This is a genomic window from Streptomyces sp. NPDC048441 (assembly GCF_043200235.1).
Classification (GTDB): Bacteria; Actinomycetota; Actinomycetes; order Streptomycetales; family Streptomycetaceae; genus Streptomyces.
Genome location: NZ_JBICXM010000007.1, coordinates 55,513 through 111,400, shown reverse-complemented (window position 1 = coordinate 111,400; position 55,888 = coordinate 55,513). Strand labels below are relative to the sequence as shown.

54 protein-coding genes (2 of these 54 running past the window's edge) are annotated in these 55,888 nt (G+C 69.0%); 25 read left to right on the top strand and 29 right to left on the bottom strand.

The features are described 5' to 3' along the window. Both ACGFSB_RS19270 and ACGFSB_RS19265 read right to left on the bottom strand, forming a co-directional pair. Positions 1–902, bottom strand: partial view of an alcohol dehydrogenase catalytic domain-containing protein gene (locus ACGFSB_RS19270; RefSeq protein ID WP_393400450.1) — the 5' portion only. Its footprint begins 121 nt before the window's first position; only the first 902 of its 1,023 coding nucleotides appear in the window; the start codon lies at positions 900–902; its stop codon lies off the left edge, out of view. A gap of 61 nt (positions 903–963) precedes the next feature. Then, the gene (locus tag ACGFSB_RS19265) at positions 964–2,400 is read right to left on the bottom strand and encodes a carboxylesterase family protein (protein ID WP_393400448.1); all 1,437 of its coding nucleotides are present in this window, start codon (positions 2,398–2,400) and stop codon (positions 964–966) included. A 610-nt stretch (positions 2,401–3,010) separates the two neighbouring features. Here ACGFSB_RS19265 and ACGFSB_RS19260 point away from each other — a divergent pair. Both ACGFSB_RS19260 and ACGFSB_RS19255 read left to right on the top strand, forming a co-directional pair. Beyond that, positions 3,011–4,081 (top strand): hypothetical protein, encoded by a 1,071-nt coding sequence (locus ACGFSB_RS19260; RefSeq protein ID WP_393400445.1) that lies wholly within the window; start codon positions 3,011–3,013, stop codon positions 4,079–4,081. A 10-nt stretch (positions 4,082–4,091) separates the two neighbouring features. After that, the gene (locus ACGFSB_RS19255; RefSeq protein WP_393400442.1) at positions 4,092–4,400 is read left to right on the top strand and encodes a hypothetical protein; all 309 of its coding nucleotides are present in this window, start codon (positions 4,092–4,094) and stop codon (positions 4,398–4,400) included. A 276-nt stretch (positions 4,401–4,676) separates the two neighbouring features. On the opposite strand, the gene ychF is transcribed toward ACGFSB_RS19255, so the two are convergent. Continuing rightward, positions 4,677–5,765 carry a redox-regulated ATPase YchF gene (gene ychF, locus ACGFSB_RS19250; protein WP_393400439.1) on the bottom strand — a complete coding sequence of 363 codons (1,089 nt, stop codon included), beginning with the start codon at positions 5,763–5,765 and terminating at the stop codon, positions 4,677–4,679. A gap of 211 nt (positions 5,766–5,976) precedes the next feature. On the opposite strand from ychF, the gene ACGFSB_RS19245 reads away from it, so the two are divergent. Then, complete coding sequence (locus tag ACGFSB_RS19245) at positions 5,977–6,663, top strand: DUF6542 domain-containing protein (RefSeq protein ID WP_393400436.1); 687 nt, start codon at positions 5,977–5,979, stop codon at positions 6,661–6,663. A 14-nt stretch (positions 6,664–6,677) separates the two neighbouring features. Here ACGFSB_RS19245 and ppgK read toward each other — a convergent pair whose 3' ends face one another. Together ppgK and ACGFSB_RS19235 are read right to left on the bottom strand one after the other, a co-directional pair. Beyond that, positions 6,678–7,424, bottom strand: coding sequence for a polyphosphate--glucose phosphotransferase (ppgK, locus tag ACGFSB_RS19240; protein WP_393400433.1), 747 nt, complete (start codon positions 7,422–7,424; stop codon positions 6,678–6,680). 35 nt (positions 7,425–7,459) lie between these two features. Continuing rightward, positions 7,460–8,452: a 4-hydroxy-3-methylbut-2-enyl diphosphate reductase gene (locus tag ACGFSB_RS19235; protein WP_393400430.1), complete on the bottom strand. Its 993-nt coding sequence runs from the start codon at positions 8,450–8,452 to the stop codon at positions 7,460–7,462. Between the two features lie 118 nt (positions 8,453–8,570). Here ACGFSB_RS19235 and ACGFSB_RS19230 point away from each other — a divergent pair, with 118 nt between their 5' ends. The 4 genes from ACGFSB_RS19230 (at position 8,571) to ACGFSB_RS19215 (ending at position 12,398) form a co-directional block, all read left to right on the top strand. Beyond that, complete coding sequence (locus tag ACGFSB_RS19230) at positions 8,571–9,968, top strand: APC family permease (RefSeq protein ID WP_393400427.1); 1,398 nt, start codon at positions 8,571–8,573, stop codon at positions 9,966–9,968. A gap of 133 nt (positions 9,969–10,101) precedes the next feature. Beyond that, positions 10,102–11,307: an exodeoxyribonuclease VII large subunit gene (gene xseA, locus ACGFSB_RS19225; RefSeq protein ID WP_393400424.1), complete on the top strand. Its 1,206-nt coding sequence runs from the start codon at positions 10,102–10,104 to the stop codon at positions 11,305–11,307. Between the two features lie 69 nt (positions 11,308–11,376). Beyond that, positions 11,377–11,637, top strand: a complete 261-nt coding sequence (locus ACGFSB_RS19220; protein ID WP_393400421.1) for an exodeoxyribonuclease VII small subunit — start codon at positions 11,377–11,379, stop codon at positions 11,635–11,637. 170 nt (positions 11,638–11,807) lie between these two features. Further along, the gene (locus tag ACGFSB_RS19215) at positions 11,808–12,398 is read left to right on the top strand and encodes a malonic semialdehyde reductase (protein ID WP_393400418.1); all 591 of its coding nucleotides are present in this window, start codon (positions 11,808–11,810) and stop codon (positions 12,396–12,398) included. 80 nt (positions 12,399–12,478) lie between these two features. Here ACGFSB_RS19215 and ACGFSB_RS19210 read toward each other — a convergent pair whose 3' ends face one another. Then, a complete protein-coding gene (locus tag ACGFSB_RS19210) occupies positions 12,479–12,997 on the bottom strand; it encodes a DUF4245 domain-containing protein (protein ID WP_393400415.1) in 519 nt (172 codons plus the stop codon). 227 nt (positions 12,998–13,224) lie between these two features. Between ACGFSB_RS19210 and glpX the strand changes: the two genes are divergently transcribed. After that, the gene (gene glpX / locus ACGFSB_RS19205) at positions 13,225–14,256 is read left to right on the top strand and encodes a class II fructose-bisphosphatase (RefSeq protein ID WP_393400412.1); all 1,032 of its coding nucleotides are present in this window, start codon (positions 13,225–13,227) and stop codon (positions 14,254–14,256) included. Positions 14,257–14,412: 156 nt separating this feature from the next. Here the strand turns inward: glpX and ACGFSB_RS19200 are convergent, their stop codons facing one another. Then, on the bottom strand, positions 14,413–14,793 hold the full coding sequence (locus ACGFSB_RS19200; protein ID WP_393400410.1) for a WhiB family transcriptional regulator: 381 nt from the start codon (positions 14,791–14,793) through the stop codon (positions 14,413–14,415). A gap of 156 nt (positions 14,794–14,949) precedes the next feature. After that, positions 14,950–15,636 carry a DUF1707 domain-containing protein gene (locus ACGFSB_RS19195; protein ID WP_393400408.1) on the bottom strand — a complete coding sequence of 229 codons (687 nt, stop codon included), beginning with the start codon at positions 15,634–15,636 and terminating at the stop codon, positions 14,950–14,952. Positions 15,637–15,815: 179 nt separating this feature from the next. Between ACGFSB_RS19195 and ACGFSB_RS19190 the strand changes: the two genes are divergently transcribed. Then, positions 15,816–17,492, top strand: coding sequence for a fumarate hydratase (locus ACGFSB_RS19190; protein ID WP_393400405.1), 1,677 nt, complete (start codon positions 15,816–15,818; stop codon positions 17,490–17,492). A 103-nt stretch (positions 17,493–17,595) separates the two neighbouring features. On the opposite strand, the gene ACGFSB_RS19185 is transcribed toward ACGFSB_RS19190, so the two are convergent. Next, positions 17,596–19,167 carry a ricin-type beta-trefoil lectin domain protein gene (locus ACGFSB_RS19185; RefSeq protein ID WP_393400402.1) on the bottom strand — a complete coding sequence of 524 codons (1,572 nt, stop codon included), beginning with the start codon at positions 19,165–19,167 and terminating at the stop codon, positions 17,596–17,598. 122 nt (positions 19,168–19,289) lie between these two features. Here ACGFSB_RS19185 and ACGFSB_RS19180 point away from each other — a divergent pair, with 122 nt between their 5' ends. The 4 genes from ACGFSB_RS19180 to ACGFSB_RS19165 all read left to right on the top strand — a co-directional run bounded on the left by ACGFSB_RS19180 (position 19,290) and on the right by ACGFSB_RS19165 (position 24,474). Beyond that, the gene (locus ACGFSB_RS19180; RefSeq protein WP_393400400.1) at positions 19,290–20,702 is read left to right on the top strand and encodes a class II fumarate hydratase; all 1,413 of its coding nucleotides are present in this window, start codon (positions 19,290–19,292) and stop codon (positions 20,700–20,702) included. Positions 20,703–20,756: 54 nt separating this feature from the next. Beyond that, entirely contained in the window at positions 20,757–21,452 is a 696-nt protein-coding gene (locus ACGFSB_RS19175; RefSeq protein WP_393400397.1) for a DUF402 domain-containing protein, read from the top strand. Positions 21,453–21,579: 127 nt separating this feature from the next. Next, complete coding sequence (locus ACGFSB_RS19170; protein ID WP_393400395.1) at positions 21,580–22,275, top strand: class I SAM-dependent DNA methyltransferase; 696 nt, start codon at positions 21,580–21,582, stop codon at positions 22,273–22,275. Between the two features lie 54 nt (positions 22,276–22,329). After that, positions 22,330–24,474, top strand: a complete 2,145-nt coding sequence (locus ACGFSB_RS19165; protein ID WP_393400392.1) for a SpoIIE family protein phosphatase — start codon at positions 22,330–22,332, stop codon at positions 24,472–24,474. A gap of 255 nt (positions 24,475–24,729) precedes the next feature. Here ACGFSB_RS19165 and ACGFSB_RS19160 read toward each other — a convergent pair whose 3' ends face one another. Next, positions 24,730–27,063, bottom strand: a complete 2,334-nt coding sequence (locus ACGFSB_RS19160; RefSeq protein ID WP_393400389.1) for a transglycosylase domain-containing protein — start codon at positions 27,061–27,063, stop codon at positions 24,730–24,732. A 347-nt stretch (positions 27,064–27,410) separates the two neighbouring features. On the opposite strand from ACGFSB_RS19160, the gene ACGFSB_RS19155 reads away from it, so the two are divergent. The 3 genes from ACGFSB_RS19155 (at position 27,411) to ACGFSB_RS19145 (ending at position 31,119) form a co-directional block, all read left to right on the top strand. Continuing rightward, on the top strand, positions 27,411–27,938 hold the full coding sequence (locus tag ACGFSB_RS19155) for a PadR family transcriptional regulator (protein WP_393400386.1): 528 nt from the start codon (positions 27,411–27,413) through the stop codon (positions 27,936–27,938). Then, positions 27,935–28,621, top strand: coding sequence for an ABC transporter ATP-binding protein (locus ACGFSB_RS19150; RefSeq protein WP_393400384.1), 687 nt, complete (start codon positions 27,935–27,937; stop codon positions 28,619–28,621). The genes ACGFSB_RS19155 and ACGFSB_RS19150 overlap by 4 nt, the downstream gene beginning before the upstream one ends. A 152-nt stretch (positions 28,622–28,773) precedes the next feature. Then, on the top strand, positions 28,774–31,119 hold the full coding sequence (locus tag ACGFSB_RS19145) for an FtsX-like permease family protein (RefSeq protein WP_393401158.1): 2,346 nt from the start codon (positions 28,774–28,776) through the stop codon (positions 31,117–31,119). 36 nt (positions 31,120–31,155) lie between these two features. Here ACGFSB_RS19145 and ACGFSB_RS19140 read toward each other — a convergent pair whose 3' ends face one another. Further along, entirely contained in the window at positions 31,156–32,094 is a 939-nt protein-coding gene (locus ACGFSB_RS19140) for a LysR substrate-binding domain-containing protein (protein WP_393400380.1), read from the bottom strand. Between the two features lie 130 nt (positions 32,095–32,224). On the opposite strand from ACGFSB_RS19140, the gene ACGFSB_RS19135 reads away from it, so the two are divergent. Further along, entirely contained in the window at positions 32,225–32,779 is a 555-nt protein-coding gene (locus tag ACGFSB_RS19135) for a peroxiredoxin (protein ID WP_393400377.1), read from the top strand. A 15-nt stretch (positions 32,780–32,794) separates the two neighbouring features. Beyond that, the gene (locus ACGFSB_RS19130; RefSeq protein ID WP_344523339.1) at positions 32,795–33,325 is read left to right on the top strand and encodes an alkyl hydroperoxide reductase; all 531 of its coding nucleotides are present in this window, start codon (positions 32,795–32,797) and stop codon (positions 33,323–33,325) included. Positions 33,326–33,425: 100 nt separating this feature from the next. On the opposite strand, the gene ACGFSB_RS19125 is transcribed toward ACGFSB_RS19130, so the two are convergent. The 4 genes from ACGFSB_RS19125 to ACGFSB_RS19110 form a co-directional block, all read right to left on the bottom strand. After that, positions 33,426–34,874: an AI-2E family transporter gene (locus ACGFSB_RS19125; RefSeq protein WP_393400375.1), complete on the bottom strand. Its 1,449-nt coding sequence runs from the start codon at positions 34,872–34,874 to the stop codon at positions 33,426–33,428. 125 nt (positions 34,875–34,999) lie between these two features. Beyond that, positions 35,000–35,740, bottom strand: coding sequence for a lytic transglycosylase domain-containing protein (locus tag ACGFSB_RS19120; RefSeq protein ID WP_393400373.1), 741 nt, complete (start codon positions 35,738–35,740; stop codon positions 35,000–35,002). Between the two features lie 393 nt (positions 35,741–36,133). Next, complete coding sequence (locus ACGFSB_RS19115) at positions 36,134–37,456, bottom strand: PhoH family protein (protein WP_393400371.1); 1,323 nt, start codon at positions 37,454–37,456, stop codon at positions 36,134–36,136. Between the two features lie 330 nt (positions 37,457–37,786). Continuing rightward, complete coding sequence (locus ACGFSB_RS19110) at positions 37,787–38,548, bottom strand: isoprenyl transferase (protein ID WP_393401156.1); 762 nt, start codon at positions 38,546–38,548, stop codon at positions 37,787–37,789. A 139-nt stretch (positions 38,549–38,687) separates the two neighbouring features. Here ACGFSB_RS19110 and mgrA point away from each other — a divergent pair, with 139 nt between their 5' ends. Beyond that, positions 38,688–39,725: an L-glyceraldehyde 3-phosphate reductase gene (gene mgrA, locus ACGFSB_RS19105; protein WP_393400369.1), complete on the top strand. Its 1,038-nt coding sequence runs from the start codon at positions 38,688–38,690 to the stop codon at positions 39,723–39,725. Positions 39,726–39,740: 15 nt separating this feature from the next. On the opposite strand, the gene ACGFSB_RS19100 is transcribed toward mgrA, so the two are convergent. Next, the gene (locus ACGFSB_RS19100) at positions 39,741–40,241 is read right to left on the bottom strand and encodes a hypothetical protein (RefSeq protein WP_393400367.1); all 501 of its coding nucleotides are present in this window, start codon (positions 40,239–40,241) and stop codon (positions 39,741–39,743) included. A gap of 345 nt (positions 40,242–40,586) precedes the next feature. Between ACGFSB_RS19100 and ACGFSB_RS19095 the strand changes: the two genes are divergently transcribed. Beyond that, positions 40,587–40,982 (top strand): DUF192 domain-containing protein, encoded by a 396-nt coding sequence (locus ACGFSB_RS19095; protein ID WP_393400364.1) that lies wholly within the window; start codon positions 40,587–40,589, stop codon positions 40,980–40,982. A gap of 263 nt (positions 40,983–41,245) precedes the next feature. Then, complete coding sequence (locus ACGFSB_RS19090) at positions 41,246–42,421, top strand: winged helix DNA-binding domain-containing protein (protein ID WP_393400361.1); 1,176 nt, start codon at positions 41,246–41,248, stop codon at positions 42,419–42,421. Positions 42,422–42,424: 3 nt separating this feature from the next. Here ACGFSB_RS19090 and ACGFSB_RS19085 read toward each other — a convergent pair whose 3' ends face one another. Next, positions 42,425–43,198 (bottom strand): class I SAM-dependent methyltransferase, encoded by a 774-nt coding sequence (locus tag ACGFSB_RS19085; protein ID WP_393400359.1) that lies wholly within the window; start codon positions 43,196–43,198, stop codon positions 42,425–42,427. A gap of 59 nt (positions 43,199–43,257) precedes the next feature. On the opposite strand from ACGFSB_RS19085, the gene ACGFSB_RS19080 reads away from it, so the two are divergent. The 3 genes from ACGFSB_RS19080 (at position 43,258) to ACGFSB_RS19070 (ending at position 45,038) form a co-directional block, all read left to right on the top strand. Further along, positions 43,258–43,827, top strand: coding sequence for a GNAT family N-acetyltransferase (locus ACGFSB_RS19080; RefSeq protein ID WP_393400356.1), 570 nt, complete (start codon positions 43,258–43,260; stop codon positions 43,825–43,827). 159 nt (positions 43,828–43,986) lie between these two features. Continuing rightward, complete coding sequence (locus ACGFSB_RS19075) at positions 43,987–44,553, top strand: hypothetical protein (protein WP_393400354.1); 567 nt, start codon at positions 43,987–43,989, stop codon at positions 44,551–44,553. Further along, entirely contained in the window at positions 44,550–45,038 is a 489-nt protein-coding gene (locus ACGFSB_RS19070; protein ID WP_393400352.1) for a hypothetical protein, read from the top strand. The genes ACGFSB_RS19075 and ACGFSB_RS19070 overlap by 4 nt, the downstream gene beginning before the upstream one ends. Before the next feature lie 47 nt (positions 45,039–45,085). Here ACGFSB_RS19070 and ACGFSB_RS19065 read toward each other — a convergent pair whose 3' ends face one another. The 3 genes from ACGFSB_RS19065 to ACGFSB_RS19055 are packed head-to-tail and all read right to left on the bottom strand — an operon-like array spanning position 45,086 to position 46,379. Then, complete coding sequence (locus tag ACGFSB_RS19065) at positions 45,086–45,280, bottom strand: hypothetical protein (protein ID WP_393400350.1); 195 nt, start codon at positions 45,278–45,280, stop codon at positions 45,086–45,088. Positions 45,281–45,321: 41 nt separating this feature from the next. Next, positions 45,322–45,516, bottom strand: coding sequence for a hypothetical protein (locus ACGFSB_RS19060; protein WP_393400348.1), 195 nt, complete (start codon positions 45,514–45,516; stop codon positions 45,322–45,324). Positions 45,517–45,527: 11 nt separating this feature from the next. After that, positions 45,528–46,379, bottom strand: coding sequence for a helix-turn-helix domain-containing protein (locus ACGFSB_RS19055; RefSeq protein WP_393400346.1), 852 nt, complete (start codon positions 46,377–46,379; stop codon positions 45,528–45,530). Between the two features lie 266 nt (positions 46,380–46,645). Between ACGFSB_RS19055 and ACGFSB_RS19050 the strand changes: the two genes are divergently transcribed. Further along, the gene (locus ACGFSB_RS19050; RefSeq protein WP_393400344.1) at positions 46,646–47,146 is read left to right on the top strand and encodes an ATP-binding protein; all 501 of its coding nucleotides are present in this window, start codon (positions 46,646–46,648) and stop codon (positions 47,144–47,146) included. Positions 47,147–48,323: 1,177 nt separating this feature from the next. On the opposite strand, the gene ACGFSB_RS19045 is transcribed toward ACGFSB_RS19050, so the two are convergent. The 9 genes from ACGFSB_RS19045 to ACGFSB_RS19005 form a co-directional block, all read right to left on the bottom strand. Further along, on the bottom strand, positions 48,324–48,959 hold the full coding sequence (locus ACGFSB_RS19045) for an OmpA family protein (protein ID WP_393400342.1): 636 nt from the start codon (positions 48,957–48,959) through the stop codon (positions 48,324–48,326). A 3-nt stretch (positions 48,960–48,962) separates the two neighbouring features. Then, entirely contained in the window at positions 48,963–49,565 is a 603-nt protein-coding gene (locus ACGFSB_RS19040) for a hypothetical protein (RefSeq protein ID WP_393400340.1), read from the bottom strand. Positions 49,566–49,597: 32 nt separating this feature from the next. Beyond that, positions 49,598–50,191 (bottom strand): pilus assembly protein TadG-related protein, encoded by a 594-nt coding sequence (locus tag ACGFSB_RS19035; protein WP_393401154.1) that lies wholly within the window; start codon positions 50,189–50,191, stop codon positions 49,598–49,600. Positions 50,192–50,202: 11 nt separating this feature from the next. Continuing rightward, on the bottom strand, positions 50,203–50,391 hold the full coding sequence (locus tag ACGFSB_RS19030; protein WP_393401151.1) for a hypothetical protein: 189 nt from the start codon (positions 50,389–50,391) through the stop codon (positions 50,203–50,205). Positions 50,392–50,918: 527 nt separating this feature from the next. Next, the gene (locus ACGFSB_RS19025; protein ID WP_393400337.1) at positions 50,919–51,809 is read right to left on the bottom strand and encodes a DUF5936 domain-containing protein; all 891 of its coding nucleotides are present in this window, start codon (positions 51,807–51,809) and stop codon (positions 50,919–50,921) included. A gap of 13 nt (positions 51,810–51,822) precedes the next feature. Continuing rightward, positions 51,823–52,782 carry a type II secretion system F family protein gene (locus ACGFSB_RS19020; protein ID WP_393400335.1) on the bottom strand — a complete coding sequence of 320 codons (960 nt, stop codon included), beginning with the start codon at positions 52,780–52,782 and terminating at the stop codon, positions 51,823–51,825. Further along, complete coding sequence (locus ACGFSB_RS19015; protein ID WP_393400333.1) at positions 52,782–54,143, bottom strand: CpaF family protein; 1,362 nt, start codon at positions 54,141–54,143, stop codon at positions 52,782–52,784. Before ACGFSB_RS19015 ends, ACGFSB_RS19020 begins: the two co-directional genes overlap by 1 nt. Before the next feature lie 10 nt (positions 54,144–54,153). Further along, complete coding sequence (locus ACGFSB_RS19010) at positions 54,154–54,516, bottom strand: TadE/TadG family type IV pilus assembly protein (RefSeq protein ID WP_393400331.1); 363 nt, start codon at positions 54,514–54,516, stop codon at positions 54,154–54,156. A gap of 62 nt (positions 54,517–54,578) precedes the next feature. After that, positions 54,579–55,888, bottom strand: the 3' portion of a protein-coding gene (locus tag ACGFSB_RS19005; RefSeq protein ID WP_393400329.1) for a CpaE family protein. 307 nt of this gene lie beyond the right edge of the window; 1,310 of the gene's 1,617 nt are visible here — the last part of the coding sequence; its start codon lies beyond the right edge, outside the window — the gene reads right to left on this strand; its stop codon occupies positions 54,579–54,581.

Sequence of the window (55,888 nt, the reverse complement as noted above, 5' to 3'; positions counted from 1 at the left end):
GCGGCGATGGCCTGGAGCTGGTGGGCGAAGGCGTCGGCCGGGAGGTCGGCGGCTTGACCGCCGTAGGAGGTCAGCCGCACCCCGTTGGGGATCATGAACGGCGTGAAGTCGGGGATCGTCCACTGGCCCGCCAGGGCTCCGGTGAAGCAGACCGTGCCGTGCCGGCGGACGGTGCGGAGGGTGTCGGCGAGGACCGAGCAGCCCACCAGTTCCAGTGCGGCATCGACGCCGTCCGGCATCAGCTCGCTCACCTGGTCGGCGATCGTGCCGCTGTCGACGAGGGGATGGTCGACGCCCGCGGCCCGCAGTTCCCCGGCCCTCTCCGGGCTGCGGGTGGTGGACAGCACGGTGGCTCCGAGGTCCTTCGCGAGCGTGGCCGCGCTCAGCCCGACCGTGGATGTGCCGCCGCGGATCAGCAGCGTCTGCCCCGCCTGCAGACCGAGGCCGACGGAGAGGGAGCCGTACGCGGTCTGGAACATCTCCGGCAGGCCGCCGACAACACCCCACGGCAGGCCGGAGGTAAAAGGGATCACCTGGCAGGCCGGGACGGTGACGTATTCGGCGTACGCCCCGTCGAAGGTGCGACCCATCCCGCCCATCATGGTCGCCACCTGCTGCCCCGGCCGCAGCCCGCTGTCCTCGTCGGACTGGTCGACCACGCCGACGCCCTCGATACCGGGGATACGCGGGTAGGTGACCTCCGGGTCCGACTCGCCCTTGCGGGTGCTGACTTCGGACTCGTTGACGCCGAACGCCTTCACCTTGATCCGCACCCAGCCGGGCTTGCGGACGGGCACCGGCACATCCTTGATCTCCAGTGCGTCGAGGCCGCCGGACCGGGTAACGACGACGGCCCGCATGATCGCCGGTGCGGCGTCGGCGGCTGCTGTCCGTTGACTCATATCGAGTTTCCTTACTCTGTTTTGCCCCCTTGGCGCGCAGTTCCGCATCGCCCGCCGACCGTCAGGGGCGGTCGATGCTCTCCCACAGGTCGAGTGCCTGCTGGTAGTGGGCGCCGGCCTCGAAGGGAGGGTTGCCGACGCTTTCCGAGGTGGGCCGATCTGTGACGGCGGGCCACAGACGGGACTGCTCGCCGGTGGCGAAGTCGAGCACGATGTCGCGGATACGCGTGTCACGCTCGGCCTGTTCTGCGCTGCGGCCCGGCTGTTCCTGGCCGACCAGGGCGTACATCTCGGTGCCGTGCACGGCGGGCGCGCCCTCGGCGGGCCCGACCAGAAGGAGATGGGCGTTGCCGCCGCCGGCGGCGTGGGCGAGAGCACCGCGGGCTGCGGGGAGCCCGAAGATGTAGTCCGTCAGGAGCGCGGCGCGCACCTCGGCCGGGGTGCGGCCGCCCTGGTCGTAGGCATCGACGACCTTCTGGGCGTGCGAGCGGGGAATCCGCCACCCCGCGACCTCGTCGACGATGCGGTCGACGGTGTGCGGGTCGAACCGGTCGAGGTCGTTCGCCACCCACCAGCCCATGTCGTCACTGGCCATGCTCAGCAGCACGTCGACATCGCGCTGCGCGCCCGAGGCGAGGACGTCCATGGGGTGGGCGTGCAGCACTGCGCCCGGCTGCCCGGTATCCAGAACGACGCCGAGGCTTGTGCTGTCCATCCCGCCGCGGGCTCCGAGGTCCGTCGGGGTGACCTTGCGCAGGGCGTCCACCAGGGAGGCCGTGTCGAGATCGATCAGCTTCTCAGGGTTGTCCGCGACGCCGAGTTCGCTGACGAACCGGTGCGCGAGCTCCTCGGCCCACCAGGCCGGCTGGAGACGCGAGGGCCCGGCGGAGAACCCGGCCAGTCGCCGGTACAGGCCGTTGGCGGAGGCGGCGCCGAGCAGCCCGAAGGTGGAGTAAGCGCCGCCGCTGTGGCCATAGACGGTGACATTGTCGGGGTCGCCGCCGAAGTGGGCGATGTTCCGCTTGATCCAGGTGAGCGCGGCGATGACGTCCTGCAGGCAGAGGTTGCTGGCCTCGGCGAGCCGGCCGCCGTACTGCGAGAGCGAGAGCGCACCCAGCGCGCCGAGCCGGTAGTTGACCGACACGCCCACCACGCGCCCCGACGCGGCGAGCCCGGCGGCGTTCGAGGTGATCTGCGTGTTCGCGCCGAACTCGAATCCGCCGCCATGGATGTACACGGTCACCGGCAGCACCTTCGCGGCCGGCTGCTCGGGAGCCCACACGTTCAGGTTCAGGCAGTCCTCGCCCGTCCCGCTGTCCGCTTCGAGCCAGTCGCCGGTGTCGGGCTGGACGGAGGCGACGCCCTTGCGGTCGTAGGGGAGGTCCGGATCGAAGTCCGCGACTACGGGGCGGCGGTACCGCTCGGCGGTGGCGTACGGAATTCCCCACCAGGACCGCACCCCTGGTGCGGTCGGGGCCTTGGGCGCGGTGGCGGTCATAACAGTCCTTCCGGCGCGGTCCGGGTGTTCGCGCGATGTATCGGCGGCTGGTCGCTCATGGTGACGCTCTCCCATCGTTCCCTGGGATTCGACACATCGCCCGTCGGCCAGCGGTCACCTGATGGTCACCAGGTGACAGTCAGCCGCTCCTCTTCCTCATCGTCCGCGGACCCCCTGCGGCCCCACGCCCCGGAGGCACTCCGCTGCCCCCTCCGCCGATGCGGCCCTTCCGAGTAGCCGGACCACGCCTGCGCGCCTGCCTCGCCGGACCGTCGAGTCGCCGTCCCGTGCGGGGCGCAACATAGCGGCGGATCACCGGTTACCGAAACCGGGAATCCGCCGAATACTTGTAGATCCACCGCCACCCCCTGACCACCCACCGGAAGGCAGCACGCGACGATCTACAAACTCATCTGTGAAATTCGCTGACGCTCACGCTACGGAGCCCCGCCCTGCCATGCCGCGCAATAGCTAGCTCCGGGCTCGCTCAAGGGAAAGGGAGAAGCCGTAACCCGGAGAACACGCTTGCCCCGCCACACCCCGGCTTGGCCCAACTGCGACAGGGCATCTACTCCACAGCAGCAATGACTGCGCCTTGGGGAAGGGCAACGTGCAGCGAGATCTCAATGAACGCCAGCAAGCCGTGCTCAACTGGATCAGCAACGGATGCCCCGACGGAATCTGGAACGACACGACCTACAAAGTCGGCGCGCAAGCCCTGCAAAACCGCGGGCTCGTCAAGGTCACCAAACGCCGGGGATACTGGACCGCCGAGCTGACCGACAAGGGGCGGCATCATTTCGCCGGCGAGAGCAGCGCCCCCGCAAGTACCAGCAGTCGCACACCCGAAGACCCCCGCGCGGGCGTAAGAATGCCACGGCCGAGAACCACGCCGAAGGCCCATGCGATCTACGCCGACCAGCTCCTCGAAGAACTGGCCGCCAACAACGGCTGCCTCATAAAGCACATCGACCCCGGCCCTCACGCAGTGAGTTGGGCGCACCGCGTCAGCATCACCCGCAAGTCCGGCAAGATCCCCGCCACTCAGGAGCTCCACGGAAACCGCACTCACCGGGGCTACGAAATCAAGCTCGTCGACATCCCCGCTTGGCGCCTCGCTGAACTCGCTTCACTGCCCGTGCCCGCCCGGCTCACCCGCCCCCACGCCACGGTGGCCGCACTCCAAAAGCAGCCCCAGCCCATGGGGTTAACCGACGCCGTTCAAGGGCGAGCCCTGCGCATCATCCAGGCCCTCATCACCGCCGCCCGACAACAGGGCCACGTCGTGGCGCTCGGCCCCACCCGAGGCGCCGTGCCGCCCCAGCGGCGCCGCAAAGCCGAGCCGCACTTCACCATCACCGCCCAAGGCGAAAAGGTCGGTTTCCTCGTCCTCCAAGAACAGGACCGCAGCGAACACATCCCCACCGACAAAGAGCGCGCCGACGCAAAAGAGCACTCCTGGATGCGCATCCCGCGCTTCGACTACACCCCCTCCGAGCGCCTGCGCTTCACCCTCCGCGGCGGCAGCCCACACCGCGCCACGGAGTGGGCAGACACCACCGGCCGACCCCTCGAAGACCAACTCGCCGAGATCGCACAGGAGATCACGCTCCGCGGAGAAGCCGCCGAACGCCGACGCCGCGCAGACCAGCTCGCCGCCGAAGAACGACGGCGCCGCTAAGGAAACCGCCATGCAAGAAGCCCGCACCGCCTACGCGCACGCCCACCACGTCAAGCACCTCGAAGAGCAGGCCGAAGCCTGGCACCGAGCCACACGCCTCGCCGACTATTTGGCCGCCGTACGCACTCACGCCGCAGCGCTCCCGCCCGGCGAGGAGAGGGCCGAGATCGAGGAATGGCTCGCGTTCGCAGCCACGCACCTCCAACGCCTCACCGAGACCGCCTCGGCGCCCAAGCTCCCCACCCCGTCGAAGCCCGGCGCCGCCGACCTCGCGCCCTTCCTCCGCAGCTGGAGTCCGTACGGGCCTCGCTCGTACTGAGCCCCGCTGCCGACCGATCCACGCACTCCGGCCGAGGCAGGGCAAAGCAGGACCTTCCACCTGCCCGCTCACCCAGAACCAGTCCGCAACCCAGCACGGGCGTTCTCATCCCATCCCAGCACCATCCCAGCACGGTAGGGATGATCAGAGGTGATGACAGGTGACGAGGGGTCAGCTATCCCAGCACGGGAAAACGCAAAGGGCCCGACCCCGAAGAGCCGGACCCTCCCTGACCTGCATGTTTGCCAGATCAGTGACGTGGCGATATGTCACCCGCTACACATTGAACCGGAACTCCACCACATCCCCATCCTGCATCACATACTCCTTGCCCTCCATGCGCGCCTTGCCCGCCGCGCGGGCGTCGGCGACCGAGCCCGTGTCGACCAGGTCCGCGAAGGAGATGACCTCGGCCTTGATGAAGCCCTTCTGGAAGTCGGTGTGGATCACGCCGGCCGCCTCGGGGGCCGTGGCGCCCTGGGAGATCGTCCAGGCGCGGGACTCCTTGGGGCCTGCCGTGAGGTAGGTCTGGAGGCCGAGGGTGCGGAAGCCGACGTGGGCGAGGGTGGCCAGGCCCGGCTCTTCCTGGCCGACGGACTGGAGGAGCTCGAGGGCTTCCTCGTCGTCCAGCTCGGCGAGGTCCTGCTCCAGCTTGGCGTTGAGGAAGATGGCCTCGGCGGGGGCGACCAGGGCGCTCTGCGCGGCCTTGAAGTCGTCGTCCGTCAGTTCGTCCTCGTCCACGTTGAAGACGTAGAGGAAGGGCTTGGTCGTGAGGAGGTGGAGGTCGTGGAGCAGTTCCTCGTTGCCGGAGCCCTGGACGATGCCCGCCGAGAAGAGCGTGTCGCCCTTTTCGAGGATCGCCTGGGCCTCCTCGACCGCCTTCACCTTCGGGCCGATGTCCTTCTTGATCCGCGACTCCTTCTGGAGGCGGGGCAGGACCTTCTCGATGGTCTGGAGGTCGGCGAGGATCAGCTCGGTGTTGATCGTCTCGATGTCGTCCTTGGGCGAGACCTTGCCGTCCACGTGCACGACGTTCTCGTCCTTGAAGGCACGGATGACCTGGCAGATCGCGTCCGACTCGCGGATGTTCGCGAGGAACTTGTTGCCCAGGCCCTCGCCTTCGCTCGCGCCGCGCACGATGCCCGCGATGTCGACGAAGTCGACCGTCGCCGGGAGGATCTTCTGGGAGGAGAAGATCTCGGCCAGTTTCGTCAGGCGGGGGTCAGGGACGCCTACCACGCCGACGTTCGGCTCGATCGTGGCGAACGGGTAGTTGGCCGCAAGGACGTCGTTCTTGGTCAGGGCGTTGAACAGGGTCGACTTGCCGACATTGGGCAGACCGACGATTCCGATCGTGAGCGACACGTTGCGACTTCCCGTACGTGAGTCTGTGAGTGGACGGCCCGGAGGCCGGAGGACCGTAGGGCCGGAGCGACCTCAGGGCGATCCCCCAGTCTACGGCGTGCTTGCCTCGCCCTCGTCGGCGTATCGCGCGAGTATCGAACGCTTGGCCAAGGTCGGCCAAAGCGCGTGTCCCAGGCAGGATTATCGGTATGGCTCGACCTAGGTTGGTCCGGTGGAGCAACACAGGACGCGTCCCCCTCAGCCTCCGGCCCGGCCACGACGCACCGCGCCCCTGCCCCCGCAGGGCAGCAGGTCCGCCGAATCGGCGGTGGTCTACCGCGCCGCGTCCCGGCCCAGCCGCCCCGTCCCCCCCTTCGTACGCAAACTGCGCGCGTTGCCGCTCTACCGCACGCTGCGCGGTATGCCGAACCCGCGTCTCACGGGGCTCGGCAGCGGGCTCTTCTGTGCCGCGGCGATGTTCCTGCTCGGCTGCCTGTTGTGGCTGCTCTTCGGCAGTTCGGTCGTCGCCTACGGCGTGCTCTTCGTGCCGGTGAGCGTGCTGACCGCCCTGTGGGTGCGGCCCGCGGACCTGGTGACGGCGCCGATCGCCGTGCCGATCGCCTTCGCTGTCGGCCTCATCCCGGTCTCGGGGGGCAATGGGGGATTCGGCGGGCACTTCATGAGCCTGATCACGTCCCTCGCGCTGGAAGCGGGCTGGCTGTACGCCGGGACGCTGGCCGCCGGTCTTGTCGTGGCCGTCCGCAGGATCAAGCTCATGGGGCAGCGGCGGCGGGCGAGGGCGGCCGGTGCGGTTGCCTCCAGGCCGCCGCGAGGGCCGAAGGGGGCGGCCAAGGGGACAGGGAAAGGGACGGGGAAAGGGACGGGGAAGGGCGCCAAGCGGCGTATGCCCACCGCTTGAAGCCCCAGGGAGGGCTACGCCTCGCCCGCCGCCGCCATCGCCGCGCCCACGATGCCCGCGTTGTTCTGCAACTCCGCCGGGACGAGCTCGGCCTTGATGCCCTTGATCAGCGGCAGGAACTTCTGAGCCTTTCGGCTCACGCCGCCGCCGATGATGAAGAGCTCGGGCGAGAACAGCATCTCTACGTGCGCCAGATACTTCTGGACGCGGTGCGCCCAGTGCTCCCAGGTCAGCTCCCCGTCCTCCTTGGCCTTGGACGAGGCGCGCTTCTCGGCGTCGTGGCCGTGGAGTTCGAGGTGGCCGAGCTCTGTGTTCGGGACCAGGCGGCCGCCGGTGAACAAGGCGCTGCCGATACCCGTGCCGAAGGTGAGCAGGATGACCGTGCCCTTGCGGTCGCGGCCCGCGCCGAAGTGCATCTCGGCCACGCCCGCCGCGTCCGCGTCGTTCAGGACGGTGACGGGGGCGCCGCCGCCGAGCCGGTCCGTGACCAGTTTCTGGATGTCCGTGCCGATCCAGCTCTTGTCCACGTTGGCCGCCGTGCGCGCCGTGCCGCCCGCGATCACGCCGGGGAACGTGGCGCCGACGGGGCCCTTCCAACCGAAGTGCTCGACGACCTCGCGCACCTTGTCGACCACGCCGTCGGGCGTGGCCGGATGCGGGGTCAGGACCTTGTGCCGCTCTTGTGCCAGGTCTCCGCGGTCCAGGTCAACGGGCGCGCCCTTGATCCCTGATCCGCCGATGTCCACACCGAAGATCTGCATGTGACCCACGTTACGGGCAGTGCCTGACCCTCGCGTTACTTCTGTGAGAGCTCCGCGGCCTCTGCGCGCAGGTCGCGGCGGAGCTCCTTGGGCAGCGAGAAGGTGATCGACTCGTCGGCCGTCTTCACCGTCTCCACGTCTCCGTAGCCCCGCTCGGCCAGCCACTCGATGACGCCGTCCACCAGGACGTCGGGGACGGATGCGCCCGAGGTGAGGCCCACCGTGGTCACGCCTTCCAGCCACGCCTCGTCGATCTCGTCGGCGCCGTCCACCAGGTGTGAGGCGGGGGCGCCGGCGTCGAGGGCGACCTCGACCATCCGGATCGAGTTCGATGAGTTCTTGGAGCCGACGACGATGACGAGCTCGGCGTCCTCCGCCAGCTTCTTCACCGCGATCTGGCGGTTCTGCGTCGCGTAGCAGATGTCGTCGCTCGGAGGGGAGATCAGGCCGGGGAACTTGGTCTTGAGCGCGTCGACCGTCTCCATGGTCTCGTCGACCGAGAGCGTGGTCTGGGAGAGCCAGACGACCCTGTCCGGGTCCCTGACCTCGACGTTCGCGACGTCCTCCGGGCCGTCGACGAGCGTGATGTGGTCGGGCGCCTCACCGGACGTACCGATGACTTCCTCGTGGCCCTCGTGGCCGATCAGGAGGATGTCGAAGTCGTCATTGGCGAACCGGACGGCTTCCTTGTGGACCTTCGTGACCAGGGGGCACGTCGCGTCGATCGTCGCGAGCTTCCGCTCGGCGGCCTCCGCGTGGACCGTCGGTGCGACTCCGTGCGCGGAGAACATGACGATGGAGCCCTCGGGGACCTCATCCGTCTGGTCGACGAAGATCGCACCCTTCTTCTCCAGGGTCTGCACGACGTACTTGTTGTGAACGATCTCGTGGCGGACATAGATCGGGGACCCGTACTGCTCAAGGGCCTTCTCGACGGCGATCACGGCACGGTCCACACCCGCGCAGTAGCCGCGGGGGGCGGCGAGCAGGACTCGGCGGGCAGGAGTCGAAGCAGTCATACGCACCATCGTAAGGCCGAGCCCAGTGCGCGTACGGCCGAGCCCAGCGCGCGGAAGGCCGAGCCCAGCGCGTCAAAGATCGGCTTCTTGGGGAGACTGGTGGCCTGCGTTCACTTACGGAGGCACGATGTCCGCTCACTCCGGTAACTCAGACCCGACGGCCGGCGCCCATGCCCATCCCGGTACCGCTGCTGAAGGGGACGGCCTTCGGCGCAGTCTCGGCTTCCGTGATCTTGTCGTCTACGGGTTGCTGTTCATCGCCCCGATGGCACCGGTGGGTGTCTTCGGGACGCTCGATGCCAAGTCGCACGGGGCCGTGGCGCTCGTCTACATCATCGCCACGATCGCGATGGCGTTCACCGCGTTCAGCTATGCCCAGATGGTGAGGGTGGTCCCCAAGGCGGGGTCGGTCTTCGCCTACGCGCGCGTGGGGCTCGGTAACGGCCCCGGTTTCATCGCCGGGTGGATGGCGATGCTCGACTATCTCCTCATCCCGGCCGTCGCCTATCTCTTCTCCGGGATCGCCATGGAGGCGCTCGTGCCCTCCGTGTCCCGGTGGGTGTGGACGGCGATCGCGGTCCTGGTGACGACCGCGCTGAACCTGTGGGGGGTACGGGCCGCCGCACGGGTCGGGTTCCTGGTGCTGGCGATGGAGATCGTGGTTCTGCTGGTCTTCATGGTGTCGGCGATCGTCGTCCTCGCGCGGGACGGGGCACAGCGGGGCTGGCTCTCACCGCTGAGCGGGGACGGCTCGCAGGGCGCGTTCGCGCTGGGCGCGGTGGTGGGGGCGGTGTCGGTGGCGGTGCTCTCGTATTTGGGCTTCGACGCGATCGCCTCGTTCGCGGAGGAGGTTACGGGGGGCTCGGCGAAGGTGGCGCGGGCCGTGCTGTTCTGTCTGGCGCTCGCGGGTGTGCTGTTCATCGCCCAGACCTATCTCGTCGCTCTCCTTGAACCGGTGTCGTCCGCCGAGCTCGCGGCGAAGCCCGCCGCGCAGGGGTCCGCTTTCTACGATGCGGTCGACGCGGGAGTCGGGGACTGGCTCCATGACCTGGTGGCCGTCAGCAAGGCGATCGGCGCGGCGTTCGCCGCGCTGGCCGGGCAGGCGGCCGCTGGGCGGCTTCTCTTCGCCATGGCTCGTGACCGGCGGCTGCCGGGGGCGCTGTCGAAGACCGACTCCGGGACGCCTCGGCTCGCGTTGCTGTGCGCGGCCGTGGTGACGCTGGTGGCGGCGGTGTGGGCGGCGCGGCGGGACGACGGGATGGATCACCTGGTGTCGGTGGTCAATGTCGGGGCGTTGACGGCGTTCGTGCTGTTGCACGCGAGCGTGGTGGGGTGGTTCGCCGTACGACGGCAAGGGGGTTCCTTCAGCTGGTGGCGGCACGTCCTGGTTCCGGTGCTCGGGGCCGCGATCACCATCGCGGTGATTGTCGAAGCTGCGGGGTCCGCGCAGGTGGTGGGTGCTATCTGGTTCGCCGTGGGGCTTGTTGTGCTCTTTGCCCAGCGGGCTCGTCGTGGGGAGTCCTAGCCCGCCGCGTCGCGGCGGATGTTTCCCGCCCGCCCATCCGATTGCCCGCCCATCCGATTGCCCGGCGTCCGATCCTCAGCGCAGGACGAAACGGGAACCCCGTCGTGTCAGACCCTGCCGATACGCTCGGCTCATGGCTTTGAACACGTCAGCTGATGCCCCGCTGCCCGTCGGCGAGGTGTCGCGGCTCATCGGTGGGTGGATCGATCGGCTCGGTGCCGTGTGGGTCGAGGGGCAGATCACCCAGCTGTCCCGCAGGCCCGGCGCGGGTGTCGTATTCATGACGCTGCGCGATCCCTCGCACGACATCTCCGTCAGCGTCACCTGTTACCGCCAGGTGTTCGACGCCGTCGCGGACGTCGTCTCCGAGGGCGCCCGAGTCGTCGTCCACGCCAAGCCCGAGTGGTACGCACCGCGGGGGCAGCTGTCCCTGCGGGCCGTCGAGATAAAGCCCGTCGGAGTGGGCGAACTGCTCGCGCGGATCGAGCAGTTGAAGAAGAACCTCGCCGGGGAGGGGCTTTTCGCGGCCGACCGGAAGAAGGCACTGCCCTTCCTTCCCCAGCTCATCGGGCTCGTCACCGGCCGCGCGTCCGCCGCCGAGCGGGACATCCTGGAGAACGCGAGGCACCGCTGGCCCGCCGTCCGCTTCGAGGTGCGCAACGTCCCCGTCCAGGGCGTGCACGCCGTGCCGCAGGTCGTGCAGGCCGTGAAGGATCTTGACGCTCTCGACGCCGTGGACGTGATCATCGTGGCACGGGGCGGCGGCAGTGTGGAGGATCTTCTGCCGTTCTCGGACGAGCAGCTGGTGCGAGCCGTCGCCTCCTGTCGTACGCCCGTCGTCTCCGCGATCGGGCACGAGCCGGACAACCCCCTGCTCGATTACGTGGCCGACCTGCGCGCCTCCACTCCGACCGACGCCGCCAAGAAGGTCGTGCCGGACGTCGGCGAGGAGTACGAGCGCGTGCGCTGGCTGCGGGACCGGGCCCGGCGCTGCGTGGACGCCTTCCTCGACCGCGAGGACCGCGGGCTCGCCCACGCCCTCGCCCGTCCCTCCATGGAGAATCCGCACCGCATGATCGAAGAGCGCGAGGAGCAGGTCTCGGCGCTCGTCGACCGCAGCCGCCGCACGCTCGGGCATCTGCTCGACCGCGCCGAGTCGGAGCTGACGCACACCCACGCGCGCGTGGTGGGCCTCTCCCCCGCCGCGACGCTCCAGCGGGGGTACGCGGTGCTTCAGAAGGCGGACGGTGCGGTGGTGCGGGATGCGGGCGAGGTGGCTGCCGACGAGGAGTTGAGGGCGCGGGTCGCCGAGGGCGAGTTCACCGTGCGAGCGGTATGAGAAGTAGCAGTAGCCAGGTAGCAGTGCGTGCCGCAGAAGCCGTACGAAACGACATTTAGGGTGGGGCACATGACCAGCAAGACTGACGAGGCCACGGGCCCCGCCGACGCACTCGGCTACGAGCAGGCGCGGGACGAGCTCATCGAGGTCGTACGCCGCCTGGAGACGGGCGGCACAACATTGGAGGAGTCACTCGCCCTCTGGGAGCGCGGCGAGGAGCTGGCCAAGGTGTGCCGCCGCTGGCTCGACGGCGCCCGCGCCCGCCTCGACGCGGCCCTGGCGGGGCCGGACGGGGACGGCGATGAGGATGGCGACGGGGACGGGGAGTAGGCGCACCCGCCCGCACCCCGCCCAGGCGCTCACCAGCCTCCCCCCTCTCAGCCACCTACCGGCAGCTGTGAAGCGGATCACCATGCTCCAGATTTTGTTGAAACTTAAACCGCAACGCCGTACCGTCGGTGACGCAAGCTGATCCGCGTACGCACCGAGAAGGTTGATCCATGTCTCTCGTCCTTGACCCCGCCGCCCAGGACCTGCTCTTCCGCGAGGCCCGCACCGCGAACACCTTCACCGATGAGCCGGTCACCGACGAGCAGGTACAGGCGATCTACGACCTGATCAAGTTCGGTCCGACCGCCTTCAACCAGTCGCCGCTGCGCATCACGCTGGTCCGCTCCCCCGAGGCCCGTGAGCGCCTGGTCAAGCACATGGCCGAGGGCAACCAGCCGAAGACCGCGTCCGCCCCGCTCGTCGCGATCCTCTCCGCCGACAACGAGTTCCACCACGAGCTCCCGGCGCTGCTCCCGCACTTCCCGCAGGCCAAGGACTTGTTCTTCTCGGAGCGCCCGGCCCGCGAAGGTGCCGCGCACCTCAACGCCACGATGCAGGCCGCGTACTTCATCATCGGCGTGCGTGCCGCAGGCCTGGCCGCGGGCCCGATGACCGGCTTCGACGGCGCCGGCCTCCAGAAGGAGTTCCTGGACGGCGACCACTCCCCGCTGATGGTCATCAACATCGGCAAGCCCGGCGAGGACGCCTGGTTCCCGCGCTCCCCGCGCCTCGAGCTCGACCAGGTCATCGAGACCGTCTGAGACTGAGAAACCACCCGCAAGAGCCATGAGAGAGGGCCCCCGGCGCTAACCGCCGGGGGCCCTCTCTCGAGCTCGAGCGCTCAAGAAGTCTTCAGGGCCTTCACCATCTCGCCCAGCTCCCCGAACGACGCCGTGCCCGCGACCACCGTCGTGGCCCCCTTGTCCTGGAGCACGAGGGCGTCGTACGTCCGCCCCTTGTACCGCTGCCACGTCTTGCCGCCGATCTCCTCGGTGGCCTTCGTCTTCGACGCCTGCTGCGTCGCCTCTTCGATGAACTCGGAGGGCTTCGCCGTGGACTGCTTGATCTGGACGTACTCCCCGGACGGGTCGAGGAAGCCCAGGTGCCAGCTGTCGTTCTCCGCGCCGTTGAACCGCACCGACGTCGGCTTCCAGGTCTTGGCCAGACCCTCGGGAGCCGCCACCGGATACGCGGCGGCCCGGCGCGCGCTCAGCAGCTCCACCCGGTAGTCGACACGCTTGGTGGGGCTCTTGGACTCGTCATGCGGGATGAAGATGTATATCGCGCCGGTGGCGACGCCGATCACCGCCATCGACCACACCATGTTCTTCACGGTCTGCTTGCCTTGTCTGCCTGCCACGCCCCCATGGTCTCAGGCGCCGAACACACCTCTTCCCCCGGTGCTCCCCAAACGACCGACAAGCGCCCGATCCGCTCATGCGTGGGGCCCTCTGCTCATTTTGTCGGCCTACGGATAGAGTCAAGGACACACCCTCATCCGGCCGCCCTCCCGTCTCCCACCACCGCCCTTCCAAGGACGCCCTGCGGGCGCGCCACTTTTTTGTATCAGCAGAAAGGTGCTCTCCGATGACCGAGCATCATCTCCCTTCCGAGCTCGAAGTCTCGCCCGAGGCTCCCGACCGCAACCTCGCCCTGGAGCTCGTCCGGGTCACCGAGGCCGCCGCCATGGCAGCGGGCCGCTGGGTCGGCCGCGGCGACAAGATCGGTGCCGACGGCGCTGCCGTCAGGGCCATGCGGACCCTCGTCTCCACCGTCTCGATGAACGGCATCGTCGTCATCGGTGAGGGCGAGAAGGACGAGGCCCCGATGCTCTTCAACGGGGAGCACATCGGTGACGGCACCGGCGCCGAGGTCGACATCGCCGTCGACCCGATCGACGGTACGACCCTGTGCGCGAAGGGAATGCCGAACGCGATCGCCGTGCTCGCCGCCGCCGACCGCGGCACCATGTTCGACCCGTCGGCCGTGTTCTACATGGACAAGCTGGTCACGGGCCCCGAGGCCGCCGACTACGTGGACATCAACGCCCCGGCCTCCGTCAACATCCGCCGCGTCGCCAAGGCCAAGGGCCGCGCGCCCGAGGACGTCACGGTCATGATCCTGGACCGCCCCCGCCACGAGGGCATCGTCAAGGAGATCCGCGAGACCGGCGCGCGCATCAAGTTCATCTCGGACGGCGATGTGGCCGGTTCGGTCATGGCCGTGCGCGAAGGCACCGGAGTCGACATGCTCATGGGCATCGGCGGCACCCCCGAAGGCATCATCTCGGCCTGCGCGATCAAGTGCCTTGGCGGCGTGATCCAGGGCAAGCTGTGGCCGAAGGACGACGCCGAGCGGCAGCGCGCGATCGACGCGGGCCACGACCTGGACCGTACGCTCTCGACGACCGACCTGGTCAGCGGGGACAACGTCTTCTTCGTCGCGACCGGCATCACCGACGGCGAACTGCTCCAGGGCGTGCGCTACGCCGCGGAGACGGCCTCGACGTCGTCGCTCGTCATGCGCTCCAAGTCGGGCACGATCCGCAAGATCGACTCCGATCACCGGCTCGCGAAGCTGCGCGCCTACAGCGCCGTCGACTTCGACCGCGCCAAGTAGGGCCGGGGCGACAAGCCGGGCAACAAGCAAGTCGGAGTACGTCGGAGGGGGCGCCCCGTGCGGGGGACGCCCCCTCCGTCGTACGGACGGCGTACGAACAACGTACGGACGGCGTACGGAAAAGCTGTCCGCCTATCCGGCTGTCCGGCTAGCCAGCTATCCGGCGGCTGCGATCGGGCCCGCGGTCGTGTGAACCGCCTTCTGGAGCTCCACCTCACGCCGGCGCCGCCGGGCGAGCACCACGCGGCGCTCCGCGGCCGTGAGGCCGCCCCAGACGCCGTACGGCTCCGGTTGGAGCAGGGCGTGCTCCCGGCATTCCACCATCACGGGACAGCCGCCGCAGACGCGCTTCGCGGCTTCCTCGCGGGACAGGCGGGAGGCGGTCGGCTCCTTGGACGGGGCGAAGAACAGCCCGGCCTCGTCCCGCCGGCACACTGCCTCCGTGTGCCATGGGGAATCCTGATTCCGATCGCGCACTGGTTCCCGCTGGGCCGGAACGGCGGCGACCTGCAGGGACTGATGCGACGGCTGCGGCACGGGTCTACTCCTGACGACGGCTTCGCGAGCGAGAGACGATGCAGCAAGCTCTACCCGCTGTGTACGCGCCTATGCACTGAGTTCCGATGTACGGAAGCCCACGCCGCCAGTGCGTGACCGGATGCGCCCCTTTCAGTGGCCGGTTCAGTCGCCGATTCAGTGGCCGAGGTGCTTGCGCAGCTGCTTGTGGAGGTCCCGCACGAGCTTGCCCCGCTTGGGCTTCGCCTCGATGTTGCCGAGGACCGCGAAGCCGTCGACGAAGACGACCGGGGCGTCCTGCTCGGCCGAGTCGAGCGTCTCCACCTCGAAGTTGCCGAGCACACCGGTGCCGTTGCCCCGCAGCGAGATGTTCTCCGGGACGGAGATCTCCACGTTGCCGAAGACGGAGACCGCCTTGATGACGACCTGCCGCTGCTCGAAGATCGCCTCGCTCAGGTCGATCTCGACATTGCCGAAGATCGCGTACACATGCGTGCGGCGGGCCACACGCCAGCGGCCCTTGCGGACGGAGCTGCTGAAGACCGCGACCAGGTTCTCGTCGGCGACCGGGGGCACCACGCCGTCCGACGGGCGGGAGGGGGCGGGTTCGTGCGCCGCCGACACCCCGGAGGACGCGCCGCGCGCCGCGGGCAAGTCGCTGACCAGCGGCTCCAGTTCACCCATGGTCTTGGCGCGATAGACCCCGTCGATCCGCTCGCCGTGCTCCTCGGCGGTCAGCCTGCCCTCCGCGAGCGCCTCGCGGAGGATGTCCGCCGTGCGGTCCCGGTCGGCGTCCGACGCGCGCAGGCCCGCGGGCGGCTGCGGTTCCGGGTGGGTCTGCTGGGGGCGCTTCTCTAGGTCCACACCACTCAGCGTACCCAGACGCGATAGATCGCGACTACCCCCCGGAGCCTCCTGGACCGCTCTGGAGCCCCGTACTGAGCCTTACCTCACAGGCTCGGCCCGCTTCGGGCGTTCTACGCTGGTTGGCGCGTCGCCAATGGAGGCCGCGCTGCTGTCTGCCGAGTGAGGAATGGCCGTAAATGCCAGAGTTTGAGTACGCCGATCTGCTCCCGCTGGGAGAGGACACCACCCCGTACCGGCTGGTGACCTCCGAGGGTGTCGCCACCTTCGAGGCCGACGGGCGGACGTTCCTCAAGGTCGATCCGGAAGCGCTGCGCACGCTCGCCGCCGAGGCGATCCACGACATCCAGCACTATCTGCGACCCGCGCACCTGGCCCAGCTGCGGCGCATCGTGGACGACCCAGAGGCCTCGGGCAACGACAAGTTCGTGGCCCTCGACCTCCTGAAGAACGCGAACATCGCCGCCGCGGGCGTCCTGCCGATGTGCCAGGACACCGGCACGGCGATCGTCATGGGCAAGCGCGGACAGAACGTCCTCACCGAAGGTGAGGACGAGAAGGCGCTCTCGCACGGCATCTACGACGCGTACACGAAGCTCAATCTGCGCTACTCCCAGATGGCCCCCCTGAACATGTGGGAGGAGAAGAACACCGGTTCCAATCTCCCGGCCCAGATCGAGCTGTACGCGACCGACGGCGGCGCCTACAAGTTCCTCTTCATGGCCAAGGGCGGCGGCTCGGCCAACAAGTCGTTCCTCTACCAGGAGACGAAGGCCGTCCTGAACGAGGCCTCCATGATGAAGTTCCTGGAGGAGAAGATCCGCTCCCTGGGTACGGCCGCCTGCCCGCCGTACCACCTGGCCATCGTCGTCGGCGGCACCAGCGCCGAGTTCGCCCTGAAGACCGCGAAGTACGCCTCCGCGCACTACCTGGACGAGCTGCCCGCCGAAGGCGCCCCGACCGGACACGGCTTCCGCGACAAGGAGCTCGAGGAGAAGGTCTTCGAGCTGACACAGAAGATCGGCATCGGCGCGCAGTTCGGCGGCAAGTACTTCTGCCACGACGTCCGCGTGGTGCGCCTGCCCCGCCACGGCGCCTCGCTGCCCGTGGCGATCGCCGTCTCCTGCTCGGCCGACCGCCAGGCCACGGCGAAGATCACCGCCGAGGGCGTCTTCCTGGAGCAGCTGGAGACGGACCCGGCGCGGTTCCTGCCGGAGACCACGGACGAGACCCTCGACAAGGGCGACGAGGCCGCTGACGTCGTCAAGATCGACCTGAACCAGCCCATGGACGCCATCCTCGCCGAGCTCACCAAGCACCCGGTGAAGACCCGCCTCTCCCTCAACGGCCCGCTCGTCGTGGCCCGCGACATCGCGCACGCCAAGATCAAGGAGCGGCTCGACGCGGGCGAGGAGATGCCGCAGTACCTGAAGGACCACCCCGTCTACTACGCGGGCCCCGCCAAGACCCCCGAGGGTTACGCGTCAGGCTCCTTCGGCCCGACCACCGCGGGCCGGATGGACTCCTACGTAGAGCAGTTCCAGGCGGCGGGCGGCTCCAAGGTCATGCTCGCCAAGGGCAACCGCTCCAAGCAGGTCACCGACGCCTGTGACGCGCACGGCGGCTTCTACCTGGGCTCGATCGGCGGCCCCGCGGCGCGGCTCGCGCAGGACTGCATCAAGAAGGTCGAGGTCGTCGAGTACGAGGAGCTCGGCATGGAAGCCGTATGGAAGATCGAGGTCGAGGACTTCCCGGCCTTCATCGTGGTCGACGACAAGGGCAACGACTTCTTCCAGAACCCGGCCCCGGAGCCGACGTTCACGACCATCCCGGTGCGGGGTCCCGGACTGGCGTAGTACGCACGGTGCGGGTGCGCCCCGTCAGGGGCGCGGGGAACTGCGCGACCAGCCACGAGGCACCCGCGGCGAAAGGACGCGCAGTTCCCGCTGAGGAAGGCTGTCAGGCGAACCGCTGGTTCGCCTGACCCGCGCACTTCTGGAGCCGCACCGGCTCCTTGCCCCCCGCCAGGGTCAGGCAGAGCCCGTTCGCGGCGGCGGGACGCAGCGTCCCCGCCTCGCGGACGAACTTCTGGTTGGCGCCGCCGTGGCAGTTCCACAGCGTGACGGCGGTGCCTTCCTTGGCGGTGCCGGGGACGTCCAGGCAGCGGTCCTGGGTCAGGCCGGTGTGCAGAGACCCGAGCCCGCTGTCGTACCACCACGTCTGGTTACGGTTTCCGGTGCAGTCCCAGCCCTGCACCTTGGTGCCGTTGCGACTGCTCGACGCGTCGACGTCGACGCACGTCCCCGTGCCCTCGTTCTTGAGCGGCTTGTACGCGTCGTCCCAGCCGCCCTGGTAGAGCTTCGGGCTGCCCGTGCTCGCCGGGTCCGCGCAACCGCCCTCGCCCCAGCCGGAGTTGTAGAGCTGGGTCAGGCAGGACGCGAACGCGGCGTGGCCGCGGGCGTTGGGGTGGAAGGACTGGCGTACGGAGTTGGAGTCCGGCGGGAACGGGTTGGAGAGGTCCACGTAGAGACCGCGCGCCCAGGTGTCCTCCATGCAGACCTCATGGCCGTGGAAGAGACGGGAGTTGTCGAGGTAGGTCGCGCCCGCGTTCTTCGCGGCCTTGCGCATACCGGTCTCGAACGTCGGAACAGCATAGTTGCGGCCCCACTCCGTGTCGGAGTCGTAGCCGAGACCGCCGCAGGCCAGCTTGCCCGGGAACTTGGGGTTGTCCCTGAAGTCCGGTCCTATCGGGCTCGGGTAGCCCATGGCGACGAGCTTGTAGTCGCCCTCCTGATAGCCCGCGTCCTTCATGACGGTCTTCAGGTCGCGGAGTGACTGCTCGACCTTGGGCACCAGGCCGTCGACCCGCGCCTGCCAGCCTCCGTTGTACTTGCCCGCGCAGGCGCCCTGGCTGAGCAGGAAGCGCGTCACGCAGTCGGTCATGACGGACGAGAACTCGAGGTCGTCGTTGGCGCCGATGACGAGCAGGATCGTCTTGATCTTGGTGTTGCGCGCCTTGATGGCGAGGTTGTCGCTCTGCACCAGTTCGTCGGCGTACTGCTTCTGGCCGCCGATCTTGATGTTGGCGGTCTGCGCTCCCGAGCAGGCGACGTTGTACGTCACGTCGGCGGGGATGCCGGTGTGGTGGATCGCGGCGTCAGGGGAGCGGTGGCACCAGTTGACGGGGCCGTCGGTGCCGGGTTCGTACGTTCCGACGCCCTCCCCCGAGATCTCGCTGTCGCCGAGTGAGATCAGGCCGGTCTTGCGGTCGGCGAGCGGGCGCTCGGCCGGGTCGCCGTAGAGCTTGGTGGCCTCGTCCGCCCGGATCTTCTCCAGTTCGGGCGTCAGGGGCGTCGACGCGGGTGCGGCGCTCCCCCGGTCCTTGCCGTCCGCCGCCTGGGCGTCGGCCGCCTTGCCGTCCGCCGCCTGAGCGGGCGTGCCCGCGGCCGTGCCGAGCATCGCCGCCATCGCGACGGCCGCGGCGAACGTACATCGCAGCCTGGCCTGGCGGCTGCGTCTGATGCGTTTCATTGCGCCTCCCCGGTTTGGTGTTACCCACGGTTTTTACTGGTCAGTAGGAGCATTGGGAATACCCAGAACAAGACAAGTGCTCAACTTTTCAGCGAGGTTTGACGGAGAGGTAGGTTCGAGGCATGACCAGCGACGTGAGCCCGGACGCCGGCGGCGCGTACCGGATCGAGCACGACTCCATGGGCGAGGTGCGGGTTCCCGCGCACGCCAAGTGGCGGGCCCAGACGCAGCGGGCGGTGGAGAACTTCCCCGTATCGGGGCAGCGCCTGGAACGCGCGCACATCGCGGCGCTCGCGCAGGTCAAGGCCGCGGCGGCGAAGGTCAACGCCGAGCTCGGAGTGCTCGACAAGGACATCGCGGGCGCGATCGCGGACGCGGCGGGCGAGGTGGCCGAAGGGCGCTGGGACGAGCAGTTCCCCGTGGACGTCTTCCAGACGGGGTCCGGCACGTCGTCCAACATGAACACGAACGAGGTGCTCGCGACGCTGGCGTCGGAGCGGCTCGGGCGTGACGTCCACCCCAACGACCATGTGAACGCGTCCCAGTCGTCGAACGACGTCTTCCCGTCCTCGATCCACATCGCGGCCACGGGGGCCGTGACGGGGGACCTGATCCCGGCGCTCGAGCACCTGGCGGCCTCGCTCGAACGGAAGGCCGAGGAGTTCGCCGACGTGGTGAAGTCCGGGCGTACGCACCTCATGGACGCGACGCCGGTGACCCTGGGCCAGGAGTTCGGGGGGTACGCGGCGCAGATCCGCTACGGCGTCGAGCGGCTCAGGTCGTCGCTGCCGCGCCTCGCCGAACTGCCCCTGGGCGGTACGGCGGTGGGCACCGGGATCAACACCCCGGCCGGTTTCTCGGCGGCCGTGATCGGCGAGGTGGCCCGTGCCACCGGGCTTCCGCTGACCGAGGCGCGCGACCACTTCGAGGCGCAGGGCGCGCGGGACGGGATCGTCGAGACGAGCGGGCAGCTGCGGACGATCGGCGTCGGCCTGACGAAGATCGCCAACGATCTTCGGTGGATGGCTTCAGGGCCCCGGACGGGACTCGGCGAGATCAACCTGCCCGACTTGCAGCCCGGTTCGTCCATCATGCCGGGGAAGGTGAATCCGGTGATTCCGGAGGCGGTCCTGATGGTCGCCGCGCAGGTCACCGGCAATGACGCGACGGTCGCCGCCGCCGGAGCCGCGGGCAACTTCGAGTTGAACGTGATGCTTCCGGTGATCGCGAAGAACGTCCTGGAGTCCGTGCGCCTCCTGTCGAACGTGTCGCGGCTGCTCGCCGACCGGACCGTCGACGGGATCACCGCCAACCGTGAGCGGGCCCGGGAGTTCGCCGAGTCCTCCCCGTCGGTGGTCACGCCGTTGAACAAGTACATCGGGTACGAGGAGGCGGCGAAGGTCGCCAAGAAGTCCCTCGCCGAGCGCAGGACCATCCGGGAAGTGGTGCTCGACGGCGGATACGTCGACCGGGGCGACCTCACGCTCGCGCAGCTCGACGAGGCGCTTGACGTACTGCGGATGACCCGGCCGTAGGCCGTCGCACCCCTCGGCCCCGCCCGCGGGGTCGAGGGCTACTAATATCTGTGCATGACAGAGCATGACGCGCCGCCTACGACGAGCAGCGAACCGCGTGACGAACCGCGCTGGGCACCCGGCTCCCACGTGCTGTGGCGGTACAAGGAGAACGCCGGGGCAGGATTCCACATCTGTCGGCCCGTCACCGTCGTGCAGGACACTCAAGAGCTGCTCGCCGTGTGGATGGCGCCGGGGACCGAGTGCGTGAAGCCCGTGATCGCCGACGGGACGCCCGTCCACCGCGAGCCCCTCGCCACCCGGTACACCAAACCCCGCGCCCTGAGCAGGGACCGCTGGTTCGGCACGGGCGTGCTGAAACTGGCGAGACCCGCCGAGCCCTGGTCCGTGTGGCTGTTCTGGGAGCCGGGCTGGCAGTTCAAGAACTGGTACGTGAACCTCGAGGAGCCACGCGTCCGTTGGACCGGAGGCATCGATTCCGAGGATCACTTTCTGGACATCTCTGTGCGGCCCGACGGCACCTGGCAGTGGCATGACGAGGACGAGTTCGCACAGGCCCAGCGCGCCGGCCTGATGGGAGAAGGAAAAGCGCGGGACGTGCGGGCGGCCGGGCAGGCGGCCATCGATGTGATCCGCTCCTGGGGACCGCCCTTTTCGGACAACTGGCAGCACTGGCGCCCCGATCCGGACTGGGCAATTCCACCCCTTCCGGATGACTGGGACCGCACTCCCGCGCATGTGACGTCATGAGACCCTTGATGCGCCCCCATGGTTCAAACGTAGGATCGTCCTCCGCAAGGGCGCACAGCAGCAACTCAGCAGCAACTGCCTGAGCTTGCGCGTTGCCTGACAGGGTGTCATCGAAGGGCGGCAGAACGTGAGCGAGGCGAGCGAGTCGAGCGAGGTCGGCAGGTACGGCGGTCCATCCGGCGTGCTGCCCGACCGTACGGGGCAGGCCGAGGCCTTCGATGCCATCGGCCGGCATTACGACGACGCCTTCCCGCACAAGGACGGCCAGCTGGCGGCGGGGCGCAGGCTCGCCGACGCGCTGCCGCCCGGGGCGAGAATCCTCGACGTGGGATGCGGGACCGGGCTCCCGACCGCCCGTCAGCTCACGGACGCGGGGCACTCCGTCCTCGGCGTCGACCTGTCGTCGGGGATGCTCGACCTCGCCGCGAAGAACGCGCCGGAGGCCGAGTTCCGGCAGCTCGACCTGGCGGCGCTGCGGGCCGAAGGCCCTGACGGTGTCGGCCTGTTCGACGGGATCACGGCTTTCTTCGCACTCCTGATGCTGCCGCGCGATGAGATCCCGTACGCTCTGCGACTGCTGCACGGGCTGCTGCGGCCGGATGGCTTGCTCGCGCTCTCCATGGTCGAGGCCGACCTGGACGACGCGGCAATTCCGTTCCTGGGACACACAATCCGGGTATCCGGTTACCTGCGGGACGAACTGCGGCAGGCCGTGCGTGACGCGGGCTTCGACATCCTCGACGAGGACACGTACTCCTACGCCCCAGCGAGTACCGATGTACCACCCGAGCACCAGCTCTTCCTGCACTGCCGACGCGGCTGACCAAAGTAGCCACCGGATACCAAGGCGCAGCCCCGGACGGACGGATCGAGACGCGTGACGGAGCACCCCATCCCCGACGAGGGCCGACAGCCCCGAGCTGCCCGGCCCACCGCCCCCGCGGACCCGCGCGGGGCGCTGGTGCGCGACCAGAAGGCGCGGGACACCCCGGGCACGCCCGCTTTACCCGCACAGACGACACAGGCTGCACAGGCAGCACACGCGGCACAGGCAGCACACTCGGCACAGGCTGCACACGCGGCACAGGCCGAGCAGGCAGCACACGCACGGAAGGGCGACCCGACCGCGAGCCACAGCGACGAGCACACACAGCCGACGGGGCCCCAGGGCCAGCAGCCCGACCCGCACCGCCCCCGTCCCGCCCCCGAGGGCGTCCCGGAGCAGCCGGGCCCCGAGCCGGGCACCCCGGGCGCTCCGGACGGCGAGGAGCGGCGCACGGGGCAGCCCAGGCCGCCGGGATCAGGGCCCATCGCGATGCGCCGCGACGGCGACCGGCTGCGCTTCGTGGGCGCCGCCACCCGGCGCATCGCCCGCGGCATCGACCTGGACGAGATCGTGATGGGCCTGTGCCGGGCCACGGTGCCGACGTTCGCCGACGCGATACTGGTCTATCTGCGCGACCCGCTGCCGGTCGGCGAGGAACGGCCGAGCGGTGCGCTGGTCCTGCGCCTCCGCCGCACCGACCGCATCCCGGAAGAACCCGACACCGACGGCGGCACCATGCCCGCCCTCCAGGTACAGCCCGACCTCGTGACGACCACCGAGCTGTGTGAGGTGCGCCCCGGCGGCGCCCTCGCCGAGGTCCTGCGCGGCGTCCGCCCGGTCTTCGCCGACAACCCCGCGGCCCGCGCCGCGCTGCCCGAACTGCTCGGCACCGACCGCACCGTGCCGTCGGGACAGCGGACGATCCTCGCGCCGCTGCGGGGCAGGCGCCGAGTGATCGGCGCCGCGGTGTTCCTGCGCCGCCCCGACCGGCCCGCGTTCGAGAGCGACGACCTCCTCGTCGCGGCCCAACTGGCGACGCACAGCGCGCTCGGCATCGACAAAGCCGTCCTCTACGGCCGCGAGGCGTACATCGCCGACGAGTTGCAGCGCACCATGCTGCCGGAGACCCTGCCGCGCCCGACCGGCGTCCGGCTTGCGTCCCGCTATCTCCCGGCCGCCGAGACGGCCCGCGTCGGCGGCGACTGGTACGACGCGATCCCGCTGCCCGGCAGCCGGGTCGCGCTCGTCGTGGGCGACGTCATGGGGCACTCCATGACTTCGGCCGCGATCATGGGCCAGCTGCGGACGACCGCCCAGACCCTCGCCGGGCTCGACCTGCCGCCCCAGGAGGTCCTGCACCACCTGGACGAGCAGGCCCAGCGGCTCGGTTCGGACCGCATGGCCACCTGCCTGTACGCGGTCTACGACCCGGTCGCGCACCGCATCACCATCGCCAACGCGGGGCACCCGCCACCCGTCCTGCTGCACCTGGGCGGCAGGGCCGAGGTCCTACGGGTCCCGCCGGGCGCACCCATCGGCGTGGGCGGCGTGGACTTCGAGGCCGTGGAGCTGGACGCGCCCGCGGGCGCCACCCTGCTGCTCTACACGGACGGCCTTGTCGAGTCCCGCCTTCGTGACGTGTGGACGGGCATAGAGCAACTGCGCGAACGGCTCGCCGCCACCGCCCAGTTGACGGGTCCTGACCATCCGCCGCCCCTTGAGGCCCTCTGCGACGACGTGCTCGACATGCTCGGCCCCGGCGACCGGGACGACGACATCGCGCTGCTCGCCGCCCGCTTCGACGGGATCGCGCCGAGCGACGTCGCGTACTGGTATCTGGAGCCGGAGGACGCGACGCCGTCCCGCGCCCGCCGCCTGGCCCGCAGCGCCCTGGAGCGCTGGGGCCTGGAGGAGCTGAACGACTCGCTCGAGCTCCTGGTCAGCGAGGTCGTGACGAACGCGGTGCGGTACGCGTCACGGCCGGTGACCCTGCGGCTCCTGCGCACGGACGTACTGCGCTGCGAGGTCGGCGACGACGTGCCGCAGTTGCCACGCCTGCGCCAGGCACGGGCCACGGACGAGGGCGGACGAGGCCTCTACCTGGTCAACAAGCTGGCGCGGCGGTGGGGCGCGACGCGCCTGAGCGCCGGAAAGGTGGTGTGGTTCGAGCTGAACCACAGCGCGAACCAGGGCTGAACGACGGCTGGCCGCCGACGAGTTCATGACGAGGGGCGGCCCGGGCCCGTTGGGTACCGGGGCCCCCCCGGCGTTCAAGACGCCCGCCCGCGCCGGGTGCGCGGGCCCGGCCCCCGGGAGGGGTGTGGGGGCGGACGTGCGTGCTCAACCCCCGCGCCACCCTGGGGTGACCGCGGGCGGGCCCCCGCCGTGTTCAGGCCGGGGGGCCCCCGCACGCTGTGGCGCCGGGCCGCCCCTCGTCATGACATGCGGCCCTCAGTCCCGGTTGACCCGGTCCTTCCGCCCGTTCGGGTTCTCCGGGATCTCGATGGTGGTCGACGGGTCCGGCTCCTCCGGATCGTCCGTCGGCGGCGCCGTCGTCGGATCGTCCGTCGGCGGCGCCGTCGTCGGATCGTCCGTCGGCGGCTCGGTCGACGGGTCGTCCGTCGGCGGCTTCGTCGTCGGGTCCTTGGTCTCCGACGGCTCGTCCGTCGGCTCCTTCGGGGCCTGCGTCGTCGGGTCCGGGGGCGGTGCGATGGCCGCGCCCATGGACGTGTCCAGGTCGAACTTGCTGGGCGACCCCATCGCCTTGAAGGTGTACGCCGCCCAGATCTGCGCCGGGAAGCTGCCGCCGTCGACGCGAGGGAGGCCGCCCGCGCCCTTCATGGAGACCTGCTTGCTCTCCTCCGCCGTGCCCGGAGCGCCCTCGCCGAACAGGCCGACGGAGGTGACCAGCTTCGGCGTATAACCGGTGAACCAGGCCGACTTGTTGTCGTCGGACGTACCGGTCTTGCCCGCCACGTCCTGCACGGGGCTGCGCACCGCGCTGCCCGTACCGTCGTCGACCACGCCGGTCAGGACCGAGGTGAGCGAGTCCGCGGTGCCGGGCTCGACGACCTGCTCGCCGATCGGGTCCGGCAGGTCGATCGTGCGGTCCTTGTGCTCGACGGAGTTCACGAGCGCCGGGGTGACCTTCTTGCCGTGGTTGTCGAGCGTCGCGTACACACCCGCCATCTCCAGCGGACTCGCGCCCATGGTGCCCAGGGTCTGGGCGGGCACGGCGGGCAGGTTCTCGACGTTCATGCCGAGCTTCCCCGCCGTCTCCAGTACGTCGTCCATGCCCACGTCCACGCCCATCTGCGCGAAGACGGCGTTGATGGACTTGTTCATCGCCTTCTGGACCGTGACGGGGCCGTAGCTCTTGTCGTCCTCGTTCGGCGGCGCGAAGGCGACGTCGCTGCCCTTGACCGGGCGCTCGCTGGTGCCGTCGTAGATCGTGTTCGCCGTGATCGGCTGGCCGGACTGCGTCTTGGCGCCGTTCTCCAGGGCGGCGGCGAGGATCAGCGGCTTGAAGGTGGACGCGGGCTGGTAGTCGCGCCGGGTCGCGTTGTTCGTGTAGTGCTTCACATAGTCCTTGCCGCCGTACATCGCGAGGACCTTGCCGGTCTTGGGGTCGACGGACGCGGCGCCCGCCTGCACCCGCGCGTCGGCCTTGCGCTTGTCGGGGTCGAGCTTGTCGTTCAGCGTCTTGTCGACGGCCTTCTCGAGCTGGGCCTGCTTCTTCTTGTCGACGTTGAGCGTGATCGTGTAGCCACCCGCGTCGAACTGTTCCTCGCTGAGGTGGCCGGCCCTCATGACCTCGGCCTTGGCCTCCTTCACCAGGTAGCCGGTCTGGCCTTCGAGGCCGGGCGCGGCCTTGGGGGCCTTCGGCTTGTCGAACTTCAGGCCCTCGCGCTCGCTCGCGGGCAGCCAGTTCTTCTCGACCATGTTGTCGAGTACGTAGTTCCAGCGCGCCTCGACCAGCTTCTTGCTGGCGTCCGTGGCGGAGGTCCAGTCGTACTGGCTCGGGGCCTGGAGGAGGGCGGCGAGATAGGCGCCCTGCGAGACGTCCAGGTCCTTGGCGTCGACGTTGTAGTAGGCCTGGGCAGCGGCCTGAATGCCATAGGCGCCGCGGCCGTAGTAGCTGGTGTTGATGTACCCGGCGAGGATGTCGTCCTTGCTCTTGTTCTGGTCCACCTTCAGCGAGATGACCAGTTCCTTGAGCTTGCGGGTCACCGTCTGGTCCGCCGTCAAGTAGTAGTTCTTGACGTACTGCTGGGTGATCGTCGAGCCGCCCTGCTTGCCCTTGCCCGCCACCGTGTTGATCAGACCGCGGGCTGTGCCCTTGAAGTCGACGCCCTTGTCGTTGTAGAAGGACTTGTTCTCGGCGGCCACGAAGGTCTTCTGTACCTTCTTGGGCACCTTGTCCAGGTCGACGACCTCGCGGTTCAGCTCGCCGGTCCTGGCGATGACGTCGCCGTTCTTGTACTTGTAGACGTTGCTCTGCAACTTGGCCGCAGCGTTGCCCTCGGGCACGTCGACCACCATGTAGAGGACGATGAAGCTGAGCATCCCGAGCAGGATGAGCCCGAAGAACGTGCCCAGGATCTTCTTCAGCGTGAAGAAGCGGCGTATGCCCGTGCGCTTGGCCTTGCCGCCACCGGACTTCCTGCCGCCGGACTTCCCACTGCCGGGCTTCCCGCTGCCGGATGTGTCGCCGCCGGCGGGGCGCCCACGCGCTGCCCGGCGCGCGCCGCGCTGACGCGCTTGTCGCTCTTCCGCTCGGCCCATGGCTGAGAGTGCTCCGCTCCGTCTCGTACTTCTACTCGTACTTCTTACTGGCAAGTCAATAGTCGTAAAGTCAGCTCAGAAAGCTAACACCGCACCTAGGGACAAACGGTTGCCGATCCGGCCTTTTCCGGACGTGACAATCAGCACCTGTCCCACCGGAACCGGTGATAGTCCCTATACACCGACGGTTCTGGACGTCAGAAGGTTGCCCGGCTTTCGAAGCTCTGAGCTCCCCTTGAGCTCGTCACGAGCCCCCGTGAGCTCCGCATGGGCTCCTCGTGAGCTCGGCATGGACTCCTCGTGAAGCGTATACACAGCACGTATACACGCCGTGTAGAGTTCTCCCCATGTCCATCGGTCACACTCTCCTCGGCCTGCTCGAGTCGGGCCCGCGCCACGGTTACGACCTCAAGCGCACCTTCGACGAGAAGTTCGGTCACGACAAGCCGCTGCACTACGGGCAGGTCTACTCGACCATGTCCCGCCTGCTGAAGAACGGCCTCGTCGAGGTCGACGGCATAGAGGCAGGCGGCGGCCCCGAGCGCAAGCGGTACGCGATCACGGAAGCCGGCATCACCGATGTCGAGCGCTGGCTCGCGACACCCGAGAAGCCCGAGCCGTATCTCCAGTCGACCCTCTACACGAAGGTCGTCCTCGCGCTCCTCACCGAGCGCGACGCCTCGGAGATGCTCGACGCCCAGCGTGCCGAGCACCTGCGTCTGATGCGCATACTGACCGACCGCAAGCGGAAGGGAGACCTCGCCGACCAGCTGATCTGCGACCACGCGCTCTTCCATCTCGAAGCCGATCTGCGCTGGCTCGAACTGGCCGCCGCACGTCTCGGCAAGCTCGCCCTGGAGGTTCGCTCCGCATGACCCCCGCTGGTTCCCTTCTCACAGCCGCCGGCCTCCGCAAGGCGTACGGCCCGACGACCGCGCTCGACGGCGCCGACTTCTCCATCCACCCCGGCGAGGTCGTCGCCGTGATGGGCCCGTCCGGCTCCGGCAAGTCCACGCTCCTGCACTGCCTCGCGGGGATCGTCAAGCCCGACTCGGGCTCCATCACGTACAACGGCCGCGAGCTCACGGGTCTGCCGGACGCCGCGCTGAGCGCCCTGCGCCGCAGCGAGTTCGGGTTCGTCTTCCAGTTCGGGCAGCTGGTCCCCGAGCTGACCTGCGTGGAGAACGTGGCGCTTCCGCTGCGGCTGAACGGCGCCAAGCGCAAGGAAGCCGAGCGCACCGCCCGTACGTGGATGGAGCGCCTGGAGGTCGAGGACGTCGTCGCCAAGCGGCCCGGCGAGGTCTCCGGCGGTCAGGGCCAGCGGGTCGCCGTGGCCCGCGCGCTCGCCACGAGCCCGCGCGTGCTCTTCGCCGACGAGCCGACCGGCGCGCTCGACTCGCTCAACGGCGAGCGCGTGATGGACCTGCTCACCGACGCCGCGCGCTCGACGAACGCCGCCGTCGTCCTGGTCACGCACGAGATGCGGGTCGCCGCCTACTCCGACCGAGAGATCGTCGTACGCGACGGCACGTCACGGGACATGGAGCAGGCGATATGAGTCTCGACACGCGCGCCAAGGGCAGGCGTGCCAAGGACAAGCGCGCCGACGACCCTCATGCCGGGGACGAGACGCGCCGCGCGCCGCTACTCGCCGACGACACCGCGACTGTGTCCAAGGGGGGCCCCCGCGCCTTCGCCCGCGACCTCGCGATGGGCCTGCGTTTCGCCGTCGGCGGCGGCCGCGAAGGCTGGGCCCGCACGATCCTGACCGCTGTCGGCGTCGGCCTCGGCGTGGCGCTCCTGCTCGGCGCGTCGTCCGTACCGAACCTGCTTCAGCAGCGTGAGGACCGCTCGGTGGCCCGCTCGGCCGACGACCAGTTCTCGGCCAAGAAGGTCAAGCGCTCCGACTCCACGGTCCTCCAGCGCGACACCCCCACCGACTTCCGCGACGCCACGGTGAGCGGCCGCGTGCTGCGCGCCGATGGCGCGCACCCGGCCCTGCCGCCCGGCCTGAAGAAGCTCCCGGCGGACGGCGAGATGGCCGTGTCGCCCGCCCTTCGCGAGCTCCTGGACAGCTCCGACGGCGCCCTCCTGAAGGAGCGGTTCGGCGAGTACCGGATCACGGACACCATCGGCGACGCGGGCCTGACCAACCCCAAGGAGCTCTACTACTACGCCGGTTCCGACGCCCTCACCCAGGCGAAGGGCGGCCACCGCGTGGCGTCCTTCGGGTACAAAGAGCCCGCGGAACCCATGGACCCGCTGCTGATCGTCCTGGTCGCCCTGATCTGCGTGGTCCTGCTCACCCCGGTGATCATCTTCATCGGCACCGCGGTCCGCTTCGGCGGCGACCGGCGCGACCGGCGGCTCGCCGCGCTGCGCCTGGTCGGCGCGGACGCCCACAGCGTGCGGCGGATCGCGGCGGGCGAGGCCCTGGGCGGCGCGCTGCTCGGCCTTGCCCTCGGAGGCCTGTTCTTCCTGGGCGTGCGCGAGCTGGTCGGCACTCTCGACGGGTGGAAGATCAGCGCCTTCCCCTCCGACGTGGTGCCGATCCCCGGCCTCGCCGTACTGGTCCTGCTCGCCGTGCCCATCACGGCCGTGGTGGTCACGCTGATCTCGCTGCGGGCCGTCTCCATCGAGCCACTGGGCGTCGTGCGCAGCACCAGGCCCCGCAAGCGCCGCCTCTGGTGGCGCATCGCGATGCCGCTGCTCGGGATCGGGATCCTGCTGGCCTCGGGCAGTGTCGGGGGCGACGTGGTCATGGGCCGCGTCGGGGGCGACGTGGCAGCGCCGGTCGTCTCCATCGGCGTGGGCGCGACGCTCACCCTGGTGGGCCTCGCGGCGCTGCTGCCCTGGCTCATCGAGGCGAGCGTGGCCCGGCTGCGCGGCGGCGGCCCTGTGCCGTGGCAACTGGCCACCCGCAGGCTCCAGTTGACCAGCGGGACGGCGGCGCGCGCGGTCAGCGGCATCACCGTCGCGGTGGCGGGCGCAATCGCCCTGCAAATGCTGTTCGTCGCGATGAACGACGACTTCAACCGGATGACCGGGAGCGACCCGGGCCGCGCCAAGCTGGTGGTCAGGGCCGACGTCGGCGACGGCGACCTGGCCGAGCGGATGATCGACACGTTCCGCACGACCAAGGGCGTCGAGAACGTCATCGGCACGGTCTCCTCCTACGTCGTGAAGCCGGGCAAGCTGAAGGACCCCGACGCCCTGCGGCCCACCACGGAGCTGACGGTCGGCACCTGCGCGAACCTGCGCGAGCTGGCCCGGATCGGCGGTTGCGAGGACGGCGACACGTTCGTCGTGCACACCGGCGACACCGAGCTGAACAACTGGGTCGACGAGTCGGCCCGTCCTGGCAAGCCGATCGACCTGAACGCCATCAGCTGGGACGAGCCCGGCCACCGGCACGTCCCGTGGACGCTGCCCGCCGACTCCCGCCAGGTCAAGGCCCGCCCCGACCCGGGCGGCGACCTGTACGACGGCATCTACGCGACGCCCGGCGCGATCGACATGTCCAAGCTCACCGACGCCTCGACGTCGGCCAGGATCCAGGTCGACCCGGACGTCAAGGACGCCGAGGAGTACATCCGCAACACCGCGGCCCACGTCGACCCGTTCCTCTCCGTGACGACGCTGCGCGCGGTCGAGCGTGACAAGCAGTACGCCACCATCCAGACCGGTCTTGAGATCGGCGCGATGGCGACGATGGGGCTGATCGCGGCGTCCATGCTGGTCTCGATGATCGAGCAACTGCGGGAGCGCAAGCGCCTCCTCGCGGCCCTCACCGCGTTCGGCACGCGCCGCGCGTCGATGGCGTGGTCGATCCTGTGGCAGACCGCGATTCCGGTCGCGATCGGCATGGTGCTCGCCGTCGCGGGCGGTCTGGGCCTCGGCTGGGTCATGGTCCGCATGATCCAGAAGACGGTCACCGACTGGTGGCTCTTCGCCCCCCTGACGGTCGCGGGCGCCGCCCTCGTCGCGATCGTGACGCTGCTCAGCCTGCCGCCGCTGTGGCGCATGATGCGCCCGGACGGCCTGCGCACGGAGTAACTCCCCTTCCAGGGGCGGTACGTTGCCGGTGCGGGGTCACAACACCCGCACCGGCAACGGCTTCACGGCCCCCCTCAAGGCAGCGGCGAGCGAGTCGTACTCCGCCGCACGCGCGGCCCCCGTACGCATCGCGAGGGCGATGCGCCGGGTCGGCGCCGGGTCCGCGAAGTACCCGGTGAGCAGCTGATTGCTGCGGCTCGTCTCGACGCGGACGGCGGTACGCGGAAGCAGCGTCACACCGAGCCCGCCGGCCACCAGCTGTACGAGGGTGGAGAGCCCGGCAGCGGTCGTGGTCACCGGGGCGTCCGCACGCCCGGCCTCCCGGCAGATGTCCAGAGCCTGGTCGCGCAGGCAGTGCCCCTCGTCGAGCAGCAGCAGGTTCAGCTCGCGCAGTGCGTCGCGCGGAATGCCCTCCCTCCCGCCGAGCCAGTGGTCGAGCGGCGTGACGAGCACGAAGTCCTCGTCGAACAGGGGCAGTTCGGTGACGCCGGGCATCCCCAGGGGCACGGCGAGCAGCAGCAGATCGAGCCGCCCGGCACCGAGCCCCTCGATCAGCGAGGAGGTCTGCTCCTCGTGCACCTGGAGGTCGAGATCCGGGTACTTCTCGTGTACGAGCCCGATGACGGTCGGCAGCAGATAGGGCGCCACAGTCGGGATCACACCGAGCCGCAGCGCACCGGTGAACGGCGCGCGCACCGCGTCGGCCTCCTCCATCAGCGCCCCGACCTCTTCGAGGACCGCCTTCGTGCGCACCGCGAGCCGCTCGCCCGCCGCCGAGAGCAGCACCTTGCGGGTCGTACGCTCCAGCAGGGTGACACCGAGTGTCTCCTCCAGGGCGGAGACGGCACCGGAGAGGGCGGGCTGACTCATCCCGATTGCCACCGCCGCGTCCCTGAAGTGCAGATGCTCGGCCACGGCCGCGAAGGCGCGCAGCTGCGCCAGGCTGGGCTGCTTGCCCCTATTTATGGCTCGCACTGATAGCCACCTCCGATCAACAGAACAGAGTGTAGCTATTTCTCTAATCAATGCACTCTGTGCCACGATCGACAGCAGTCCAACCCCTTGGAGCCCCTTACCGGGGTTCCTTTTGCTGCAAGGAGAGCCCGTGCTCACTGTCGGTGACAAGTTCCCCCAGTTCGACCTGACTGCCTGTGTCTCGCTGGAGAAGGGCGCTGAGTTCAAGCAGATCGACCACAAGACCTACGAGGGCAAGTGGAAGATCGTCTTCGCGTGGCCCAAGGACTTCACCTTCGTGTGCCCGACCGAGATCGCCGCCTTCGGCAAGCTGAACGAAGAGTTCGCTGACCGTGACGCCCAGATCCTCGGCTTCTCCGGTGACTCCGAGTTCGTGCACCACGCCTGGCGCAAGGACCACCCGGACCTCACGGACCTGCCCTTCCCGATGCTGGCCGACTCGAAGCACGAGCTCATGCGTGACCTCGGCATCGAGGGCGAGGACGGCTTCGCGCAGCGCGCCGTCTTCATCGTCGACCAGAACAACGAGATCCAGTTCACGATGGTGACCGCCGGTTCCGTGGGCCGTAACCCCAAGGAGGTCCTCCGGGTCCTCGACGCGCTCCAGACGGACGAGCTGTGCCCGTGCAACTGGACCTCGGGCGACGAGACCCTGGACCCGGTCGCGCTCCTCTCGGGCGAGTGAACGGAGCTTTCTGACATGGCACTCGACGAACTGAAGTCCGCCGTACCGGACTACGCCAAGGACCTGAAGCTGAACCTCGGCTCGGTCATCGGCAACAGCGACCTCCCGAAGCAGCAGCTCTGGGGCACGGTCCTCGCCTGCGCGATCGCATCGCGCTCCCCGCGCGTGCTGCGCGAGCTGGAGCCCGAGGCGAAGGCGAACCTCTCCCCCGAGGCGTACACCGCCGCCAAGTCGGCCGCGGCCGTCATGGCGATGAACAACGTCTTCTACCGCACGCGCCACCTGCTCTCCGACCCGGAGTACGGGACGATGCGCGCCGGTCTGCGGATGAACGTCATCGGCAACCCGGGCGTGGAGAAGGTCGACTTCGAGCTGTGGTCGCTCGCCGTCTCCGCGATCAACGGCTGCGGCCAGTGCCTGGACTCTCACGAGCAGGTGCTGCGCAAGGCCGGCGTGGACCGCGAGACGATCCAGGAAGCGTTCAAGATCGCCGCGGTCATCCAGGCGGTCGGCGTCACGCTGGACTCCGAGGAGTCGCTCGCGTAGCGGTTCCCCTGAGCGGTAACGGAACGGCCCCTCCCAGCAGTTGCTGGAAGGGGCCGATTCTCATGCGCGCCGTCGATCACCGGCTCCGCCGAGTTCGTCCTCAATCGCCGGACGGGCTGTCGACCGGCGCGACGTCCAAGGCCGTGGCGCCGTGCGGCTGCGGTGACTGTTTCAGGGCGGCTTCGCGTGAGTACGCCCGCAAGTAGCCCACCACCGTGTTGGTCACGGCGACGAGCGGCACAGCCACCACAGCCCCGCCGATACCGGCGACCAGGCCGCCCGCGGCCACCGACAGCACAACGGCCAGCGGATGCACCCGTACAGCCCGCCCGAGAATGAACGGCTGCAGAATGTGGCCCTCGATCTGCTGTACGGCAAGGACCACGGCGAGGACCATCACCGACGTGAACACGCCCTGCGTCACAAGCGCCACCACCACCGCGAGCGCGCCCGAGATCACCGCACCCACCAGCGGGATGAACGCGAACAGGAAGATGAAGACGGCGAGCGGCACCGCCATCGGCACCCCGAGGAAGTAGATCCCGAGCCCGATGAAGATCGCGTCGATCAGAGCCACTATCACCGTGCCGCGCACGTAGGCCGTCAGCGTGCGCCAGGCCCGCGGCCCCGCCCCCGCGATGCCGGGCCGAGCGGGCGCCGGGACCAGCTTCAGGACCCACTGCCAGATCCGCTTCCCGTCGTACAGCAGGAACAGCGTCGAGAACATCGTGAGCAGGATGCCGGTCATGGCCTCCACGAGCACGGTGACCCCTTCGAGCCCCGCCGACGTCAGCTCCTCCGTGTTCCCCGCGACCGCTTCCCGCAGGGTCTTGGCGATGTCGTTGATCTGATCCTCGGTCACATGGAACGGGCTGTTGAGCAGCCAGTTGCGCAGGTCGTCGATGCCGTTCTGGACCTGGCTGGAGAGCGTGTCCGCGTTCTCCATGACCTGCCAGACGACGAACCAGCCGACAAGTCCCATGATGACGAAGCCGAGTACCGCCGTGACGACGGTCGCGAGACTCCGCGGCAGTCCGAGCCGCTTGAGCCTGACGACGGTCGGCTGGAGCATCGCGGTGATGAGGAGCGCCGCGACGAAGGCGAAGACGACGAGCTGCACGGCGCTGATGATCTTCATCAACACCCAGAGCGTGCCCGCGAGTACGAGAAGGCGCCAGCCGGCCTCGGCCGCGACCCGCATCCCCCACGGCACCGTCGCGACGGGGTCGGGCCTGGCCGCTATGGCAGGTGCGTACGCGGGCGGGGCGGGCACCACGGGTTCCGGTGCGCCCGCGCCATCCGCGCCCCCGGCGGCCTCGTCGGCCGCCGCGTCACCCTCGGCTGCGGCGGCCTCGTCGGCGGCGGACCGCCGCGAACGCTTGGCGCCGTCGTCCGTGGGGTCACCCGTGCGGTCGTCCGAGCGGTCATCCCGACCGTCGTCCGTGCCGGGGTCCGCGTCGGAATCCGCTGCCGCACGCTCCCCCATCCGCTCGCCCAACTGAGAAAGCCCGGCACCGAGCCGACCGATCCACTCCGGTACCCGCGACATGATCCGTCCTCTTCCCCCGTCTTTCCCCACCACTCCCCCCTGGAAGTTGTCGGACTGACCGTACACGGCTGAGGCCCCCCACCGAAGGACGGTGAGGGGCCTCTAAAGGTTGAGCGAGCTGCTGCTCAGTACCAGTTGTTCGCCTGCCAGAAGTCCCAGGCTCCGCACGGGCTTCCGTAGCGGTCGTTCATGTAGCCGAGACCCCACTTGATCTGCGTGGCGGGGTTCGTCTGCCAGTCGGCACCGGCCGAGGACATCTTGGAACCGGGCAGCGCCTGGACGAGGCCGTAGGCACCCGAGGAGGCGTTGCTCGCCTGGTAGTTCCAAGTGGACTCGTGGTTGACGATGTTGCTGAAGCACTGGAACTGGTCACCGGGGACCATCTGCCGTGCCATCGCCTGGACCTGCGAGGTGGAATACGAGGACTGCTTGGCGAAGTCGCCCGCGTCACGCGTGGAGGAACGGCTGGCCTTGGCCTCGGCCTTCTCCTCGCGCTCCTTCTTGGCGGCCGCCTTCTCGGCGGCATCCGCCTTCTCGGCGGCCTTCTGCTTCGCGATCGCTGCCTCTGCGGCCTGCTTGCGCGCTGCTTCCGCCGCGGACTTCTTCGCGGCCGTGTCGGCAGCGCTGGCCTGTGCGTCGGCCTGCTGCGTCAGGGACGCGGTCTGTACCTGGGCCTGCTGACCCGCGGGGATGTCTGCGAGGAGTGTCGCGTCGCTCGCCGTCGCCTCGAAGTCGTTGTCGTTCGAGGCGCTCGGGGTGCTGCCCGAGGCGACACCGACGACAGCGCCAACAGTGGTGACCGCGGTGGCGGATGCCACGGCGAATCCCCGGACCGAAATCCGGCTCACACGGTTTCCTTCCAGCATCGCCCGCATAGGTGACCTCGCGGACGCAATCGTGCCCCTGGACGCTGGCCTCCGCTTGGTTCTCGGTCACGGGAGGCACGGGCCCGGTGGGCAACTCCCGTGAAGGGAGCGCCACGTGGTGCTTCGGGCGGCATACGACGGCCACTATGAAGTTCTGGTTTTTCCTGAGTTGAAGTACCTCTGGAGGTACAGGTGTGTCGCATGCGGGGCCTGACAGGACCCAGACTCTGCCCCAGCCGGATGCCGCAAGGCAATTATCCGTGCCGTGTGAAAGCTCACACCTCGTTTGCCCCAGGAGTTTTTCGGAAAAGGGCGAACGCCAAGACGCCGCCCGGCTAGGCTCCTTCGCTTCGCCGGGCGGCGCCAACTACTGCGTAACCAGGGTGAACTGGCTCAGATCTGGCCGTCCTCCAGCATTTCGGTCACGAGCGCCGCGATCTGCGAACGCTCGGAGCGGGTGAGCGTGACGTGGGCGAAGAGCGGATGGCCCTTCAGCTTCTCGACTACGGCAACCACCCCGTCATACCGCCCCACTCGGAGGTTGTCGCGCTGGGCGACATCGTGAGTGAGCACGACTCGGGAGTTTGCCCCGATCCTGGACAGAACGGTCAGCAGGACGTTCCGTTCCAGGGATTGGGCCTCGTCGACGATGACGAACGCGTCGTGCAACGAGCGCCCGCGGATATGGGTGAGAGGGAGCACTTCGAGCATCCCGCGCGCCGTCACCTCCTCGATGACCGCCTTGCCCGCCACCGAGCCGAGCGTGTCGAAGACCGCCTGCGCCCAAGGGCCCATCTTCTCGGCCTCGGTGCCGGGCAGATAGCCCAGCTCCTGCCCGCCCACCGCGTACAGCGGCCGGAAGACCATCACCTTCTGGTGCTGTCGGCGCTCCAGGACGGCCTCAAGTCCCGCGCAGAGCGCGAGAGCCGACTTGCCGGTGCCCGCGCGCCCGCCCATCGACACGATGCCGACGTCCGGATCGAGCAGCAGATCGAGCGCGATGCGCTGCTCCGCACTCCTCCCCTTGAGGCCGAAGGCCTCGCGATCACCGCGTACGAGACGGACGTTGCCGTCGGCCGTGACCCGGCCGAGTGCCTTGCCCTTCTCGGACTGGATGGTGAGGCCCGTGTGGACGGGCAGGTCGGCCGCCTCGGGGACGTACAGATGGTCTTCCTCGAAGAGAAGGTCCACCTGCTCCCCGGAGAGGGTCAGTTCGGACATTCCGGTCCAGCCGGAGTCCGTGATGGCGAGCTCGGCCCGATATTCCTCCGCGAGGAGGCCGACCGAGGACGCCTTGATCCTCAGAGGCAGATCCTTCGATACGACGGTGACGTCGTACCCCTCTGCCTGGAGGTTGCGCGCTACGGCGAGAATCCGTGAGTCGTTGTCCCCCAACCGGTAGCCGGCCGGAAGCACGCCGGGATCGGAGTGGTTGAGCTCGACGCGCAGCGTGCCGCCCAGATCGCCGATGGGGATCGGCGCGTCGAGACGGCCATGCCTGACCCGGCAGTCGTCGAGCAGGCGCAGGGCCTGCCTGGCGAAGTAGCCGAGCTCGGGATGGTGCCGCTTCGCCTCGAGCTCCGTGACCACGACGACGGGCAGCACTACTTCGTGCTCGTCGAATCGGTACATGGAGTTCGGGTCGGCGAGCAGAACGCTGGTGTCGAGAACATAGGTGCGCCTGTCGGGCATGCGGCGCTTTGTGCTGGTCACCACGGAAGGACGTACCCCCTCGGATGAGGTCGGGGAGCGACGGGAAGGATGCCGGGAGAAGTCCGGACCGGTCTCGTGCCGCAGTGCGCGGGCCGAGCTCCGGCCCTCCACTTCGCCCGTACTCACCGCACGGTCGTCCTGGTGCAAAGGGCCTCCCGGGCGGACGGCCCCATGCCGCCCGCTGAGATACGACATCCGTGAATCGGATGTCGACCTGGAAGGCTTATTCCCTCGAACATGCGCAGCCATGCCAGGGCATATGACGGCGTCTCCGTGAACTCTGGGTTACTCGCGCCTCACCGACACGCTCACCCGCGGGCACCTCTTGGGGTGTCAGCCGCCGTAACGCCGGTGCCGGGCCGCGTAATCACGCAGCGCACGCAGGAAGTCCACCTTGCGGAAGGCCGGCCAGAAGACTTCACAGAAGTAGTACTCGGAGTGGGCCGACTGCCAGAGCATGAAGCCGGACAGGCGCTGCTCTCCACTCGTCCGGATCACCAGGTCGGGGTCGGGCTGGCCGCGCGTGTAGAGGTGCTTGGAGATCAGGTCGACGTCGACGGTCTCGGCGACGTCCTCCAGGCTCGTGCCCTTGTCCGCGTGGTCGAGGATCAGCGAGCGGACCGCCTCGGCGATCTCCTGGCGCCCGCCGTACCCGACTGCCACGTTGACCAGTATCCCGGCGTTCCCGTGGGTGGCCTGCTCGGCCTCCTTCAGGACGGACTGGGTGCGGGCGGGCAGCAGGTCCATCGTGCCGACGTGGTGCACGCGCCAGCGGCCGTCGGAGGCGAGGCTGCGGACCGTGTCCTCGATGATGCCGAGGAGCGGGATCAGCTCTCCCTCGGGGCGGTCGAAGTTGTCCGTGGACAGCATCCAGAGGGTGACGACCTCGACGTCGGTCTCGGCGCACCAGCCGAGGAACTCCTCGATCTTGTACGCACCCGCCTGGTGGCCCTGCTCGGTGGTGCCGCCGGAAGCCTTCGCCCAGCGCCTGTTGCCGTCGAGGATGACCCCGATGTGCTTGGGCACCTGGTCGTGGTCGAGACGGCCTTCCACCCGGCGTGCGTAAAGTCCGTACACCAGGTCGCGCAGGTTCACTTCTGTCAGCCCCTCCATGCAGATGGCAGTCCCCGAAGGCGAAAGCCTACCGCTGTGAGGGCGGTCCTCCGCCCTCGGGTGAAGCGGTCCGAAGCAGCGTGCAGCAGCTTCGTAACCATGCTGAAGTAGCTTCGTACCCATGAACGACACGTCTCTGTACCAAGCCGCACCGGACCGTTACAGCTCCATGGAGTACCGGCGGACGGGCCGCAGCGGCCTGAAGCTGCCCGCCGTCTCTCTCGGCCTGTGGCACAACTTCGGCGACGACACGTCACTGGAGAGCCAGCGCGCGATCCTGCGCCGCGCCTTCGACCTGGGCGTCACGCACTTCGACCTGGCGAACAACTACGGCCCGCCCGCCGGTTCCGCCGAGCTCAACTTCGGCAAGCTGTTCGCGCAGGATTTCGCGCCATACCGCGATGAATTGGTCATTTCGACCAAGGCGGGCTATCTCATGCACCCGGGCCCGTACGGAGAGTGGGGTTCGCGCAAGTACCTGCTGTCCTCCCTCGACGCCTCGCTGAAGCGGATGGGCGTCGACTACGTGGACGTCTTCTACTCGCACCGCTTCGACCCGGACACCCCGCTCGAGGAGACGATGGGCGCGCTCGCGTCCGCCGTCCAGCAGGGCAAGGCCCTGTACGTGGGCGTCTCGTCCTACAACAGCGAGCAGACCGCCGAAGCGGCACGCCTGCTGCGGGAGATGGGCGTCCCCGCCCTCATCCACCAGCCCTCGTACTCGATGATCAACCGCTGGACCGAGGACGACGGCCTGCTCGACACGCTCGAGGACGCGGGCATGGGCTGCATCTCCTTCGTGCCGCTGGCGCAGGGCCTGCTCACGAACAAGTACCTGAAGGGCATCCCGGAGGGTTCACGCGCCACACAGGGCAAGTCGCTCGACCCGAACCTGCTCAGCGACGAGGTCGTACGCCGCCTCAATGGCCTGAACGACATCGCGGCCCGCCGCGAGCAGTCGCTCGCGCAACTGGCGCTCAACTGGGTCCTTCGCGACGAGCGCATGACCTCCGCGCTCATCGGCGCCTCCAGCGTGAAGCAGCTGGAGGAGAACGTGGCGGCGCTCGCCGGGCCGAAGCTCACGGACGAGGAACTCGCCGAGATCGACACGTACGCCGTCTCCACGCCCGGCACCAACATCTGGGCCGGGCGCGGCTAGTCCTGGCGGGACGCCTCAGCCCGCGTACGCCTGACCCGGGGCAGGGGTGCGCGGGCGCTTGAACCAGGCGCCCGCGATGCTCTGCGAGAGCAGGACGACGACGGCGATGGCGGCGAGCAGCGGCAGCAGTCCGGCCGGGTTGCCGTTGGCCGCACCACCGAGGGCCATGACGATCTGCACGCTCATCAGGACGATGCAGGTGACGCGGATGCCGTGGCCCACGGTGCCGAAGCGGAAAGCCATGCCCGCGGCGACCAGCAGGCAGACGTTCACTCCGAGGGCCGCGCCCGCCGTCTCCGGGTTGACCGTGAAGATCAGCCCGACCGAGCCGAGGATGAGCAGTCCGCCGAGGACCCAGAGAATTATCTGCGCGGCGCGGACGACGCCGGGCATCTTCTGCGGGGCGACGGGACCGAAGCCGTAGCCGGGGTCCTGCGCGGGGCCGGTATAGGTGGGGAGGCCGCCGGCCTGCGGGTTGTACTGGGGGTCTGACGGTGGGGGGAACTGGTTCGACATGTCCCTGACCATATCCGGAGGCTCCGGGTCCGCGATCATGCGGTCCAGCGGCCGGACGCGGCGGGCGCCGCCCTGAGGGCACAAAAAAATCGGGCCGGTCCATGGGGGGGAGATGGACCGGCCCGAGGGGGGGTTTCCACCATAACCCTTCGTAAGGGATGGCGCGCACATCGGCGCGAGACAACTACTCTCCGAAACCGTCCGGCGACTGCGCGGCCCTGCTCCCCCACCGGATTTCGGCCCCGGCGACGGATTCCGGCCCTGCGTGGCGGTAGCCCATAGGGGGGACAGGGGGTCGGCGCCCGCTTGACGCGACGGGCGGGAGGGCCGCTAGCTTCGGCTCGCATGGCGACGCTTCTCGTCCGGACCGGACAGACAGGCACTCCGGGGATTCCGCTGGCGATCCCCCTGGAAACCCCCTTGGAAATCCCCTTGGAGATCGCGGTCACGGCCCGTGCCCGGCGGCGCGGACTCCTCGGCCGGGACGGGGTGGCCGGGGCGCTGCTCCTCAGCCCGGCGAACAGCGTGCATACGGTGCGGATGCGGTTCGCCGTCGACGTGGCACACCTGGACCGGGAGCTGCGGGTGCTCTCCGTGCGGACGATGCGTCCGGGGCGGATCGGGAGGCCACGGCTGCGGGCCCGGCATGTCCTGGAGTCGGAGGCCGGGGCGATGGAGCGGTGGGGCGTGCGCCGGGGTACGAGGGTCGAGGTGCGGACTGGCGACTCCGGCGGCGAATGAGGCGCGCGGTGCCGCGCAGCCCCCTCCACCGCGCGGCACCGCACACGTGGCTTTGCTCACGCGAATTCGCCTTGGTCTGAACTTACGGGAGAATCAAGGCGCTATCGAGCCACTCCTGATAACGATGCGGATTCAACGCGACCTGTTTCGGGATCACTTGGCTAACGATCGGCGCGGGAAGCAACCATTCGCCCGGATCCCGCGTCTGGCGGCTTTGCGTTACTTGGTGACCACGCCGGACGTACGTATGAAGGAGAGCCCTGATGCCCCTGATGCCAGTAGCCGCTGTTTCATGGAGCGCCGCCAACTCCCGACGCATGGAGCGGCAATTCCTCGGCTCACCGGCGAAGCCGGGCGAGGCCGGTCCTGCGGAGGTCGTCGACGCGATGCTCGCCGCGCAGGCGCAGGTGGCGTCCGCCGCCGAGCTCTCGGTGGGCCTGCGGATGGAGGGCACGACGCGGCAGGACGTCCGCGCGGCGCTCTGGGGCGATGAGCCGAGCCTGGTCAAGACGTTCGGGCCGCGCGGCACGATCCATTTCCTGCCGACCGCGCAACTCCCGCTCTGGACCGGCGCGTTGCCGACGATCCCCGGCGGCCCGAGCCCGTTCAAGGCGAGCGAGCGGCTGACTCCGTCCCAGACGGACGAGATCGTGACGGCGATCGGCGAGGCCCTGGACGGGACCCGGCTGACCATCGACGAGCTCAGCGATGAGGTGGTGGCGCGGACGGGCCCCTGGGCGGGCGACCTGGTCCTGCCCGCCTTCCAGGGGATGTGGCCGCGCTGGCGCTCGGTCATGCATATGGCGGGCCACCGCGGGGTCCTCTGCTTCGCACCGAACCGGGGCCGCAAGGTGACGTACACGCGCCCGCCCGCCATCGAGGAGCCGCTGACCCCCGAGGCGGCGTCGGCGGCTCTGGTGCGGCGGTTCCTGTACGCGTACGGACCCGCGACGCCGCGCGAGTTCGCCAAATGGGCGGCGGGTCCTCCGGCCTGGGCGAGTGATCTTTTCACCACCCTGGCCGGAGACGGGGAGATCGAGGCGGTGGACATGGAGGGCGAGCGCGGGTCGTGGGTGGTCGCGGGCGACACCGAGTTCCCGGACGAGCCGGTACGGGGCGTGCGGCTGCTTCCGTACTTCGACGCGTACGCCATCGCATCGCACCCCCGCGAGCGCCTCTTCCCCGGCCGGGCCTACGAGCGGGCGCTGGCCGGAGGCCAGGCGGGCAACTTCCCCGTACTCCTTGTCGACGGGGTCGTGGCCGGTGTCTGGCATCAGCGGCGCGCGGGCCGCCGTACGACGGTGACGGTGGAGCCGCTGGGGCGGCTGAGCGCGGGGCAGGAGCGGGAGCTCGAGGGGCAGGTGGAGCGGGTGGGTGAAGTGCTCGAGGCGCGGGCGGAGTTGGTGGTGGGCCCGGTGACGGTGGGCCCACACGCGTAGGAGCTACCGCGCCCCCGACCCCTGCCCCTTACGGGCGTCGAAGAGATGCCGAGTGCTGTGGGCGACGAAGGGCCCTTCCGACTCGATCCGGTCGTGCAGCTCCCGCAGCCTCGGCCCGTACCTCTCCACCGAGAAGTCCGGGACCATCCAGACGACCTTCCGCAGGAAATGGACGACGGCGCCGATGTCGTAGAACTCGATGCGCAGCCGCTCGGACCGCAGGTCGGCGATCTCCAGCCCGGCGGCCTCGGCCTCGGCACGCTCGGTGTCGGGGTGGCGTCCGTTCCGTACGTCCTCTGCCTGGGGCCCGAGGAAGTACTCGACGACCTCGAAGACGCTGGCGGGGCCGACATGCTGGGCGAAGTACGTCCCCCCGGGACGCAGCACGCGCGCGATCTCATCGAAGCGCGCCTTCACCGGATGCCGGCTGGTGACCAGGTCGAACGCCTCCGCCGCGAACGGCAGCGGCGCCTCCTCCGGCGAGGCCACGACGACCGCGCCCCGCGGATGCAGCAGCGCGGTGGCCTTGGCCACGTTCGGCGGCCACCCTTCCGTGGCGACGGCGAGCGGCGGCAGCACGGGCGCGGAGGCGAGGACTTCACCACCGCCGGTCTGGATATCGAGGGAGGAGGCGGCGTGCCCGAGCCGCTCCCCCATGGCGTGGGCGTACCGCCAGGAGGGGCGCTCCTCCGTGGCCCGCCCCTCGAACCACGAGAAGTCCCAGCCTTCGGTGGGCGCGGCCTCGGCTTCCGCCACAAGTTCGTCGAAACTGCTCATGCCGCGATCTTCGCATCGGGCGGGGGTGCGGAGAGGCGGGTGGGGACTACCGTGCTGCGATGAGTGAAGTTCTTGCGAGCCTGCGCCCCGTACGCGAAGACGATCTGCCCCTGCTCGACCGGTTCCTCACCGATCCGGAGGCGTGCGGCGAGTTCCAGTGGCAGGGCTGGCGGGACCCCCACACCTTCCGGCGGCGCTTCGCCGATGACGGGATGCTCGGCGCCGACAAAGGAATGCTGATGGTGGTCTCCGGCACCGACGAGACCCTCGGCTTCGTCGCATGGCGGTCAGTCGTGGCCTTCCGGACCTCGCACTACTGGAACGTGGGCATTCAGCTGCTGCCGGAGGCCCGTGGGCGCGGCATCGGCACAGAGGCCCAGCGGCTGCTGGTGCGGTACCTCTTCGCGCATACGCCCGTGATGCGGATCGAGGCGGATACCGAGACCGGGAACATCGCCGAGCAGCGGTCCCTGGAGAAGGCCGGGTTCACCAGCGAGGGCGTCTCCCGCAGCGTGACGTTCCGGGACGGAGAGTGGCGGGACGGGGTGCGGTACGGAGTGCTCCGGGGCGATGCGGGATGGCGGGCCGAAGCCGGGCCGCCGGACCAACTCCCCCTAATCCAGCCTTAGTGGACTGCAGAAAAATCCCAGGACACGCCCCGCAAATCTGGGGAAGCGTGGGATTTTCCTGCAATCCCCCTCCCGCCCCACGTGTAGACGCGCAGGTCAGAGCGGGTGAACGGTCGAGTACGATCTTTGGCGACCAAGAACGAAAATGGGGGAACCTCTATGCGCCTGAGCTCGACGACTCGCATCGCCGGAGCCGTACTCGCTCTGTCCGCGACGCTGATGGCCACCGCCGCACACGCGAGCGCCGCACCCGCACACGACGACGCCTCGCCCGCACACGACGACGCCTCGTCCGCCCCGAAGGCCGACGTATCGACCAGGGGCGCGGTCGGCCACTACAGCAAGCTCATCAACAAGTCGAAGCAGACGAACTACACGAACCAGAAGAACGAGATCGCCCGCTGCACGGCGCAGACCAAGGGCATGACCTGCATGATCAACAAGACGGCGTCGGCCACGCGCACCATCGACGCCGGATTCGGTCTCAGCCGCGGCGCCGTCGCGGGCAGCCTGAACATCAGCCAGGCCAAGACCCAGTCCGTCGCCGTGACGTGCAGCTCGCCGGTGAAGAAGGGGCACTCGCTCGTCGCCTACCCGATCGGCACCCGCTACAAGTACAAGATCGAGAAGCACATCACCACGCCTCTCGACTACAAGGCGGGCACGAGCGGGTGGAAGCGCGCCTTCAACCCCGCGCCCGCGAAGGTGAGTTGCAAGGTCAAGTGAGTGCCTCCTTCCCTGACCGAGTCACGCCCGCTCCCGCTCGGCACGGTGCGCGCGCCGCGTCGGTCCGCCGCCGCGCCATGACCGGAGCCGCCGCCGCCGTCGCCGTCGCCGTCGCGGGAGCCGCGATGCTGCTGAGCGGGTGCGGCACCCACGACGACTCGGACACGCCCGACCACGTGCCGGTCACCTCGTTCGTCGGTCAGACCGTCGCTCAGGTGGAAGAGGGGCTGCCGTCGGCCTCGTCGATGGTGTCGTACGACCTGTCAAAGCCGGTCACCGGCGCCAAGGCGACGTACGGCACCGCGAAGGACAAGGGGACGCACGCCGACTGGATCGTGGTGGTGGCATGCGCGGACACGAAGAACCTTGAGGACGACACCCACCTCGCGGCCGGTGTCCTGCGCGCGGACGCGTACACGGGGGCCATCGCGCGGAAGGCCAAGGACCATGCCTTCGACCACTACTTGGCGGAGTGCGGCAAGTAGCTTGCCGTCGTCGGTGGCCGACGCCCAGGATCACCTGCTCGGCTTGCTCAGCCGAGCAGGTGATCCGCCTTGCCTGCCTTGATGCCCTTGACCAGGGCGCGGAGGGCTTCCGCGGAGTCCGTCAGGTAGCGGTCCTCCTGGCCTGCTACTGCGATGTAGGCGTTGCCGTCCGGGTCGGCGCCGAGTCGGAAGCAGGAATTGCCTTCACCGCAGAACGGCTCTTCCCAGGTGATTTCAGCCATTGGAACGTCTCCTAGGCGTAAAGCTCGCGCTCGACTTGCTCTCAGCCGAGCAAGTGGTCCGCCTTGCCTGCCTTGATGTCCCGGATCAGGGTGCGGAGGGCTTCCGTGGAGTCCGTTAGGTAACGGTCCTCCTGACCTGCTATTGCGATGTAGGCGTTGCCGTCCGGATCGGTGCCGAGTCGGAAGCAGCTCGCTCCCTCGCCGCAGAACGGTTCTTCCCACGTAATCTCGGGCATGGAGTTTCCCCTCACAGGTTGGTGGCGATGTCGCGGATGAAGTCGCGCGACGCCTCGGGCGACAGGGCGATGCGCTCCATCCAGTCGAGATGCGACCGGTACTTGTGCAACTGCGCTTCCTCGCCCAGGAATTCCGGGCCGTGCGAGCTGTCCACCTGGACCGTGTCGAGCTGCGGCACAGGCCCCTCCAGGTAGTTCACCGTCTGCCCGGCGCCTGGGAAAGTCCCGGCGGCGAAGGGAACTGCCAGCAGCTGGATGCTGTCCCGTTCCGAGACGGACAGCAGGTGCTCGAGCTGGGTCCGAGCGGTCTTGCGTCCGCCGAACTGCATACGCAGAGCCGCCTCGTGGACGAGACCGACGTACTCGGGAGGGTCATCTCCCAGCAGCACCTTCTGCCGCTCGACTCGATGGGCCAGCCGGAGGGCCGCCTCGTGCTCGGGCAGCGGCGGCAGCACCGCCCGGAAGAGCTCCAGCGCGTGGTCGCTGGTCTGCAGCAGGCCCGGAATGTGCGCCGTGTGCGCGGTACGCATCCGCACGGCGTGCGCCTCCAGCTCGGCGATGTCCATGAGCCCCGGCGACAAGGTCCCGCGGTAACGCTCCCACCAGACCCGCCCGTTGGGGCGGGACATCTCCACGAGGGCGTCGACATACGCGGTGTCGGAGCAGTGGCAGTTACAGGCGAGCGTGCGCAGCCGCTCGGCGCTGATGGTCCGGATCCCCGTCTCGATGTTGGAGATCTTCGCGCGGTCAAGGCCGAGCAGCCCGGCGGCATGATCGGCCGACATCCCCGCAGCCACCCTCAGCTTGCGCAGCTCGCTGCCGAGGCGCTTCTGACGCTCGCTCGGAGTTGTCCTCGGTGGCATGGCGTTCCTTCCATGGCGGCCGTCAGCAGTCTGCCTCCAACCGGCACCATCTGACCACGGACAGGTTCAATTCCGCCGACAGAGTGGCAATGTAACCAACAACTGCCCTACGTTAAGTAACGCACACGCTACACACGGCAGTTGGCAGTGCATCACGCGAGCCTGCCCGCACGCTTCCTCCCTGGGAGGGGCCGGGCCGCGTCAGGGAGACGAGCCACCGACCGCCGGGACCGGGACAACACACGCTCACCCCACGGGAGTTCCGCATGTCCGCAGTCGTCTCGCCCTCCGCCTTCACCGCCTGCCCCAGCAGGGGCGACCACTCCCCGCCGGCCCCCGAGAACCTCACCTACAGCCTCACCCTGCCCTCGGCCCTGACGTCTCCCACGATCGCCCGCGCAGCGACCCGTACCGTGCTGACCGCGCACGGGCTCGCCCTCATGGTCGACCCCGCCATGCAGGCGGTGGCCGAACTGACGGCAGCGGCATGTACGTTCACTTCGACGCCCGAGATCTACCTCTCGCTGCGATTCCGGGACGGCTCCCTCCGCATCTCGGCGTACGACAGCCACCCCCGCCACACCCACGCCCGACTGGCCGCCGCCTGCGACGGCCGCCGGCGGGGCGCCCTCAGACTCCTCGCCTGCGTAGTACGTGCCTGTCAGGGTGACTGGGGGTTCGGGGAGGCGCACGAGCCGGGCGGCGGTACGCGAATGTGGGCAACCATCCCGCACGGCGGCGCCGCCGCGTATGCCGTCCGCCCCTGAAGGCCGGACACCTCACTCTCAGCGCCCGGTGCAGCCGCCGCTTCGCTGGGCCGGTGGCTTTGATCGGCGCCGGGGCCGCCCGGTTGTCCTGAGGTTGGCGGTTCCGGGCCGGGTGTAAAGGGCGCTCCCTGCGGTCGCGTCGGCTGCGCCGATTGCGCTGCGCTTCACCCTTGACACCCGTCCCTCCACCGCGCGAGGGAAGACGACCGGACGGCCCACAGGGGGGACTCTACGGAACCTCTGGTCGGGTCGGCCGGTTTCGCGGCCGGGTGCGGACCGGCTCATTGCGGGTGACCGTCACGGGGAGGCGGCTGGCGCCCGGTTCGCGGTCGCTCCGGGGGTGGGTGCCGGTTTCGTCAAGCGGCTGCGGACTTGTCCGTCGCAGGGCACCGCCAAGGGGGAGAGGTGTGCGAGGCGACGAGGCAGGGCGGCTGTGCTGGACGGTGTGGCGTGCCGGGTGCGGGTGCGGCGGGCCCGCATGGCTAACGGGGAGCCCGGCGGGCCCGCTCAAGTCCCCGCCACGCGGCCATGGGGAGTGGATTGCAGGAAAGTCCCACGACAGGCCGCGCAGGAGGCGGGACCGGTGCGACTTTCCTGCAATCGACCGTGTGCGGTGGTGCAGGGCACCTACTTTCGTGAGGTGGTGTTCTGGCAGAAGGGGGGCGCGCGCATTGCGCAACGCGCCTTCGCGAAAGTAGGTGAGGGACCCGGCCCGCCCCCGGGGACAACCGGCGACAACGGGCGACAACGGGCGGTCGACAGCCACATGTTGCTGCGCCGCCCGCCCCCTACGTCCCCTCGCCACCCGGCGGCCACACCAGAAGAACAAGTCCGCAGCCGCTTGACGAAACCAGCACCCGCCCCCGAAGCGACCGCGAACCGGGCGCCAGCCGCCTCCCCCTGAGGGTCACCCGCAATGAGCCGGTCCGCAGTCGACACACATACCGAACGGCCCGACGGGAGTAGTCGAGAGTCCCCCCTGTGGGCCGTCCGGTCGTCTTCCCTCGCGCGGTGGAGGGACGGGTGTCAAGGGTGAAGCGCAGCGCAATCGGCGCAGCCGACGCGACCGCAGGGAGCGCCCTTTACACCCGGCCCGGAACCGCCAACCTCAGGACAACCGGGCGGCCCCGGTACCCAACCAAAGCCACCGGCCCAGCAAAGCCCCCGCCACCCAGCCTCAGCTTTCGCGTGGGAAGGACACCTCCACGCGGCGGTTCTTCCTGCGGCCCTGCTCGGAGCTGTTGTCCGCGATCGGATAGTCCTCGCTGTAGCCGCGTACGGAGTAGGTGACCTCCGGACCCAGATAGCCCGCCATCTGGTCGTGCACCGCCTCCGCGCGTTCGCGGGACAGCTTCTTGCCGTGGCTGTACGAGCCGAGGTTGTCCGTGAAGCCGAACACCCGGACGCTCGTGGCCTTTTGAGCCTTCGCCTCCTCGGCGATCTCCTTGATCCGTGCGTTCGCTTCCGGGTTCAGCTTGGGGCTGTTCTTGGGGAACAACACCTCCGCCTGCAGCGCGAACTTCACGTCCGTGTTCGTATCCTCACGGCGTTCCTCACCACCGAGGTCTTCGACCACCGACTTGATGTCCAGGACCTTTGCGGGGGCGAGGGTCGCGCCGTCAGCCAGCTTCAGGCCGGGGCTGTTGGAGTCGACCTTCTGGGGGGCGGAGGAGGTTGTGCTGCCGGGGGGTGCGCTGGGGTCGTCGTCGTCCGCGTGGGCGGGGGCGGGGCCTGCCAGGAGGACGAGGGCCGTGAGGGTGGCGGTGGCTGTGGCTGTGGCTGCCGCCCGGGGGCGGGATCGTGGGTGGCCCATGGGTTACTCGCCCTCGGTGAGTTCTATGGAGGCGGGGGGCATGGCGCCTACCTGGAAGTCGACCTTGGAGGTGCCTTCCGGCGGGGCTGGGAACTGGGCGAACCAGTCGACGGACTGGCCCGAGAGCACCCCGCCCGTGAATCGTGTGCACAGGCAACGGCCCTCCGTGTCACGGAGGATGAGGTACTTCTTCTTCCCCTCGGTGTCCACAAGGCTGGCTCCTGCTATCGAACCGCCGTTCTTCGTCAGCTCACGCTCATCCCCTCGCCAGCTCGCCGCCACCCAAGCCTTGCTGCCGCCATTGGTCACCGTTCCCTCAACGGTGAGGAAGCCCCCCTCATCACGCTTGGCTGACGTGACCTTGAGCGTCAGGCCGCCCTCGCCCTTGACCTCTGCGAGCACACTGTCCTCAGCAGGCTTCTGGGGCTCCGCGTTCTTTTCACCGCCTGCGTCACCCTTGTCGCCCGAGGACGACGAGCTCTTTTCAGACTTGGGCTTGTCGTCATCCCCTCCACCGCCGCAACCGGCGACCGTGAGGACCAGCCCAGTAGTGATCGCCACAGCGGTCATTGCCCTGCGGGTCTTTATGGTGCGCCGAATGTTCATCGGTACAGCTTCCTTCTTTCGTCGAACGCTCATCAGTCGGCCAAGTGCACGGAGAACAGGACGGATGCGTCCGGGAGATCGTCCAGATGGAAGTCGTCCGGATCGATCTCGAAGGAGTCGCCGCCGTCGCAGTCGAATTCCACAGCCTTCTCAGGATCGGCATCCGGAGCGATATCGCAGCGGGGTTTGATGACGGCCGTGGCTTCCGCCCTGGCGTGCTTGGACTCCGTGCCCGGAATGATCGAGTCGCCGACGGTGTACGTGGTTTCGATCTTCGCCCGGAAGCCGGGGTAGCCGTTCACTTCTTCCGGCCCGAATCCGATGATGGTCGATTCGTTGTCGGCTGCCAGCGCTTCTGCCGCACCCTTGGCGCCGTTACCGGTGAACATGTCGCCACCGAGCCAGTCGAGCCAGTCATCTCCCTTACCGATGGACTTCCCCAAGCCATCGATGATCTCGTCTCTGGCGTCCTGCGCTGCTGCCAATGCCGCAGCATCGGCGGCAGATTGGGCGCCATTTCGAGCGGACGCAGCCTGAGCGAACGCGAAGAACGCGAACGCAACAAAGAGCAGAATCCCCGTCATCCAGATGTAGATGGGAAGAGTCTGCCCTCGGTCACTTCGCAGGCTAGTGAACGTCAGCCGCCGATGACGTTGTTGACCGCGTCCAAGATCGCTCCGGAGATCAGCCCGTCCAGCCCGAGGCCGTCGATCAACGTAAAGATCCCCGCGATCAAAATCATCAGCCCCGCATACTCCACAAACCCAGCCCCCGCATCCCGCTCCCGCCCCCGAACCCGGGAAGCCACGGTTACGGTCCAGTCCACCCAGACTCTGAGTACGCGTTCCTTCAGCACGACGGCCCCTTCTCTCCCACCCGATACACGCACCGCTGGCGCAACCAATTCCGACGCCGCTGTCGTCATAGGCAACGTACGCGAGATCATGTGACCCAACAGCCACTCTCCGCAACCAATGTGGTTTCAGACGCGCAAGTTGGCGAGTTCCCTTCCCCGGTAGTGAGGTCATCACGCACCCCGGAGGCATACGGCAGAGGTTCGCGACCGGCCGGTCGGCGACTCAATGCGTTCCATGCGTTCCATGCGGTCCATGCGGTCCATGCGGTCCATGCGTTCCACGGCTTCCCCTCCCGCGTAAATCCGTGAACTCACCTTTTGCAAACATGAGTTGAACGGTTGAGATCGTCCCGACCAACCCCGGAGGGACCGCCCCCGCCTCACTCCCCGAGCGACTGTCCCACATCTCGTTGCAGCCGCGAAGAGATTTCGCCGAGTAGCTTGATGTGGCTTGATGTGGCTCGATGCCAGCCCCCGCAACGAGGCGCACAGCCCCCTCACTTCCCCAGGATCGAGCCGAAGTCCGACCCAGAGCCCAGGAACATCCCCGACGCGATCAGGATCATCGTGGCCGGAAGCATGAAGACCAGCGTCACCATCGTTGCCTTGGGGATCGTCTTCGCCGCCCTGCGGCGGGAGTTCTGGGCGTCCGTGCGGCGCATGTCCGTTGCCAGTTGGATCAGCGTGTCCGCGATGGGCGAGCCAAGCTCCTCCCCCTGCTGGAGCGCCGAGACGAACTGTGAGACCTGTTCCGACGCGTTCCTGCGGCGCAGCTCGTCGAAGGCCTGGCGGCGGCTGACCCCCATGTCCATCTGGCGCAACGTAATCCTCAACTCGTCTGCCCATGGGCCCTCATACCTCTCCGCGACGCGATCAAGCGCCTGGCGGAAGCCGAGGCCCGCCGACACCACCACCGCAAGGACGTCCAGGAAGTCCGGCAGTGTGCGGTCGATGACCTCGCGGCGTTCCCGTATCGCCTGCCAGATCAGGGCGTCCGCCGCCATCACTCCGAACGCCAAAGTGAGGAGGCCGAAGAGCGATGAGCCGTTCGTGAGGAAGACCAGGCCCATCACCAGGCCGAAGATCCCATACACCGCCCGGCGGGCCGCGTAGCGGTCGATCGTCAGGCCGCCGGGGTTGCCTGCCATGTCGATCCTGCGGCGCTTGGCGTCCACCCGTTTCGGGCCCATCAGGCGCAGCACCAGCGGTGCGAAGCGTATGCCGAGGCGGTCCACCGCCGAGCCCGCCGTGGAGACGCGCGTGGCGCCCACCTCCAGGGCGATCGCCAGGTCCGACGGGACCTTCGCCTCCGCGCGGTACATGCGCACGCCTTGGCAGACGCCCGCCACGGCGAGTCCCATCACCACTGCAAGTGCCAGTGCCAGCAACGTAACTCCCCTCTCACACTTCGATCTTGCCCAGGCGCCTGATCACGAAGAAGCCCACCGCGTACAGGCCCAGCGAGATCAGAATCAGCATCTGGCCCATCGGGGAGCCCGTCACCCTGGCCAGCGCGCCCTCATTGGATGAGTTGATCAGGAGCAGGGAGCCGAGGCCGAGGAGCGGGACGGTGAACGCTGTCGCGTTGACCTCCGAGAGCATCGTGCGGACCTCCCGGCGGGTCTCCTTACGGTCCTCCAGGGTCTGCGTCAGGTTCCTGAGCGAGTTCACCACCGAGCCGCCCGCCTTGTTGGACAGGACCAGGGTGGTGACCAGGACTATCAGCTCGCGGGAGGGGAGTCGTTCCGCCAGTTCGCCCAGGGTGTCGTCGATCGAGCGGCCCAGCGTCAACTGGTCCGCCACCATTGACAGTTCCTCGCCCGCTGGGGCTTCCAGCTCCTCTGCCGCCATCGCCAGTGATGTACGCAGGGCCAGGCCCGCTGCCGTCGCGTTGGCCAAGATTCGGGCCACGTCTGGGAGTTGGTTGATGAATGCCTCGATGCGCTTCTGGCGTTGCCAGTTGAGGAACACGACCGCGCTCCATATCGCCACCACTCCCGCGATCGGGCCGAAGAACGGCGCGAGCGATGCCGCCGCTATCAGCCAGAGCGCGGCGACGACCGCCACGACGTAGACGAAGAACTCGCCCGCCGTCAGATCGAGGCCCGTCGCCGACAGGCGCAGGTGGATGGAGCGGCCCAGGCGGGTGCGGCGCAGGCGGCGGTCGATCGCGCGGAAGCGGCGGCCGTGCCCGCCGGTGTCGCCTGCGGCGTAGTCGTAGCCGGAGCCTGGGCCGGTCGACAGGCGGTCCACCAGTGCCTTGCGTTGGGCTCGGCCCGACGCGTACGTCTGGACTCCCGCCACGGCGAGCGTGCCGGTCAGGATCGTGGCGCCGAGGGCCAGGAGGGCGGGGTTCTCCATCAGCCGATGGCCTCTCTCGTGTTCAGTGCGTCGATCGCCTGCGTCACACCGAAGCCCGGCGGCACCGGCTCGCCCGCGACGTAGAGGCGCTCGGCGACGGAGCGCGGCAGCGGGAGGTGCTCGAAGTAGCCGTGCACCCGGCGGTCCAGGCCGCCGCTGCCCGGCCTGTTCGGCACGAAGCGGGTTGCCGGGGCGATGCGGAACTGTTCGCGGCCGTGCGAGACGAGCAGGACGATCTCGGCGATCTTGCGGGAGCCGTCCGCGTGCCGGGCCAGTTGGACGACCACGTCGACCGCCGAGTTGATCTGGTCCTTCAGGGCCTCGAAGGGGATCTGGACCTCGGACATGGAGCCCAGGGTCTGGAGGCGCATCAGGGCGTCCTCGGCGGTGTTCGCGTGGACCGTGGCGAGGGAGCCGTCGTGGCCCGTCGACATGGCCTGGAGCATGTCCAGGGTCTCGCCGCCTCGCACCTCGCCGACGATGATGCGGTCGGGGCGCATACGGAGGCTGTTGCGGACCAGGTCGCGGATGGTGATCTGGCCCTTGCCCTCGACGTTCGGGGGGCGCGATTCGAGGCGGATCACGTGGTCCTGCTGGAGTTGCAGCTCGGCCGAGTCCTCGATGGTGATGATGCGCTCGTGGGCGGGGAGGAGGCCCGAGAGTGCGTTGAGGAGCGTTGTTTTTCCGGAGCCGGTGCCGCCGCTCACGATGATGTTGAAGCGGGCGCGTACGAACGCGGAGAGCAGAAGCAGCATGTGCTCGTCGAGCGAGCCGAGGCTGATGAGTTCGTGGAGCGTGTACGCGCGGGGGAAGCGGCGGATGGTGAGGGTCGCGCCGGAGAGGGCCAGGGGCGGGATGATCACGTTTACCCGCTCGCCGGTGGGGAGGCGGGCGTCGACCATCGGGTTCGACTCGTCCACTCGGCGGTTGACCGTGGAGACGATGCGCTCGATGGTCTGCATCAGTTGGTCGTTGGAGGCGAAGCGGAGGGGGAGCTGTTCCACCCTTCCCGCTCGCTCTACGAAGATCGAGTCCGGGCCGTTCACCATGATTTCCGTGATGGAGGCGTCGGCGAGGAGCGGTTCGAGTACGCCGAGTCCCAGGGCCTCGTCGACCACGCGGCGGATGAGCTGGGAGCGCTCCGAGGTCGAGAGGACGGGGCCCTCGCGGCTGATGATGTGGCCCATGACGCGCTCCAGGCGGACCCGGCGGTCCGCCGTCGTGAGCGACGACATCTCGGCGAGGTCGATCTCTTCCAGGAGCTTGGCGCGGTAGACGGCGACCAGGCTGTCGTCGCGGCTGGGGCCGCCGCTGCCCTCGCCGTGGTCGTGCGGGGTCACTACGCGGTCGCGGAGGCTCATCTCTTCTCTCTCAGCTCCCGTCTTCGGTTGCGTCGCCGGGTGCATCGTCGGGTGCGTCGTCGTTGGGCATGGTCGCCGACTTCTTGACGTGCCAGCCTGCGTCCACGAAGGGGAGCAGCGTGGGGACTTGGACGGTGACGTCCGCCGTCGTCGTGTCGCCGCCGCCGCTGATGTCGACCTGGGCGTCGAGGTTGCCGTCCATCGCCGCCAGGCCCGCCGCCTGGCCGCCGTCGCCCTGGCCCTGGGAGGCGACTCGGGCTGCCGCTCGGGCGCCTGAACCCGCCTGGTTGACGGCGTAGCCGACCAGGCCCAGCTGGATGGTGGCCAGGCCTATGAGGAGGAGGATGGGGAGGAAGCCGGCGAACTCGAGCATGGATACGCCGCGGTCGTTCCAGCGGGGGTTTTTTCGTCGACCCCTCAGACCCCCTAGCCCCCTCACTCGTCCTCACCCTCCTTCGCCGCCCCCGCCTCCCCGCTCACGCTCCACCCCGCGTCGACCCCGGGGAAGAACAGCGGCACGTCCGCGTTCACGTGGGCCTTCCACACCGCCCCGTCGTCCGTGCAGGAGACCTCCGCGCCCTGCCACGCCGACGGCAGGTGTTCCTTCGCGGCGGCCTCGCAGGCCCCCGCGGCGCCCTCTCCCGACGCGTACGCGGCCGTGGCGGCCCGTGCCGCCTCGTCGGCCGCGTTGCCCGCGAGGGAGAACGTGTAGCCGTACAGCACGCACTGCCACAGCAGGCCCATCACGGCGAGCAGCAGCGGGAACATCCCGGCGAACTCCAGTGTGACCGCGCCCCGGTCGCCGCCGACCCGCTTGCGCAGGGCCAGTGCGCCCCGCTTGGTCCCGCCGGACGCCGCCTCTGTGTGCGCCACAAGGCCGAGCTCGCCCGCCAGCGCCCACAGCGCCTGTTTCACCGAGGACTTGCTGTCCAGGTCCTGCATCCGGCCCGCGTCGACCGCGCCTTGCAGTTCCTTGAAGTTCGCGGGGACGGTGGTGCGGGCCACGCGCGTCCCCGTCACCCGTTCGACCAGGGAGGGCTGGATCTCCGTGCCCTTGCCGTGGCGGTTGACGACGGTGATCGTCTCCTCCGCCTTGCGGATCTGCAGGCGGTCCCAGAGGCGCACCATGCGCTTGGCGGCGCGTACGGAGACGACGTCCGGGGTGACGAGGAGAACCGCCTGGTCGGCGAGTTCGATGGCCGCCGCGCTCGCCCCGGTGACGTACGTACCGCAGTCGACGAGTACGACGTCGTAGCGGCTGCGCAGTGCGCTCAGCGTCTGGCGGGCCACGCGGTCGGTGATCTCCTCGCCCCGCTCGCCCTCGGAGGGTGCGAGGAGGAGGCCGATGCCGGTCTCGTGGGTGTAGACGGCGTCCTGGAGGACGCGGGGCGTGATGTCGGTGATCGCCGCGAGGTCGGCGATGGAGCGGCGGAACTGTACGTCCAGGTAGGAGGCGACGTCCCCGGACTGGAGGTCCAGGTCGATGAGGGCGACGGTGCGGCCGGATGCGCGGGCGGCCAGGGCGAGTTGGACGGTGGCGAGGGTGGTTCCTACGCCGCCCTTCGCGCCGGTCACCGCTACGACGTGTCCGCCGCCGGGGGTCTCCCCCGGTCCTGCGTAGAGCTCCATGCCCGCGCTGCCCAGATGCCTGCGCATCCCCGCCGACCAGGCGGCCGCCGCGTGCACCCGCTCGGCGAGCGCGTCGTACGCGAGGGGGAAGCCGACGATGCCGCGTGCGCCGGAGT

Bases quoted from the DNA above. Each gene is read 5' to 3' on its own strand.
- ACGFSB_RS19265 (WP_393400448.1), bottom strand. From the start codon at position 2,400: ATGACCGCCACCGCGCCCAAGGCCCCGACCGCACCAGGGGTGCGGTCC.
- ACGFSB_RS19255 (WP_393400442.1), top strand. From the start codon at position 4,092: ATGCAAGAAGCCCGCACCGCCTACGCGCACGCCCACCACGTCAAGCAC.
- ppgK (WP_393400433.1), bottom strand. From the start codon at position 7,424: ATGCAGATCTTCGGTGTGGACATCGGCGGATCAGGGATCAAGGGCGCG.
- ACGFSB_RS19235 (WP_393400430.1), bottom strand. From the start codon at position 8,452: ATGGTGCGTATGACTGCTTCGACTCCTGCCCGCCGAGTCCTGCTCGCC.
- ACGFSB_RS19230 (WP_393400427.1), top strand. From the start codon at position 8,571: ATGTCCGCTCACTCCGGTAACTCAGACCCGACGGCCGGCGCCCATGCC.
- xseA (WP_393400424.1), top strand. From the start codon at position 10,102: ATGGCTTTGAACACGTCAGCTGATGCCCCGCTGCCCGTCGGCGAGGTG.
- ACGFSB_RS19220 (WP_393400421.1), top strand. From the start codon at position 11,377: ATGACCAGCAAGACTGACGAGGCCACGGGCCCCGCCGACGCACTCGGC.
- ACGFSB_RS19215 (WP_393400418.1), top strand. From the start codon at position 11,808: ATGTCTCTCGTCCTTGACCCCGCCGCCCAGGACCTGCTCTTCCGCGAG.
- glpX (WP_393400412.1), top strand. From the start codon at position 13,225: ATGACCGAGCATCATCTCCCTTCCGAGCTCGAAGTCTCGCCCGAGGCT.
- ACGFSB_RS19190 (WP_393400405.1), top strand. From the start codon at position 15,816: ATGCCAGAGTTTGAGTACGCCGATCTGCTCCCGCTGGGAGAGGACACC.
- ACGFSB_RS19185 (WP_393400402.1), bottom strand. From the start codon at position 19,167: ATGAAACGCATCAGACGCAGCCGCCAGGCCAGGCTGCGATGTACGTTC.
- ACGFSB_RS19180 (WP_393400400.1), top strand. From the start codon at position 19,290: ATGACCAGCGACGTGAGCCCGGACGCCGGCGGCGCGTACCGGATCGAG.
- ACGFSB_RS19175 (WP_393400397.1), top strand. From the start codon at position 20,757: ATGACAGAGCATGACGCGCCGCCTACGACGAGCAGCGAACCGCGTGAC.
- ACGFSB_RS19160 (WP_393400389.1), bottom strand. From the start codon at position 27,063: ATGGGCCGAGCGGAAGAGCGACAAGCGCGTCAGCGCGGCGCGCGCCGG.
- ACGFSB_RS19155 (WP_393400386.1), top strand. From the start codon at position 27,411: ATGTCCATCGGTCACACTCTCCTCGGCCTGCTCGAGTCGGGCCCGCGC.
- ACGFSB_RS19150 (WP_393400384.1), top strand. From the start codon at position 27,935: ATGACCCCCGCTGGTTCCCTTCTCACAGCCGCCGGCCTCCGCAAGGCG.
- ACGFSB_RS19145 (WP_393401158.1), top strand. From the start codon at position 28,774: ATGGGCCTGCGTTTCGCCGTCGGCGGCGGCCGCGAAGGCTGGGCCCGC.
- ACGFSB_RS19130 (WP_344523339.1), top strand. From the start codon at position 32,795: ATGGCACTCGACGAACTGAAGTCCGCCGTACCGGACTACGCCAAGGAC.
- ACGFSB_RS19125 (WP_393400375.1), bottom strand. From the start codon at position 34,874: ATGTCGCGGGTACCGGAGTGGATCGGTCGGCTCGGTGCCGGGCTTTCT.
- ACGFSB_RS19120 (WP_393400373.1), bottom strand. From the start codon at position 35,740: ATGCTGGAAGGAAACCGTGTGAGCCGGATTTCGGTCCGGGGATTCGCC.
- mgrA (WP_393400369.1), top strand. From the start codon at position 38,688: ATGAACGACACGTCTCTGTACCAAGCCGCACCGGACCGTTACAGCTCC.
- ACGFSB_RS19100 (WP_393400367.1), bottom strand. From the start codon at position 40,241: ATGTCGAACCAGTTCCCCCCACCGTCAGACCCCCAGTACAACCCGCAG.
- ACGFSB_RS19095 (WP_393400364.1), top strand. From the start codon at position 40,587: ATGGCGACGCTTCTCGTCCGGACCGGACAGACAGGCACTCCGGGGATT.
- ACGFSB_RS19090 (WP_393400361.1), top strand. From the start codon at position 41,246: ATGCCCCTGATGCCAGTAGCCGCTGTTTCATGGAGCGCCGCCAACTCC.
- ACGFSB_RS19085 (WP_393400359.1), bottom strand. From the start codon at position 43,198: ATGAGCAGTTTCGACGAACTTGTGGCGGAAGCCGAGGCCGCGCCCACC.
- ACGFSB_RS19080 (WP_393400356.1), top strand. From the start codon at position 43,258: ATGAGTGAAGTTCTTGCGAGCCTGCGCCCCGTACGCGAAGACGATCTG.
- ACGFSB_RS19075 (WP_393400354.1), top strand. From the start codon at position 43,987: ATGCGCCTGAGCTCGACGACTCGCATCGCCGGAGCCGTACTCGCTCTG.
- ACGFSB_RS19065 (WP_393400350.1), bottom strand. From the start codon at position 45,280: ATGGCTGAAATCACCTGGGAAGAGCCGTTCTGCGGTGAAGGCAATTCC.
- ACGFSB_RS19060 (WP_393400348.1), bottom strand. From the start codon at position 45,516: ATGCCCGAGATTACGTGGGAAGAACCGTTCTGCGGCGAGGGAGCGAGC.
- ACGFSB_RS19055 (WP_393400346.1), bottom strand. From the start codon at position 46,379: ATGCCACCGAGGACAACTCCGAGCGAGCGTCAGAAGCGCCTCGGCAGC.
- ACGFSB_RS19050 (WP_393400344.1), top strand. From the start codon at position 46,646: ATGTCCGCAGTCGTCTCGCCCTCCGCCTTCACCGCCTGCCCCAGCAGG.
- ACGFSB_RS19045 (WP_393400342.1), bottom strand. From the start codon at position 48,959: ATGGGCCACCCACGATCCCGCCCCCGGGCGGCAGCCACAGCCACAGCC.
- ACGFSB_RS19040 (WP_393400340.1), bottom strand. From the start codon at position 49,565: ATGAACATTCGGCGCACCATAAAGACCCGCAGGGCAATGACCGCTGTG.
- ACGFSB_RS19020 (WP_393400335.1), bottom strand. From the start codon at position 52,782: ATGGAGAACCCCGCCCTCCTGGCCCTCGGCGCCACGATCCTGACCGGC.
- ACGFSB_RS19015 (WP_393400333.1), bottom strand. From the start codon at position 54,143: ATGAGCCTCCGCGACCGCGTAGTGACCCCGCACGACCACGGCGAGGGC.
- ACGFSB_RS19010 (WP_393400331.1), bottom strand. From the start codon at position 54,516: ATGCTCGAGTTCGCCGGCTTCCTCCCCATCCTCCTCCTCATAGGCCTG.